Here is a 57,671-nt window from a genome sequence, read left to right as displayed (position 1 = left end):
ATTTTTAATGGTAAAAGAAATGTTATCCACTGCTTTTACATGACCGACAGTATGCCTTAAAAAACCACCTTTAATTGGGTAATATGTCTTCAAATCTATAATTTCTAATAAGTTTTCCTTTTCTTGTTTTACGATTGTTTCATTCATGCTGTCAGCTCACACCCTTTCTAGTATCACAACTCTCATAAAGTAAACACGATACCTCATGTCCCTGATCTATAAAGGAAAGTTGCGGCGTAACATTTCTACAATCAGGCATAGCTGAAGGACATCTATCAACAAACCGGCAACCTATTTGAGGCATATTTTTTAACGAAGGTACAATCCCTTGAATGGTCGTTAATTTTTCAACTTCTTCATCGATTCTTGGTATAGAAGCCATTAATAGCTTTGTATAAGGGTGCTGAGGGTTGTGGAACAAATTATCTACATTTGTTCGTTCTACAATTTTTCCTGCGTACATAATGATTACTTCATCACACATTTCGGCTACGACACCTAAATCATGTGTAATAAGCACAATGGACATATCATTCTTTGCTTGAATTGTCTTTAATAAATCTAAGATTTGAGCTTGTACTGTCACATCAAGTGCCGTAGTTGGCTCATCTGCAATTAATAGCTTAGGTTGACAAGCAATGGCAATGGCAATCATAACCCTTTGTCTCATACCACCAGATAATTGGTGTGGATACTCATCTACAATTTGATCAGCTCTCGGTATACCGACTTGTTTTAATAAGTCAATTGCTTTACTTTTAGCCTCTGCCTTTGACATTTTAGAGTGATTTAAGATAATCTCTTGTATTTGTGAACCTATTGTAAAAACGGGATTTAAAGATGTCATGGGTTCTTGGAAAATCATACTGATATCTTTTCCTCTAATCTTATTCATGTCATCACTAGAATAATTTTCTATGTTTTTGCCTTCAAACTTAATTTCTCCGCCTGTAATTTTGCCAATCCCTTTTGGAAGAAGCTGCATAACCGAAAGTGACATGACACTTTTTCCACATCCAGATTCACCGACTACCCCAATAATTTGACCAGATTTGACTGAAAAAGAAACATCATCAACAGCATGATAAATCTCCCCATCTATATCAAAACCAGTTTTAAGGTTTTTCACTTCTAACATTAAGCTCATTTAATATCACACCTTTAATTTTTTTACTAAAAATCACTACATCCTTTATGTAAGCAACAGAAACATATGTCTAAAATGTATTCTTAAAGTAAAAGATGTAAAAAGAAATTAGCTTTTGGATTTCTTTGTAAGATTCAATATTCCGAAAAATGAAATCAAACGATGTTAAACTTATTTCAAAATTATATTAGCTAAAAAAAATATCAAATTTTAAAGAGAAGTCTCCATCACATAAAATTGACCCTTTTTTCCAAATGTAAAAGTAACTGGATCAGTATATAATATTCTGACAATTAGGCGTAATGCTATTTTATCTGGAAATAATACATTTAATCAAGTGAATTTTTACAATTCTTATAATATTCCAAATAAATCAAGCCATACAACTATGGCATTTCAAATTAGATACTTTAAAATTCATCACACTGAATATTTGTTCATTTTTAACTTTATTTGCCTAAAGTATCATTTTTTTATTTTATTAAAATAACGATAACCTACTTAATTGATCCACTCATTCTACGCCGAAATTTACTTTTATTTGGAAAACATGATTATAAAAGGATTTTAATAGTTTATCTAGTTCATAGAATGATACTAAATTTTCCGAATTATTATTAATGAATAATTTTATTTACTAAAGTACTAAATGAATGAAGTGTATTATATTACATTAAAAAAACAAATTATTTTTACAATTCCTTTAATCTATATGCCATACTTCTCTTCAAAGTTAACATCGTTAATTTCATTCTAATCACGTCGAATAAACACAAAAAAACAACTATCAACAAAAATATCGATAGTTGTTTCTATGCATTTACTCTCTTTTATATTCCAGTAACTCTATGTTTTACTACTACTTTTGCAAGATTACTGATTATAGCTCTCCAGCTTTTAACTTGCCATGCCACTCTTTTAAGAATGGAATATCTTCTTCTTTGATAGCACCTGATTCATTTGCTGCTTCAATTAGATAATCAAAATTTGTTAACGATACGTATTGAATGCCAGCCTCATCAAACGCTTGCTCAGCGCGTGGAAGATTATATGTGTAGACACAAACTACTCCTAATACTTCACAGCCAGCTGCACGCAATGCTTCTACTGCTGTAATGGAAGATCCACCTGTAGAGACGATATCCTCCACAACCACTACTTTTTGTCCTGCTGCGTATTTTCCTTCAATTTGATTGCCACGGCCATGCTCCTTCGCTTTAGAGCGTACATAAACCATTGGTAATTCTAAAATATCACTTACCCATGCTGCATGTGGAATACCTGCTGTAGCTGTTCCTGCTACAATTTCTGTCGCACCGAAGTTCTCTTTGATGACAGAAGCTAAACCATTTGCTAATTGTTTACGAATAACTGGATCGGAAATTGTTAAACGTGTGTCACAGTATATAGGTGATTTAATACCAGATGCCCATGTAAATAGCTCTGTTGGATTTAATTCTACAGCTCCTACTTTTAACATAGCGTGTGCAATTTCATTTTGTAATGTCATAATTTATGCCTCCCATAATTCACTTACGATTTTATACGCTGCTACTGGATCCTGTGCACCAGTTACAGCACGTCCCACAACGATGAGTGATGAACCATCACGTTTTGCCCCATCAGGTGTTGCAATACGTTTTTGATCGTGTGCAGCACCACCTGCTAGTCGAATTCCAGGTGTTACACGTAGAAACTCATCTCCACACGCCTCTGCAATCGCCTTTGCCTCATGCACAGAGCAAACAACACCTTGTAAGCCAGCTTGCTTTGTCAGACCTGCATAGTGCAGAACAGACGCTTGCAAAGAAAGAGCAATTTTTTGCTCTGCTTGCATTTGTTCTTCTGTTGTGGATGTTAATTGTGTAACAGCTATTAGTGCAGGACGTTCTTTGCCTGCAGGTGTTCCCGCTTCAAGTCCTTCTAGAGCGGCTTCCATCATAGGACGTCCGCCTGCAGCATGGACATTGACTAAATCTACGCCCAATTTTGCTAGACCCTTCATCGCAGAGCCTACTGTATTTGGGATATCATGTAATTTTAAATCAAGGAAAATATCATGACCTAAATCCTTTACTTTACGAACGATATCAGGTCCTTCTTGCATATATAATTCCATACCAATTTTCACGAAAAGAGGCTCATTGAACTTTTTAAGAAAATCGAATACTTCTTTTTCTCCTGGAAAATCTAGAGCTAGTATAGGTTTCGTATTCATCAACGATGGCTCCTTCCAATAATCTCTGTTATATTTTCTACACCTAATGCATCCAGCTTTGCTGGTAACTCTTCAATGATGTTTGGACAAACGAAATGGTCAACAAAGTTAGCAGTTCCTACTGCTACAGCTGAAGCACCTGCGGACATAAAATCAATGACATCCTGTGCTTCCGTTACACCGCCCATACCAATTATCGGAATATTGACAGCCTTGTACACCTCATAAACCATTCGTATTGCTACAGGTTTTACAGCTGGCCCAGATAGTCCACCTGTGCCATTAGCAATGACTGGCTTGCCTGTACGCTCATCTAAACGCATACCAACCAATGTATTAATCATCGTAATCCCATCTGCTCCACCTGCTTCAACAGCTAAGGCAATATCAACGATGTTCGTAACGTTTGGTGATAGCTTCACATAGACTGGCACTTCTGACACAGCCTTGACAGCCTTGACAAGCTCGCGTGCTGTAGCAGGATCTGTTCCAAATTGAATACCACCACATTTCACGTTTGGACAAGAAATATTTAGCTCCAATGCTTTGACATTCGGTGCTGCTGAAATACGGCGTGCTACTTCCACATAGTCTGCCGTCTCTGTTCCAGCGACATTCGCGATGATAGGTACATCATAATCCTCTAAAAATTTTAATTCCTCATTCATCACTTTTTCAATGCCTGGATTTTGTAGACCAATGGCATTTAACATCCCCGCCGCTGTTTCGGCAACACGTGGCGTTGGGTTACCTGCACGAGTTTCGACCGTTGTTGCCTTAATCATGATAGCACCTAGTTTTGACAAATCATAAAGCTGTGCATATTCACGACCAAAGCCAAAGCAACCTGAAGCTGGCATAATCGGGTTTTTTAAATCTAAGCCTGGTATTTGAATTGTTAAACGACTCATAGTGCCACCGTTCCTTTCGGGAAAACTGGACCATCAGAACATACTTTAACATAGTCTTTTTCAACTTGATCAGTTGTTTTACATACGCATGCAAAGCAAGCTCCAATACCACAGCCCATACGCTCTTCAAATGATAAATAGCCTTCTTTTTCAGGATAAAAGCCTTCTAATGCTCTTAACATTGGTAATGGACCACAGGAATAAAAAACATCAAACGCTGGTGCATGCGACTCTAAGACAGTTGTCACAAAGCCTTTTGTACCTTTCGAGCCGTCCACCGTCACATAATGCGTTTCACCAAGTGCACTAAATTCATCCTCATAAAAGCAGACATCCTCTGTTTGGAAGCCTAAAACATGGATTGTTTTCACACCACGAGCATTCAATTGTTTGGCTAGCTCATGTAATGGTGGTACACCAATGCCACCACCAACTAGTAGTGCTGTACCTCCTTCTTGTACCGCATCTACTGGGAAACCATTCCCAATTGGTCCAAGCACGTTGACCTGCTGACCTTCTCGATTCGTCGCCAGCACTTTCGTACCACGCCCCTCAGCACGATAGATCATTGTGAATTCGTTGTTGTCTTTATCAATATTTGCAATACTAATTGGTCGACGTAAAAGCGGCTCCAGTGAATCTGACACCTTTACATGGACAAACTGGCCAGGAGTCATCTCCTGAACCAGTTCACCATGAAGTGTCAGTTCGAAAATGTTTGTCGCAATTTGCTTTTGAGAGACGACCGTCATTTTCTCTTGACGTATCATATTAGTGTACTACCTCCGCTTTTGGCATTTCTTCTGCTGTAAATGTCATGGATTCGATGACACGTACCATTGCTTCTGCCGTATCTAAAGATGTTAGACAAGGTACGCCGTTTTCTACAGATTCACGACGAATTCGGAAGCCGTCACGAGCTGGTTGCTTCCCTTTTGTTAAAGTGTTGACAACAAGCTGAGCTTCCCCATTTTGGATAAGGTCAATCAATGTTTGTCCTTTCGCGCCAATCTTGCCGACAACATCTGTGCGTACGCCTGCTGCTTCAAATGCTTTTGCTGTACCTTCAGTAGCTACAATGCGATACCCTACTGTTGAGAAACGTTTTGCTAATGCGATTGCTTCTTCTTTATCTTTATCAGATACAGTGAATAATACTGTACCTTCAGTTCGAATTTCCATACCTGCTGCAACTAAGCCTTTATAAAGAGCTTTTTCTAATGTTGCATCTTTCCCCATTACCTCACCAGTAGATTTCATTTCAGGTCCTAATGTAATGTCTACACGACGTAATTTAGCGAATGAGAACACTGGTACTTTAACAAATACGCCTTTTTGCTCAGCTGCTAAGCCTGTTGGATAGCCTTGCTCTACAATGGATTTGCCTAGGATTGCTTTTGTTGCAATATTAGCCATTGGGATATTTGTAATTTTACTTAGGAACGGTACTGTACGTGATGAACGTGGATTCACCTCGATGACAAATACTTCGTTTTGTGAAATCACATATTGGATATTCATTAAGCCGATGATGCCTAGCCCCTTCGCAAGACGAGTTGTATAGTCAACTAATGTATCTTTTTGTACTTGTGTTAATTTTTGCGGTGGGTAAACAGAGATCGAGTCACCAGAGTGAACTCCTGCACGCTCGATATGCTCCATAATTCCTGGAATTAACACATTTTCACCGTCACAGATAGCATCTACTTCAATTTCCTGTCCTGTTAAGTAACGGTCTACTAATACTGGATGATCTGGAGATGCCTCTACCGCGTTTTCCATATAGTGCTGTAATTCTTCTTGGTTATAAACAATTTCCATTGCACGTCCACCAAGTACATAAGAAGGGCGAACAAGTACTGGGAAGCCTAGGCGCTCACCAATGACAAGAGCTTCCTCTGTAGAAACTGCTGTTTCTCCCTGAGGTTGTGGAATATCTAATTCACGTAGAGCCTGCTCAAATTTATCTCGATTTTCTGCACGGTCAATATCCTCTAAAGATGTGCCTAGGATTTTTACGCCATTTGCAGCTAATTTATCAGCAAGGTTGATAGCCGTTTGACCACCAAATTGAACAACAACTCCAATTGGTTGTTCTAAGTCGATAATATGCATTACATCCTCAATTGTTAATGGCTCGAAGTATAATTTATCAGAAATCGAGAAGTCTGTTGACACTGTTTCTGGATTTGAGTTGATAATGATGGCTTCATAGCCTGCTTCTTGAATCGCCCATACTGAGTGTACAGTGGCATAGTCGAATTCTACCCCTTGGCCGATGCGGATTGGACCTGAACCAAGTACCACAACAGAAGGTTTTTCTGACTTAATCGATTCATTTTCATCTTCATATGTCCCATAGAAATATGGTGTTTCTGATTCAAATTCTGCTGCACATGTATCGACCATTTTATAGACTGGAATAATGCCATGCTCTTTACGATAAGCGTAAAGATCTTCTGCTGTAGTTTCCCAAAGCTCAGCAATTTTCTTATCTGCAAAGCCTAAACGTTTAGCTGTTCGTAGTACTTCTTTGTCATTCTTATTATCAGCAAGCGTTTGTTCCATATCCACGATATTTTTAAATTTATTTAAGAAGAATAGATCGATTGCTGACCATTCATGAATTTGCTCAATTGTTACACCTCGACGTAAAGCTTCACCGATGAAGAATAGACGCTCATCCCCAGCTTTGCGGATACGTTTTTCAATCCAAGAATCTGAGTTTTCCTCAGCATGTTTTAACTCTAAGTGTACTTGACCTGTCTCAAGAGAACGAACTGCTTTTAGCATAGCTTCCTCAAAAGTACGACCTAACGCCATTACCTCACCAGTAGCTTTCATTTGCGTACCAAGATTACGTTTAGCAGATTCGAATTTATCGAATGGCCAGCGAGGAATTTTAGCTACGATATAGTCCAGTGCAGGCTCAAAGCAAGCATATGTTGATCCTGTTACAGGGTTTTTAATTTCATCTAACGTTAAGCCTACTGCAATTTTAGCTGCTAGCTTAGCAATTGGATAGCCTGTTGCTTTTGATGCTAATGCAGATGAACGAGAGACACGTGGATTTACTTCGATCACATAGTAATTAAAGCTATATGGATCAAGTGCTAGCTGTACGTTACAGCCACCTTCAATTTTAAGTGCACGAATAATATCTAATGATATATTACGTAGCATTTGGTTTTCTCGATCCGACAGTGTTTGCGTTGGTGCTACAACGATTGAGTCACCAGTATGAATCCCTACTGGGTCAACGTTTTCCATGTTACATACGACAATCGCATTGTCAACCGCATCACGCATTACTTCGTATTCAATCTCTTTATAGCCAGCGATCGATTTTTCTAATAGACATTGCGTCACAGGTGAATATTTTAAACCAGATGTCACAATCTCTTCTAAGTCTTGATCGTTGTAGCAAATACCGCCCCCTGTACCGCCAAGTGTAAAGGCAGGTCGAACAATGACAGGGTATCCAATTTTCGCCACAAATCTTTTCGCTTCATCTAAGTTATGAATAATATCAGACTCAGGAACTGGAGCTCCTAGCTCATACATTAAATTACGGAATAAATCACGGTCCTCAGCTTTATGGATTGCATCTAATTTTGTACCAAGAATTTCAATCCCAAGCTCATCTAGAATACCTGATTTGTCTAATTCGATTGCCATATTTAGACCCGTTTGACCACCAAGTGTTGGTAAGATCGCGTCTGGGCGTTCTTTACGTAATATACGAGATACAAAATTAAGAGTAATTGGCTCAATATAGACTTTGTCAGCAATTTCTGTATCCGTCATGATTGTAGCAGGGTTTGAGTTGATTAAAATAACGCGGTAGCCCTCTTCTTTTAATGAAAGACAAGCTTGTGTTCCTGCATAGTCAAATTCTGCTGCTTGTCCGATAACAATTGGGCCTGAGCCGATTACTAAAATAGTTTCAATATCTGTACGTTTAGGCATGTTGTTTCCCCTTCCCTGCTTCTACTTCCATCATTTCGATGAATTCATCAAATAAGTGGTTTGAATCTTCTGGTCCTGGTGATGCTTCTGGATGATATTGCACTGTGAAAATTGGATATTTCTTATGACGCACACCTTCACATGTTCCGTCATTTAACGCGATATGTGTTAATTCTAAATCAGTATCTTTTAAGGATTCGATGTCGATGGCATAGCCATGGTTTTGTGATGTTAAATCTGTACGACCTGTGCGTAAATCTTTTACTGGATGGTTACCACCACGGTGTCCAAATGGTAATTTAAAGGCTTTCGCTCCACTCGCTAAAGAAAAGATTTGGTGACCTAAACAGATACCGAACATTGGCACTTTTCCAATTAAGTTACGTACCGTTTCAATGCCTTCTTGAACATCTTCAGGATTTCCTGGTCCATTCGATAGCATGATGCCATCTGGATGCCAAGCTAAAATTTCCTCAGCTGGCGTATTGTAAGGAACTACTAGCACATCACAATCACGTTTGTTTAATTCACGTAGAATACCATGCTTCATTCCATAATCAATCAAGACTACTCGTTTACCACGCCCTGGAGATGGATAGGCAGCTTTTGGTGATACTTCACGAACATGGTGCGTAATGGCTGGCGTCGCTTGTAATTGTGCCACAATTTCATCCACATTTACTTCTTCATCAGCAGCTGTCAATATCGCTTTTACTGATCCTTTACTGCGAATAATACGTGTTAATTTTCGTGTATCAATCCCCTCAATTCCTGGGATATCCTTTGATGTCAAATAGTCAGCTAATGTTAAATCACAGCGGAAATTTGAAGGGTTTTTAGCCAGTTCACGTACAACGAATCCACGAATGGCTGGTGTAATCGATTCAAAGTCATCACGGTTAATTCCGTAATTACCAACTAAAGGATAAGTTAATGTGACAATTTGTCCATAGAATGAAGGATCTGAAATCGTTTCCTGATAACCTGTCATCCCTGTTGTGAATACAACCTCACCTTGTGAAGCGCGCTCGCTACCAAATGCTGTACCTGTAAATACTGTGCCATCTTCTAAAACTAGTAAACGTTTTTTCATTACTCTGCCTCCTGATATACGATATTGCCTTCAAAAATCGTTAGTACTGGCCAACCCTTTGCCACCCAGCCGTTGAATGGTGTATTACGACCTTTTGATACAAAGCCTTCTGCATCAATCGTTTGTTCTTTTTGAATATCAATTAAAATCATATCAGCTGAAGCGCCTACTTCTAATGTGCCATATGGCAGATCAAAAATCTCAGCTGCTCTCACTGTCATCCAATCAATTAATTGTTTTAACGTCCACTTTCCTGTTTCTACAAATTGTGTATAAAGTAGTGGGAAAGCTGTTTCGAAACCTACAATTCCAAATGGTGCGCCAACCATTCCGCAGCATTTTTCTTCTACAGTATGTGGCGCATGATCTGTTGCGATGCAGTCGATTGTGCCATCAAGTAGTGCTGCATGTAGAGAATCTTTATCATCAGCTCCACGTAATGGTGGATTCATTTTCCAATTAGCATCATCAGATGGAATATCCATTTCTTCTAGTAATAAGTGATGTGGACAAACCTCTGCTGTGACACGAATTCCTGCTGCCTTTGCATCCCTTACCGCACGCACAGATTCCTTCGTCGATACGTGACAAACATGGTAACGAGCGCCAGCTGCTTCTGCAAGTAGTACATCCCGTGCAATTTGTACGGATTCACAAATGGAAGGTATTCCTGGAAGGCCAAGCTCTTTATTACGCTTTCCTTCATGCATCACGCCATCATAGATTAAAGAGTTGTCCTCACAATGTGCCACAACGACCATATCGTGCTTGGCAGCATCTTTCATTTGCTCATACATCGTAGAGGCCAGCTGAATGCCAACACCATCATCTGAAAATGCTACTGCTCCATGTGCTTTTAATTCTTCGATATTTGTTCGAACCTCACCCGATATATCCTTTGTTAGGGAACCATATGGGAGTACTCGAATAACAGAGCTGTCCTCAATGAGCCCATTAATGAGCTGCATGTTTTCAACCGAATCAGGTACTGGCTTTGTATTAGGCATTGCACAAATTGTTGTAAAGCCACCTTTTGCTGCTGATGCCGAACCTGTTGCAATGGTTTCCTTATGCTCAAATCCTGGCTCTCGTAAATGTGTATGAACATCGATAAAGCCTGGTGCCACAATCAAACCAGTTCCTTCAATCAGCTCTGCACCTGCTACAGTCACATCTTGACCAATTGCCGTAATCTTTCCGTCTGCCATTGCAATATTGACTGTCTCCAGTTCACCTTGTTCATTTAGCATTTGTACATTTTGAAGTACCTTTGTCATGTTATTCTCTCCCCTTTAAAATGGTTTCCATAATAGCCATCCGTGTGTAAACACCATTCCGCACCTGTTCAAAAATTCGAGAGCGATCACACTCTACTAACTCAGAAGCAATCTCGACATCACGATTTACGGGTGCTGGATGCATGATAATGGCTGATTCTTTCATTTGCTTTTCTCGTTCAATCGTTAAACCAAACTCCTGATGGTAACCCTCTTTCGAGAAGCTTTTATTCACTTTATGACGTTCATGTTGCACACGAAGTAACATAATGACATCACTTATTTCGATTAAATTTTCCCATGAATGATGCGCTTCAAAACCGCCAGACCATTCTTCTGGACAAAGGAAATGAACATTTGCCCCTAAATTTTGTAATGCTGTTGCATTTGATTTCGCTACTCGACTATGAGAAATATCTCCAGCAATTGTGACATTTAACCCTTCAAAATAGCCAAACTCTTTTTTGATGGTATAAAGATCCAATAAGGATTGTGAAGGGTGTTGCCCAGCACCGTCCCCTGCATTAATAACTGCTACATTAATACCGTCCAGTAGCTCATTGTAATACTCATCTTCTGACGCTCGAATGATGACGGCATCTAAACCAATCATTTCTAACGTTTTGACAGTATCGTACATCGTTTCCCCTTTCGTAACACTCGAAAACCCTGCATCGAAAGGGATAACATGACAGCCAATTTTGTATTCTGCCATTTCAAAGCTTGTTTTTGTACGAGTACTTGGTTCAAAGAATAAATTGGCCACTTTGTGTGTGCGAGATAACGATGATGTTTCACCATTTTCAAATGCTTGCGCAAGATCTAGGATTTGGTTAATCTCTTCTGTTGTTAAATGTTCCATCGATAATAAGTTCTTCATCATGTGACCTCCATTAGGTTGTGAGTCGTGAACGTCTTATGTATGACGTTCTTTAAGTCAATTTCGCCTTGGCGTAATTGCGTACGGATTTTGAATTGGGCTTGCACAATTCAAAATCCGTGACAACCGCCAGAGGCTTTATCTTCAATCATCCTCTTTCTTAAGGTGATGATTGAAGATAAAAAAGGCCCCGTTGATGTCATCAACGAGGCATGAGGAGGCGTGACAAACTACAGCAAGACATACATCCTACTTCAGCCTGTCCACAACTTCCCTTTTTTTGCCTCTCTGGACAATTCATTAAAAGGTACTTCTATGAATCTTTATTTTGATTGTATGGTACGGGTACATCAGCTTCTTTTTTACCTGGCAGAATCGCATTTAATAGCACACCGATAATCGCTGCTAATGCCATTCCTTCAACACTCAATGATTCTGAGATAACAAACTTGGCACCGCCAATGCCAATGACTAAAATCACTGAAGCAATCACTAGGTTACGACTGTTACCAAAATCAATATGATTATCTACTAGCATACGTAAGCCACTTGCTGCGATAATTCCGAAGAGTAGGATGGAAACGCCACCTAGTACTGCGGTTGGAATCGTTGCGATTACTGCCATTGCTTTCCCGAAGAATGATAGTAAGATGGCAACCACTGCTGCACCTGCAATAACGTAGATACTGTATACTCGAGTAATGGCTAGTACACCAATATTTTCACCGTACGTTGTTTTCGGAGGACCGCCGATTAAAGCACTGACAAATGTTCCGAGCCCGTCACCTAGTAGGGAACGGTGTAAACCCGGTTCTTTAATATAATCTCGATTTACTACTTTTCCTAATACCAGTTGATGACCAATATGTTCAGAAATTGTTACGATCACGATTGGTACCATGATAAGAAGGATTTTTGTTGTTATTTCAAATTCATAATGCACACCTGGTATTAAGAAATCAGGCATGGCGAAGAATTTTGCTTTGGCAATTGGTGTATAGTCTACTATGTCGATCATCATGGAGTAAATATACCCTACAATTAAGCCAATCAAAATTGGCATAGTACTTAAAATTCCTTTAAAGAAAATCGTAAAGATGATAGCTGTAAAGACTGTAACTAAAGCTGCTGAGAAGTGTAAAAAGCTATACTCCCCATTGACGTTCATCGCCATATTCACAGCCGTACCAGATAGTCCAAGTCCAATAACCATGATTACTGGTCCTACCACGATTGGCGGCAAAATTTTCATAATCCACTTATAACCACTTTTCCAAATGATTAAGGATACAATTCCGTACGTAATGCCGACTGCCATTGCACCAATCATGGCATTGCCTGGGTTTACACTTGAGCCGTTTTCATTTAGTCCACCAGCAGCAAGTAAGATTGGTGCAATAAAGGCAAAGGAGGATCCTAAATAAGCTGGTACCTGAAATTTCGTAATTAGTAGGAAGAATAATGTAGCAATTCCGCTCGTTAAAAGGGCAATCGCTGGGCTAAGGCCTACTAACTGCGGCACTAAAATCGTTGATCCAAACATCGCAAACATATGCTGGAAACTTAATGTCACTAGCTGAAGCGGGGTCGGTTTATCCTTAATATCTAAAACTGCATTTGACATACTGTTTCCTCACTTTATTGTTCGTCTTCTTTGTAAATAATGACGCAATCTTCTCCGTCTACTTCTTGTAAATTAACTACGATGCGCTCAGATCCAGAAGTTGGAACGTTTTTCCCTACATAGTCTGCTCTAATTGGTAACTCTCGATGTCCTCTATCCACTAGAACGGCTAGTTGAATTTGTCCTGGTCTTCCTAGATCCATCACTGCATCTAGAGCTGCACGTACTGTTCGTCCTGTATAAAGTACATCATCCACTAAGATGATCTTTTGATTTTTCACTTGATACTCGATATCAACTTGTTCTACATGTGCTTGTTCATTTTCATGTTTTGTTGTTAAATCATCTCGGTAAAGTGTAATATCAAGTTCCCCTGTACGAATCGGTTTACCTTCAATTTTTTCAATTCGCTGTGCCAAACGTCTGGCTAGAAAGGCACCTCGTGTTTTAATGCCAACTAAAATACATTCATCGATTCCTTTATTACGTTCTATAATTTCATGGGCAATACGTGTTAATGCTCGTGTCATTGATGGGCCATCTAATAATTCATTTTGTGCCATATTCGTATCCTCCTCTCTTCAATCTATTGTCGGCCATGTGTCCATAAAAAAACCTCTCGAGGCGAATAGCCTGAGAGGGTTGTATACGTGTCGAAAAAGCATGTTGGAAAAATTTGCAGCACAAATTTTCACAACACTATCACATGTCCCTTCTCAGCCTCTCTGGACTGCTATTAAAGGTGAATATTTAGTTATGTTGTTCATTCACTGTCGTTAGTATAGACTTTCTTTTCGTATACGTCAATGCCTATTTCGTAAATCATTTAATAACTGTTCATAATCAGCAGGAAGTGGTGTTTCAAACTCCAAATATTCTCCAGATGAAGGATGATCGAATCCTAAAGTCGCTGCATGTAAAACTTGTCCACCAAAGTCGATTGTCTTTTTCGGACCATATTTTGGATCTCCAACAAGTGGGAAACCAATATAATTCATATGCACACGAATTTGGTGTGTACGTCCTGTTTCTAAACGACATTCCACAAGTGTGTAGTCACCAAAACGTTCAATTACTTGGAAGTGTGTAACAGCATGTTTACCCTTATCAACGACTGCCTGTTTTTGTCGATCTTTTTGATCACGTCCAATTGGCGCATCAATTGTTCCCTTATCATGTGCAATATGCCCGTGGACAAGGGCAATATATTTACGAGTAACCGTTTTATTAACTAACTGATTGACTAATGATTCATGGGCCGTATCGTTTTTAGCAACCATTAATAAGCCTGATGTATCTTTATCGATACGATGAACGATACCAGGTCGTAGCACACCATTAATCCCTGATAAATCTTGACAATGATACATTAATCCATTTACCAGTGTACCTCCCATATGGCCCGGTGCTGGATGTACCACCATACCCTTAGGTTTGTTCACAACAAGGACATCAGCATCCTCATACACGATATCTAAATCTAGGTTTTCTGCGACTACATCCAATTCTTCAACTTCTGGTACATCGATAGCAATGACGTCACCAGCTTTAACCTTATATTTCGCTTTCACAGCATCACCATTTACTTTGATGACTCCCTCACTAATCCAGTTCCCAACTTGCGTGCGGGACCACTCTGATTGTAAGCTTGAAAGTGCCTTATCAATACGCTCTCCTTGCTGCTGTTCTTCGATTGTATATGTTACTTGCGTCATTGTTTCACCTGTTTCTTCTCTTTTTTATCTTCCATAATTAAGCCAATCATCAGCACGACAACTGCTATTGTTAATGCAGCATCTGCGACATTAAAAATAGGGAAATCATAATTAATAATTGGAATTAAAACATCTACAAAATCGACCACTTCTCCTCTAAATAGACGGTCAATAAAGTTTCCTACTGCACCACCAAGCAAGAGCATTAAGCCCACTTGAAAAACAGGCTTTCCTTTTGCTTCTTTATGATAGAAATAGACAATCGCACAGATAACAGCAACTGTCACAATACTAAACAACCACATTTGCCCCTCTAGCATTCCCCATGCTGCCCCTCTATTTCGATGAGACAAGATACCAAACCATGGGTCCCATACAGCAATGCGTTCAGCATATTCCATATTTTTCACAATTAGCCATTTTGTCCATTGGTCCAATAAAACGACAAAAGCAGCTAATCCATAATATTTATACACAGACATTCCTCCGTTCACTCAACATCTTACCTATTCTACCATAACAGCACCATTCACAATAACTAATATCATATCAAAATATGGCGGATATCCAATCTCTTTGCGGGAATATAAAAAAGCTATTCCTATTACGTTTAAGCAATAGAAATAGCTATAAGTTATTGGGTTATACGGTTTCAGATTCCTTTGAATGCACTCGCTTCATGAAGTCATTGACATCAGCAGGAACTTTACGATCTAGTAATGACACGATAATAACAGATAAGAAGCCAACAGGCACCGTCACAATACCTGGAATTTTAAACTGTAAGAAGCTTGGTAACGTTCCTGGTAAAAAGATCATCCACATAGATACGCCAAGTCCAATTAGTAATCCTGCAATAGCCCCCTTTTCTGTCATGCCTCTCCACCAAATACCTAATATAAATATTGGCGTGAATGTACTTGCTGCCACAGTAAAGGCGAGCGCCACTAAATGACCAATGGATGCATCCTTTACAAGTAATCCCAATGCCCCATATAAAATACCTAATAATACAATGGCCACTTTCCCTGCAATAACACGTTGTTTTTGTGTAATATCCTTTTTCATGATGTTGGCATATAAATCATGAGCTAGTGCGCCTGAGCTTGTAATAAACAGTCCTGAAAGATTGGAGAAAATAGCTGCAAATGCTCCTGCTATGACTAATCCAAGTAGCCATTTGCCACCTAGTGCAAGGGCTGTAGTAGGAATCACCATATTATTTCCACCTAGCACTAAATCGCGCATAACTTCCTCACTAGCTGTTCCAGAAATGAAAATAGATCGACCTACAACACCTAAATAAACAGCTAATAGGAAGAACGCACTTGCAATCCCAATGGCCATGAGTGCAGATTTACGGGCTGCTTTAGCACTCGGATTTGTATAAAATCGTAATAAGATATGAGGAAGTCCAATTGTTCCTAGCGCTAACCCAATTGTCATACTAATTGTTTGCCAGAATGTTGGGAAATAGAAGCCTGTGCCTGTCCAAGCAGCACCATCAAAGTTTATATCATTGCCATCTAAGGCATACGGTGAAGTGCCTGTGATTGGACCACTAAATGAATGGATGGCTGCTAAAATTTTATCGTAATGTAAACCACCATAAACCGCTGCAATTAACATCACGATAAACGCACCAAGACGAATCCATAACTCTAATGCTTGGTTGATGGTTGTCCCTTTCATACCACCAATTCCTACATAAAAAATCATAACAACACAAGTAAAAATAATGCCAAATTCATAAGAAGTACCAAAAAACATACTTAAAATTTGTGCAGCACCTAATAATTGGGGAGCTGCATAAAAGCCGGAAATAGCTAAAACCACCGCCACCGCTACAAGCCGTGCTCGTTTACTGTGAAAACGATAGCCTAAAAAATCTGCAACGGTAAATGCACCAAAACGTCTTAAAGGACCCGCCACAAAAATCGCTAATAATGTTAACCCAATGGAGAAGCAAAAAGCATAATAAGCACCATCATATCCAAGTTGAAATGTTAAACCTGCGATGCCCAGGAATGTTGCTGCACTTAAGTAATCCCCACCAATGGCAGAACCATTTGTAAACCATCCGAAGCTTCTGCCACCTACAAAGAAATCCGATGCGGTTGCATTTCTTTTTGTTAAATACGTAATGTATACAATCGTTCCCATCAAAGCAATGGTCATTAACATCTTTGGTTCTAATAGAGCTTCCATCATTCAACATTTCCCCCTTTATTCCAACTACTTATTTGCTATATCGTATTTTTTTAGTCGTTTCTCGTACATAGCAGTGTGAACATATGCAATAATAAATGCCATAGCCATCATCACAATTGTTGTCACAAACCATGTGACTGTCATACCACCCCAGATCCTCTTGAATGCAAATGCTGGCGCAAACCAATTCATAATAGGGATACTAAAAATCACAATAAAGTAAAATATCGATAAACCTAAACCTGTTTTAAATTCATCTTTCATAATTTTGTTTGTTGTTGCATCTAAAGGTGGTAGATCTTTCACATCAACTGTTCCTGCTTCTACATAGTCATAATCATGACTGCCTACTTCCGCCATAAGCCAACTCCCCCTTTTCGTATCAGTAAATAATTGTCTGAAATTTCAAATTATTATTCACTACAATTATTCTATTCTATTTCAACTTCAATATAGATATAAAATTTTGCTGTATTAGTACAAAAAATTGCTATTTTAAGTTAAAATATTTTTATCTTTTTATTCGTAGGAGGCTGGTAGCATTTTAAAGGTGGTATGGTATATGGAAAGCTCATTTGACAAGCAGCAAATGAGTGAATGGTTAAAAGAGGTTTTACCAAACGCTTTAGAGGAATGTAAAATGCCTAAGCCAGAAGATGAGGTCATTATTGTCTATGAAGTAAACCGGTTATTTGATTGGGTAAAAATTAATCGCTTAAAAAGAAACTATCCTAATAGTATAATTGTCCCGTTTGTTACAGAACACCTCACCTACTCGACTGGTATAGCAATTGAATTAGTTTTACCTGCACTTCTCATAAAACCATTACAAAAATCAAAATTTTTACGAATCGTAAAAAAACTGTACACATCCTATCAGGAAAAAAAAGCAAGTACACTCACAATGCTTGAGCTATCACAACAAGTATCCCAACAACATACCTCTCCGTTCAGGGAAGCATTTTTAAAACGTCTGATCCGTGGAGAAATTGACGATGAACAAGAAATTATACAATCCGCATCATTTTTATCGACAAGCTGTATTCCTAATATTGTATTTTTAATTCAGGGCTATATTGATGGAGATGATAAGAGGGCTATCCCACATGATGCGAGTAGTAGTATTACAACCGTTTTTCGCCAATACTTTGCTGACAAGGCCCCATTATCCTTTTTACATTTTGAACGCTATTTACTACTTCTTATGCGAATTCCGTCTGAGTACAACTCTTTTAAACATTGGGCAGAGGGTGAAGCCTGTCTATTAGAGGTGATCGAGACACTAAAAAAGGACCACTCTATTCATCTATTTATGGGGATTGGTGGTGTATTTCAGGATGCTATGCATGTGAAGGAATCCTATAGTCAGGCTAGAAAAGCACGTAGAAAACCACCTATCCATAACATTCACATCAGGTATTACGAAGATTTAACAAAGCATGAGCAGCTTCAAAAAGCTATTCAGTATATTGAAGAACATTATGACGAACAGCTGACCATACGTGATGTTGCAAAATATATTAGCTTTAGCCCAACTCATTTTAGTAGACTATTTAAAAAAGAAACGGGTCGCAATTTCGTTGACTATGTTGCTTATACGCGCATTATCAAAACCTTACCTTTTTTACGCAAGTACGACTACACCGTAGAAAAAATCTCCTCCACCTGTGGCTTTAATACACCAAATTACTATAGTTTAACCTTTAAAAAATATGTAGGAATCTCTCCAACAGACTACCGCAATACGACAGAAATTTTATTTAAATAATCTAGAAAGAATCTGCAAAAACCTCATGAAAAAAAGCAAGCCCCCATCAAGGAGACTTGCTTATCATCTACATGAGAATGCAGATTCTTATTTTTCATAGCATTACACGTAATATTTTTCTACAACTTCTGCACAGCGAGCGCATACTGTAGGTTGTGCCTCATTTGCACCAACTGTTTCAGAAATTGACCAGCAACGCTCACATTTCTCACCTGTCGCCTTCTCAACAGCAATGGAAACATGCTCAAGTGCTAAAGCTTCAGCAGGCGCCTCTTCAATGGCAGCTACCTCGAAAGCTGAAACGATGGAAAGTTGTGCAAAGTCAATGTTGGCATCGTTCAATAATGCGACAATGTCCTCTTTTGCATAGACAGTCACTTTTGCTTCAAGTGATTTACCAATTGTTTTCGCATTACGTGCTTCCTCTAATGCTTTTAAAATATCATCGCGTACATCAATGATTTTTTCCCATTTTGTACGTAGGCTGTCAAAATTCGCTTGAACATCTACCTCTGGGAAGTCCGTTAATTGAACAGAAGCCTCTTCTACAATACCTTGAGCATTTAGGTAAGACCACATTTCATCTGTTGTATGTGGGATAATTGGTGTCATGATTTTAACCAATGTCATTAATGTATCATAAATAACTGTTTGCATCGCACGACGATCTTTATTGTCATGACCCTCAATATAGACAACGTCTTTTGCAATATCCAAATAGAATGAAGATAACTCTACAGCAACAAAATTATTGACTACATGATAGACAGCAGCAAAATCATAGCGATCATATGCAGCACGTACAGTTTTTAAGACATCTTGTAAGCGCATATACACATATTGATCCATTTCACGAAGCTCTGTATAAGCTACACGATCTTTCTTAGGATCGAAATCAGCAATATTACCATGTAAGAAACGGAATGTATTACGAATTTTACGATACACTTCAGATACTTGCTTTAACATATCCATAGAAATGCGCACATCTGCTGTATAGTCAACAGAGGCAACCCATAAACGAAGAATGTCTGCGCCATACTGATCCATTACTTTTTGTGGGATAATTACATTCCCTAAAGATTTACTCATTTTACGTCCTTCACCATCAAGAACGAAACCATGTGTTAAAAGTCCTTTATATGGTGCATAGCCGTTAATCGCTACAGATGTAATAAGAGATGAATTAAACCAACCACGGTGTTGGTCAGAGCCCTCTAAATAGAGATCAGCTGGATATTTCATGCCACGTTCTACGAGTACACCTTGGTGTGATGAACCTGAATCGAACCATACGTCCATAATATCATTTTCTTTTGTGAATTCGCCGTTCGGGCTTCCTGGATGTGTAAAGCCTTCTGGCAATAATTCGTTTGCTGTTTTTTGGAACCAAATATTTGATCCATGCTCACGGAATAATGCTGAGACATGACTAATTGTTTCAGGTGTAATAATTGGTTCACCATTTTCAGCATAGAAAATCGGAATCGGCACACCCCAAGCACGTTGACGTGAAATTACCCAGTCTCCACGATCACGAATCATATTATAAAGACGCGTTTCTCCCCAAGCTGGTGTAAATGCTGTTGCTTTTACAGCCTCTAATAACTCTCCACGGAATGCTTCAACGGATGCAAACCATTGAGGTGTTGCACGATAAATAACAGGCTTTTTCGTACGCCAGTCATGTGGGTATGAGTGCGTAAAGAAATCAAGCTTTTCTAACGCTTCTACTTCTTTTAGTTTTTCTGTTACTAGTTTGTTCGCATCATTATAAAACACGCCTTCAAAGCCTGGTGCTTCATCTGAATAACAGCCACTATTATCAAGAGGGCTAAGAATACCTAAACCATACTGTTTACCAATATGATAATCGTCTTCCCCGTGTCCTGGTGCTGTATGAACACAACCAGTACCCGCTTCAGCTGTTACGTGTTCGCCTACCATAATAAGAGATTCACGATCATAGAATGGATGCTGTGCTACAATACGATCTAGTGCCTCACCTTTTACTTCCTGTACAACCTCATAGTCTTCCCATCCAAGCGTATTTGCCACTGACTCTAATAATTCTTTGGCGATGATGAATTTTTTATTAGCCACCGCAACTACGACATAGACAAAATCAGGATTCAAAGAAATCCCTAAGTTTGCTGGTAATGTCCAAGGTGTTGTTGTCCAAATAATAAATTTTGCGTCTGCTGGTACAACACCTTTTGCATCCTTAATAGCAAAGCTTACATAAATGGACGGTGATTTGATGTCCTTATATTCAATTTCAGCTTCCGCTAGAGCAGATTCAGAAGATGGTGACCAATAAACTGGTTTTAATCCTTTATAGATATAACCTTTTTCGGCCATTTTACCAAATACTTCAATTTGACGTGCTTCAAACTCAGGCTTCAACGTAATATAAGGATTTTCCCAATCCCCACGAATGCCTAATCGACGGAATTGTGTACGTTGATTGTCAATTTGCTCATACGCATACTCTTCACAAAGTTGGCGGAATGCTGCTACTGACATTTCTTTACGCTTTACACCTTTGTTCGTCAATGCTTGCTCAATTGGTAAACCATGTGTATCCCAACCTGGAATATAATTCACATGGTAGCCAGTCATGGAACGATGACGTGTAATCATATCCTTCAATACTTTATTTAAAGCATGGCCGATGTGGATATCACCATTGGCATATGGAGGGCCATCATGTAGAACAAATTCTGGGCGATCTTCCGTACGCTCCATTTGTAATTTGTTAATATCCATAGCATTCCATTTTTCTTGCATTTTTGGCTCATTTGCCGGTAAGTTTCCACGCATTGGGAAATCTGTTTTTGGCATTAATAAAGTATCTTTGTATTCAACCATTAAAATTCCTCCTTTATTTTACATAAACAGGTAGACATTTTTCTCATACGACAGTTATTGGCAAACTTATCTAAAACGATTCGGGAACAAACAAAAAAAGCCCTCAATCCCACTAAGGGACGAGAAGCTTCTACTCGCGGTACCACCCTACTTGTAGCACAAAAAAATTGCACTACCTCTTAAAAGCACGTTTAACGTCGTGCATCACGAAATAACCTACTTTTTTCAGTTATTTAGCTCAGAAGTGATGTTCAATGCTAGTTGTATGTTTGGGCTCTCACTGTCCCCAAATCGCTTAACAACGCCTAACAAATACTGTCTTCGTCTCTGCTTTTATGCATATCTGTTCAAAATAATTACTATTACAAAGTATATGAAATTCAAACAATCGCGTCAAGTTTCATTTGTCAATTGCAACAATTAAAAAGAAAAGTTAAATATCTTCAGAATCCTGTGCTTCCTCAACAGATGCTTGAATTTCTGTTAAATCAATATCATATTGTAGCAAATGATCCCAGTCATCTGCATTAAGTAAATCAAGCTGTGCTTCTACAAGCATCTTGAAACGATTACGGAATACCTTAGATTGCTTTTTAAGCTCATCAATTTCAATCGTCACCTTACGAGCCTTCGTCAAAGCTTCATTGACAATTCGATCAGCATTTTTTTCAGCTTCTTTTACAATGAGCTTCGCCTCTTTTTGAGAGTTTCTTCGCACTTCATCAGCCGCTTCTTGTGCAACGACAATAGACTTCTGCAAAGTTTCTTCTAAGGAGTTAAAATGTCTCGCTTGTTCTAAGGCCATCTCTAATTGTTTATCAACTTCTTTTTTTTCACGAAGCAGAATTTCATAGTCTTTAATAATCTGATCTAAAAATTCATTTACTTCATCTTCAGCATAGCCTCTGAAGGCTTTTGTAAACTCCTTATTATGTATATCAATAGGTGATAATGGCATACAATCCTTCTCTCCTTTACATGTACATTCGTAATTCCTATTATACAATTGTTCCGACAACTTAGCAGTAAAAATTAATGAAATTTACTTCACTTTCAGCTTTTTTGGGCCAATCGACCGACTTGTAGACGGATTTTATCTTTTTTTGTTCGGCCTTCAGTCATAATAATTTTCACACGACCACTTCCTCGTATCGATAAAATATCTCCCTCTTGTAATTCAAAAGCAACTGTGTCTCGTTCTGTCCAATTAACACGTACTTTTTTCCCAGTAATGAAAGCTTGAGCTTTTTGGCGTGATACATTTAAGACAGTCGCAATAATTACATCTAAACGCATCGAAGATACCGTATGAGATTCCTCCAACCATTCTTCCTCATTTACAATAAGGGAATCCGCTTCTTTTAAAGACTCAATATGCACCTTTACTTTACCAATACCCGTTAAATGTAAACGAACATATTCTGCTACCTCCTGAGCTACAATGAATTGCACCTGATAATCATTAACTCGAATATCACCAAATTTACCACGGTTTAAACCTAATGATAGCAATGCACCTAAAACATCAGGATGTCGTAATTGAACAAATTTCACAGGATATTGAATCGTAAATGCCACCAACTGAAAGTCTTCTTCTGTCGCTTCGTAGTAAGTAGGAAAAATGAGCATACGCTGCCTTTCTGCTCCATCAAATAAACCTGTGCATGCCGTTTTCAGCGTATCATCCTGCCCGATAATAGATGTCACAATAAAACGTTGTCTTGGATCAAGAAAATCTGTCAGTTTAGGCGCATAACGATCTTCCACCTCACGCTGCCAACTTATTACCTGTTCAATAAAGGGTTGTTCTTCTTTTCGAAAATGCTGGATTAAGTGTTCCATCTTGTTGTCTCCTCTTTCACTAGTTCCGTTTTGCTTTGTTAGTTGGAAACTTAGTATTCCCAATTAATGACGTTTGGACATCATTGTTTTAAAAATTTTTTATTAGTCGCTTTAGTAGCGGAGTAATTCTTTTTTACTTGATGCTTCATGCTGCATCAAAATAAATAAAAAATCCCCACTAAAACGTGAGGATTTACTTCTAAGCGAACATAAAATATATTTTCTGAATGACTATATAAAGCCCTCTTTCTATAAAATTCAGCATAAAGATGGCCACAATTGGAGAAATATCAATCATACCAAGCGGCGGAATAAACTTCCTGAAAATCCCTAAATATGGCTCACATACTTTTTCAAGCATTCGACCAATGGCTGAATTTTGAGCGGCAGGCACCCAAGACATTAAGATATATGCAATTAGCATAAATGAATAAATCTTAAATGCTAATGATACATAACTAAGTATTAAAAGAAAAGTCATATAAACTACAATCCTCGCTATTAATTATCGTCTAAAATAAAGTTTGTAATTTCACCAGTCACTTCTACATTATCTGGCGTACACAGGAAAATATCCTTACCGATACGTTGAATATCCCCAGCAAGAGCATAGACTGTGCCACTTAAAAAATCAATAATGCGTTTACCTTGCTCTCGTTCAATACGTTGTAAATTAACGATTGTTGCACGCTTATTTTTTAAATGCTCTGCGATATCCTGTGCTTCTGCATAAACTCTGGGTTCTATTAAAACAACTTTTGCTCCCTTAGAACTCATAGCTGCCTGCAAACTGACAATGTTATTAGGAGTTGCTGAACTTTGTGGCACAATTTCATGAATAGGTGCTTTACGTTCTTTCATCATTTTTTTAGGCTTTACTGAATGAATCGGTTGCTGTTGTTGTATGGGTTGTTGTTGCTGAATAGGAGCTTGCGTGATTTCTTCTTCTAATTCTTCTTCAAGGTAAAAGAAGTTTTTAATCTTATTTTTCATGCTCATCCTGTTCCCCTCTTTCATTTCCAACAAGAGCCGTTCCGACTCGAACAAAAGTAGCCCCTTCCTCTACCGCAATTTCAAAGTCATTAGACATGCCCATTGATAACTCGGTACAAGGTGCGTGTGCGAATCCTTGCTCGGCTATTTGCTGTTGACATTGTTTTAATTGCTTGAAAACAGAGCGAATGATTGCTTCGTTTTCGGTGTTTGGTGCCATTGTCATTAAACCTACAACATGAATCTTTGTAAAACCTTTTAAGGCTTCTACAAAAGGCAAAACTTCTTCGATAGTTAAACCATGTTTTGAATCTTCGCCAGAAACATTTACTTGTACAAAACATTTAACAGGTTGATCTGCTCTTTTTTCAATTTCTTCTGCCAAACTCAAACGATCTAAGGAGTGTAGATAATCAATGCTGTTAATCACTTGTTTTACTTTACGTGTTTGAAGCGACCCAATATAATGCCAGTGTACATCAGCATGAATCTCAGTAATTTTACGATGTAAACCTTCTGGTCTATTTTCACCTAAATGAGTGAGTCCTGCTTCAATTGCTTCTTGCGTTCTTTCAACAGAAACTTCCTTCGTCACCGCAATTATTTGGACTTTATCGCCCTCACGATTCCCTTTTTTTTCTGCTGCTGTTATTAAATCATTTAGTTTGTTTAAATTTGTTAAGATTTTTGTCACTGTTTTTCCCAACTTTACAACAATAGTTTCTTTTATTGTAACAAGCAATGCTTGATTTATCAATGAATAGCCTGACCTATGTCAGCATACAATCCTCACAATTTTATTGACCATATGTTTTAGGAAAGTGCTTTGACTAAAATGACATCCTTGCCAACGACAAGCACATCCTTCATATAGACTTTTCTCACAGACTCTTCGCCTTTAAAAAAACCAAGATATTTGCGAGGCTCTGCAATCAAAAATGCTGTCACATAGCCCGTTTCTTTTGATACTTCGGCATCTATCACAAAGCCTATAAATCGTCCATTTCCTGCTTCAATGACTTCTTTTTGTTGTAACATCGAAAAACGCAATGACATACCTCCTCTATTGTTTACTTTCGTACATTCATTTCTACCATCAAACTTTGCTGTTACTTTATATTTATGTATCACTTGTTGATTGAATGAAGATAAAATGCGCACCGAATAATACGATGCGCATTTTTTTATTTGTAATCTTTTTGCATTGTTTCAATTGCATTTTTTTCAAGACGTGAAATTTGTGCTTGAGAAATCCCAAGTTCTTTGGCAATTTCAGTTTGGGTCTCTCCATAATAAAATCGTTTGGCAACGATCATTTGCTGACGTTCATCTAGCTTTTGCAAGCTTTCCTTTACCGACACATAGGCAACCCATTGATCCTCAGATACATCATCATCTCGTAATTGGTCCATCATATAAACAGCATCTCCGCCATCTGAATAAATGGGCTCTTGTAATGAAACTGGATCTTGAATGGCATCTAAAGCAAATAAAACATCTTCCTTTTTCATGTCAATCATCTCAGCAATTTCTTCAATCGTTGGTTCACGCAAATTATCGGTTATCCATTGCTCTTTTGCCTGCATTGCCTTATAAGCTATATCTCTTAGAGAGCGAGATACACGCAATGCATGATGATCACGCAGATGGCGACGAATTTCACCAATAATCATTGGTACAGCATATGTCGAAAATCGTACATTATGCTTTAAATCAAAATGATCAATGGCTTTCATGAGGCCAATACAGCCCACTTGAAATAAATCATCTGCCTGTTCACCTCTATAGGCAAATCTACCAACAATACTAAGCACTAACCTTAAATTGCACATGACAAGCTCTTCTCTAATCTCAGTTTCTCCAGCTTGTAACCGGATGAAGAGTTCCTTCATTTCCTCGTGCTTTAGAATTGGCAAAGTCGATGTATCTAAGCCGCAAAGATCTACTTTTGTTCGCATATTCGATTCCTCCGGATGTTATTCTCTGACTAAACCGTGACATCAGTTTGTCCGAGAGAAACAAGAATATGCAAAAAAGCTGCGACCAATTTTAGGTAGGTTAAATTTCCCTTTCTACGAAATTGGCTGATTTAAATTTTCACGTAAATCTTGAATAATTTTCTTTTCTAAACGGGAAATATATGATTGCGATATGCCTAAATGATCTGCCACTTCTTTTTGTGTCATTTCAACTTTTCCATTGAGACCAAAGCGACATTCCATAATATATCGTTCACGCGCACCTAGTAAATTAATAGCATGGAACATGTGCTGACGTTCAATTTTCTTCTCCACATTGTCTAGAATAATATGCTCTTCTGTTCCTAAAATATCTGACAGTAATAATTCATTTCCATCTGCATCAGAGTTTAGTGGCTCATCTAAGGAAACTTCACCCTTCATACGACTTGTTTTTCGTAAATGCATTAAAATTTCATTTTCAATGCAGCGTGATGCGTATGTTGCTAGCTTAATATTTTTATCCGTATTGAACGTCTCAATCGCCTTTATTAAGCCAATGGAGCCAATGCTAATTAAATCTTCAATTGGCGTTCCCGTATTATCAAAACGTCTAGCAATATAAACAACAAGACGTAAATTACGTTCAATTAGTGTGTCTCTAGCTCGTAAATCACCGTTCATAAAGGATGCAATGACTGTAACTTCTTCTTCTCGACTTAATGGCACTGGCAATGAATCATTTCCCCCTATATAGTACGTTTCACGACTCCGAAACTTACTCCATAATTTTTTCAAGCTAGCAAGTAGCCTAAGAAGCAATAGTTCTCCCCCTCTATGAGTTATTTGAAAGCGCTGAAAAATGTAAAATTGCTGCTGTGCTGTGTGGAAAATTTTTAGCTTTTTTGGTTAAAACGATATATTCATTCATTTTCACTTGCGATGGCTCCCCCTTTATATGCCACTCATCAAAGCGAAAACCAAGGACAACGGTTTGCTGTTGTACTGTATTGACATGAATAAATCGTATATAACGCTGATAATCTTCTGAAAACATAGATACATTGTACGGATCTGTTTCTTGCCATTCCATTAATGATTCCCGGAACGCTGAAGGTAAATGTGGCCTCAAAGCAGTATAGGAAACAAAATGAACCGGTTTTCCTGATAATGGCTCAATGGCTTGATTTCCTGTGTCTACAAAGGCAGAAAGTGGTATCTTTGCCCCAAAGATTGTTAAAGTTGTATCAAATACAAATTGACCACTTAAGCGTTCTAACTTTACAAAACCCCATTGCTTATAAAATGCAACAAGATTTAAAACGGCAAGCAAAAAGCAAATCATAATGAAATGGGTGGCAGAAAGATTTTTTAAAAAAGGTTGTAGAGCTGTTAACAATCCGCCAATAACGATCGTTGCTGTTAATACAATCGGTCCTTGCTTCTGAAAGCTTCGAATCTTGAAGTGAAACGCTATACCAATTAACAATATAAAACTAAGAATTGTCGTCCACAGCATTTGACCGCCAATGACAGCTACAAAACTACTACAAATAGAACTCATTAATAATCTTGAATTTTTTACAAGGACTCCTGTTACTCTTGCCGTAAACGTGAGTATCGCTAGATTAAAAAGCGTATTAATGAGCACCAGCCATTCTCCATACATAACAGCCGCCTCCTACTTACAAAGTTAGCACGTTACTCCCACAAATATTGTCAAACAATCGCATCATTTCCTAAAAATGTTTTGACAAAAAACATGGTTTCCTTACACATTTGAACATCATGACAGCCAATATAAAAAGCTCGTATTTTACATATGTAAAATACGAGCTTTTTAGAAGTTAGTTAACCACGATTTTTGCGGTTACGTAAAAATGCAGGAACCTCAAGCATGTCATCCTGTGCATAATTTTGCTGATTTTGACGTGGCTGCTCATGTTGAACATGCATTTCTTGTCGTTGTTCACGAATTGGTGCTTGTTGCTGTGGAGCAGATTGTCTGTTCATGTTAAGTGTCGGTTTTGCTGTAGGGCGTTGTTGCTGTAAAGCTTCCTCTGTGAAGCCTGTCGCAATGACCGTAACAATGATTTCATCTTTAAGATTTTCATTAATGACAGAACCGAAAATCATATTTACCTCTTCATCTGACGCTGAAGCTACGATATCTGCCGCTTCTTGTACTTCAAATAAGCTAAGATTCGAACCACCTGTGATGTTCATAAGAACACCTTTAGCGCCATCAATGGATGATTCAAGCAATGGACTTGAGATAGCTTTCTTCGCCGCTTCAGAAGCTCGGTTTTCGCCTGTTGCGATACCAATTCCCATTAAGGCTGAACCTTTGTTAGACATAATCGTTTTCACGTCTGCAAAGTCTAAGTTAATAAGACCAGGTGTAGCAATTAAATCTGAAATACCTTGTACACCTTGACGTAAAACATTATCGGCTTCTCTAAAGGCTTCTAACATTGGCGTTGATTTATCAACTATTTGTAATAGCTTGTCGTTTGGTATCACAATCAGTGTGTCCACAGATTCTTTCATACCGCCAATTCCACCGATTGCTTGTGTTTGACGCTTACGACCTTCAAAAGTGAATGGACGTGTTACAACACCTACGGTAAGAGCTCCCAATTCACGTGCAATTTGTGCAATCACTGGTGCTGCACCAGTACCCGTTCCACCGCCCATACCAGCAGTCACGAATACCATATCTGCACCTCGTAAAACCTCTTCTAGCTGTTCTCTGCTCTCTTCTGCAGCTTTTTTTCCTACTTCAGGATTTGCACCTGCACCTAATCCACGCGTTAATTTAGCCCCAATTTGTAGCCTCACTTCCGCTTTGGATAAATTTAATGCCTGTGCATCCGTGTTAACCGCGATAAAGTCAACACCTTGTACACCATGTTCTATCATTCGATTGACAGCGTTGTTACCGCCGCCACCAACACCTATGACCTTTATTACTGCAAGTTCATCAACACTTGTATCAAATTCTAACATATCTTTTTCCTCCCACGGTAACTCGACTCTGTATCATTCATTACGCATTCTAGTTAATCAAAAAACTTATCAAATAATTTTTTTGCTCTCCCAATTACGCTTTCTTTTGGTTCTGAAGGTGCAGAATACTCTTGCTTTTTGCTTATAGCTGGTTGAGCCCCTACAACTGCATATTCAACAGGCTGCGTATTCGTACTTTTACCGTAAAAATCATCTTCTAAATAGGCGTAACGAATAAGTCCAACTGCCGTCGCAAATGAAGGCTCTCTAACACCGATATAATCGGGTGTATAGATTCTAACACGCGTTTGTAGAATTTGACGTGCTAATTGGGCAATCCCCTCAAGCTTTGCAACACCACCAGTTAAAACAACTCCACCTGGTAAATCTCTAACACCTAAACGTGCTAATTCATCAATAACTAACTCTAGTAATTCTTCTAATCTAGCACCGATAATCTCCGATATATAGCGTTGGCTGTACTGATCAGTAGAATCTGTACCTACGACAGGCACTTCAAAGAGCTCGTCATCAGAAGCGTCATCATAGAAGGCATGTCCAAACTGGTGTTTAATTTGTTCTGCTTGTTCTGTTGGTGTTTTTAAAACGATTGAAATATCTTTCGTTATATGATCACCACCAACTGGTATGACACCCGTATGCGTTAATAATCCCTCTTCAAATACTGTGATTGTTGTAGATCCGCCACCTAAGTCAATAAAGGCAGTTCCTTGGTTTTTTTCATCTTCTGTTAATGCAAAGTAGCCTGATGCTAATGGTTGCAAATATATTTCTCGTATACTTAAACCCGCTCGCTCGACACAGCGAAGAACATTGTGTAAAAGCGTTTTGGATGTTGTTATCATTGTTGCATCCATTTCTAGACGGATGCCAATCATACCACGAGGATCTTTTATTTCATCAAGGTTGTCTACAATAAACTGTCTTGGAATGATGTTAACTAATTCACGTTCAGGAGGTATTGACATGACTTGTGCAGATTCTACCACTCTGTCTAAATCATCATCTGTAATTTCTCTATTTTCACTATTTACAGCGACAACACCTTTAACTAGCTGTAACATCGTCTGGTTAGCTGGAACGCCTAAAACGACTTCATGGATTTGATAACCTGTCATACGTTCAGCCTGTTCTATTGCTTTTCGAATAGATTGTACTGTTGCATCAATATCAACAATTGCACCTTTTCGAACTCCATTCGACTTTACATTTCCGACGCCAATTACATGTAATTGCCCGTCACTCATTTCACCTATTAATACCTTGACAGAGGAGGACCCAATATCAAGGGAAATGTATAAATCTTGATGATTCAATTCGCTGCACCTCCTTGAAAAATGCTCTTGTTTTCATTCTATTGTAAATTTGGCATAATGTCTAAGCAAATCGAGTATTTTGGTCAATTTTTCTCTCATTCTATGGAAGTTTTTTTTCGCTTGTGACGTTTCTCATCTAACCGAGTTAGTAATATCCGCCTAATTATTGCTATATTTTGGAATAAACGTACTCCAAAAGCGAAAATGGCTGCTAAATACAAATCTATCCCCAAATTCACTCCTATAAAAGCTAATCCTGCTGCTAGAACTATATTAAAAAAGAATCCTGATACAAAAACTTTATCATCGTAAACTTGCTGTAATTGAGCACGAATACCTCCAAATAATGTATCTAAAGCTGCTAAAACAGCTATTGACAGATAATTTTCATACATAGAGGGGATTTGTATATTTGTTAACAAGCCAAGGGCAAGTCCAAATATCAAACCTAAAAATGGTAGCCACATATATTAATCTCCTTTTTTTACCTCTGCTAAATAATCATTTGTCAACGGCTGATCAAATGCTGGAATTAGTAACTGTTCATTTGGTTCTTCAATTACTAAATTAAAATTGTCTAAATAAAATGAGTCTATAAATGTTGAGGCCTGCAATGAATTATACATTTTTTGTGCTGCTTTATAATTGCTTGTCCCAACAAATAGCTCAAAAGAAGGTGAAGACAGTGGTATACTGTTTACTGTTGTCTTACCATTTATATCCCGTATGGCAGTCGTTTGTACTACGCGATTACCATCGATTGCGACACTAGTAGCATCGTTCTTAAAAAGGGTATTTAATAATTGAGTTAACAAATCGGGTGAAATTTCTTTAATTTCATAGCCCATTTCAATCAGTTCAGGTGCAGGTTCAACACGAAGTACGACACCTGGTCCAATAACTTCTGTTAATCCTGCTTGCAACTTTAAACGATTTAATGTTTCATTTAAGGCTGCTTGCTGATTTACTTTTTCAGATTGCTCATAGCGATCCACTACTTCATGAAGTGAGCGAATTTCTGCCAGTAATGCGGAATGTCTTTGCTTTTCTTGTGCTAATTCCTCTCTTATTGCCCAAATATCTCGTGTATCTCGCTCAGCTGGTTTTTGTATGGTATTGTATTGTACCGCTATCATCAAACCGATAATAAATAGCACGATCGTTATTCGGGTGTACATATTTCTTTTCAAAATAGCCCCTCCTAGACGTATCGTATGCCCCTCAGAATACGATTTTAAATTGTAATATATATCTACAATCGACTATGTAACTGGAGGCTAAATTAGACTTTAAACTTGAATTATAGAGCTTGTCCTTAACTTTCTACTTTTACTTTTGGCATTGAAAGCTTTTGATTTTCTTCTAATGACACCACAATATTGTCATTTAATAACTGATCCACTACACCTCCGTTTAAATTTAAAGAAGCCATTAATGTTTCTGAATCACCAACTGCTTCTATCACAAACGGAGCTGGATGTTGTGTGCCATCAATGGTTATCACAGGTCCATTACAGCGGATATAAGAACTAGCCATCACACGTTGTCCATTAATGGCGATAGCTTGTGCACCTGAAATTTTCAGTTCATTTAACAATTTAAAAACATGACTTTCATGGACAATATAGTCATTTGGATTCAAGGATTTTGGATCATAGTCCCCATCCTGGAGGGTGATGCGTATCCCTTTCCCCTCACTCTTTAGTTCACCAAGCAATAGCCGTAAATCTTCTGCTTGCTCAACAAGCTGCTTATAGTCTTTCTCGTTTGAAGCAAAGGATTTTTCATACTTTCGAATCTGTTCTTGTAAATTATTTAGTTCTTCTGTGAGTTCTTTATTGCGCTCTTGTTGTGTGATTAGCTCCTCACGATAAGAATCTTCTTGCTCAAAAAGCTCAGAATCAATAGTACCTGCTTCTCGATTGTCTTTCGCCTGGTTGTATGAATAGCCGATGATAAATCCTGTTGTTACACAAACAATTAGTAATTCAAATTGTTTTCTAGTAAAAAAACTCCCTTTGCTATTCTTCTTCTTGTTGTTCATCGTCCGTCACTTCCTGGTTAACCAATTCCCCATCTGCATTCGCTTCCATGTCAATACTCATCTTGTTGTATTCCTCGTTAAAAGGACGATAGTATGAACCGACCTCTAAATCAATCACACCTTTTTCTAAGTTGGCAATTTGAGCGACAATAGAGGGGTAGTAATTTAACTTTTGCGCTAGAGTCTGAATAACAGCACGAACTTCATAGCCATCATTCATATAAAGCTTGACTGCATTGGGATTCGCCTCATTACTATTCGTGTTAACCTGGGAAATTAAAGCTAATACTTCTGGCTTTAGTTGTGCTAGCTGTTCAACAAGCTTATTAATGGTCTTTTCACCAGTTATCCCGATAAAAACAGGTGCATCAATGGGCGTATCATTTCCTGTTTGTTCAAAGCGCTTGCCGTTTTCTAGCAAAGGATAATAAGTGCCGTCCCCAGCTAAGTACGCAACTTTTTTCCATTCTTTAACATCAATCGTTACGCCTTGTAACCAGTTACGTTTAACATGTGCTTCTTTAACCCATTTATCCTTTAATAAAATCCGCTCAATATCTTCCACTTTGAAACTCCACATTGATTTACCTGGTGCAAGAGTACTTGCCTCCACATAATACTGGTCATTCGCTAGCTTTGCGCCATTGACTGTGATCTTATTGATGTTACTGTATGGAGATTGGAAATAAAGGAGTACTGCTAACACAATAAAGAAAAGTAATATTAGCACTATAAATTTCCGGTTTGTACGCTTTTTTCGTCGCTTTTTTAGCGTAGGTATACGATCTTCTATATCAATTACTTTCTCCAAAAAAGTACTCCTCCTTTATATTTATTTCGCTAATTGATAAATAATACCTATTATTAACCACATTGTTACTAAAGATGTTCCACCGTAGCTAATAAATGGTAATGTGACACCCGTTACTGGCACTAAACCTATTACTACGGCTATATTTAGAAAAGCTTGCACCATGAGCATTGTGACAAGCCCGATAATCGCATAATAGGACGTTCGGTTTTTAGCCTGTACAGCAAATCTATAGCCTGCATAGATCGTTAGTACAAAAAGCGCTAAAATAAAGAGGCCACCAATCAATCCGACTTCTTCTAAAATAATGGCGTAAATAAAATCATTTTGAGGCTCTGGTAAATACAAAAACTTTTGTCGGCTTTGTCCAAAGCCATGTCCAAAAATCCCTGCTGGACCGATTGCCATTAAAGATTGCACCGCTTGGAACCCACTAACCAAGGGATCAGCCCATGGATCAAGAAATGCTTCTATACGCTTTAGACGATATGGTGCTGTCGCAATGAGACCTACCAACCCAGCAACCCCTGCTAGCATAATCATGGCGTATAGTTTTAGAGGATAACCAGCGACAAAAAATAATAAAAACACAGATACAACAAGAATAAATACTGAGCCAAAATCCGGCTGCAACATGATGAGAACTACAGGTAATAACAGGATGAACCCATGTCGCCAGTTAACAACTGGCTTGCCTGTCTTATGTTGTGCTAATATGTGGCTCAAGTACACAATGACGGTAATTTTCGTTAGTTCTGCTGGCTGAATTGTTAATGGACCTACACCAATCCAGCTTTGGGAACCATTTCGCACGAGTCCTATACCAGGAATCAGTACAAGAACGAGTAAAATTAACGAAAATATATAGGCCATTTTCCAAAAGGACTGCTCTCTCAAAATATTTAATCGAATCGTGATTAAAAATACGCCAATGGCTACAACAAAGTATATGCTTTGCTTCATATAAAACGGCATTTTTCCACTATAATGAACGGCACTCCAATAGGTACCTGCAGAATAGACGAAAATAATGCCGATTATTGATAGCATCAAAGTTGTGACGAGCAATAAGTAGCTTTCTTTACCTCTCAGTAATGCCATCCTTCCAAGTCAAGTATATTCTAAAATAGTTACAGGCTCATTACAGCTTCATTACAGCATCAATAAAAACATCTCCACGTATTTCAAAGCTGTCATATTGGTCCCAGCTTGCGCATGCTGGAGATAGTAAAATAACATCTCCTTCTGCAGACATCGGTGCTGCATAGTGAACAGCGTCTTCTACATTTTGTGCAATGACGGTTTGTTGGACACCACACGATTTTGCAAATTCGACAAAGCGTAAGCCAGTTTCTCCAAATGCAACAACACCCTTTACATGATTCATACAAGGGCGAAGTTCTTCAAAAGAATGTCCACGATCTAAGCCACCTGCGAGTAAAATGACAGGTGCTTGGAAAGCATCTAAAGCACTCTTTGTTGCTAAACAATTGGTTGCCTTGGAGTCATTGTAAATCTTTCGACCATCCCACTCACGTACAAATTGTGTACGGTGTCTCACTCCACCAAATGTCGCTAAAACCTCTTCCATCTTCTCTTTGTCACAGCCAAATAAAATACAAGCTGCTACGGCTGCTAAGATGTTTTCTAAATTATGCTTACCAGGTAGGGCAATGTTGGCACGATCCATATATGGTTCGCCTTGCCAATAAATTGTTGTATCATCTGCACTAATGCCGTTTGTAGTACGTCCCTTTGAACTGAATGGAATTTTTTGTGCATTAGATTGTGCTGCGTATCCAACCACTATCGGTTGGTCAGCATTATAAATAAAATAGTCACTGTCATCTTGATTTCGAGTAACACCAAACTTCGCTTCAGCATAATTATTAAATGTTCCGTGATAGTCTAGATGTGCATCATAAAGGTTTGTCAAAATAGCAATTTTAGGCTTAAACGTTTTAATCCCCATCAATTGGAATGAAGACAATTCTGTTACAATGATGTCATCTTTATTAGCTTCTTTTGCGACACCACAAGCTACTGTCCCTATATTTCCAGCAATTAATGGATTTTTACTGCCGTTATTTAACATGTCGAATATTAAAGTTGTCGTCGTTGTTTTACCATTCGAACCTGTTATACCAATAAATGGTGCATCGCTAATTAAATAAGCTAGCTCAATCTCTGTCCAGACTGGAATCTCTCGACTAAGAGCATCTGCCACAATTCGATTGCTATAAGGTATTCCTGGATTTTTAACCACTAATTCAAAGCCTTCATCAAGTAAATCTTCAGGATGGCGACCACAAATTACTGTAATCCCCTTCTGTAATAATCCTTGTGCATCAGGACTTTCATCAAATGGTTTCGAATCATTAACTGTTACAAATGCGCCAAGCTCGTGTAAAATTTCAGCAGCGGCCACACCACTTTTGGCTAGACCTAACACAAGCACTTTTTTATGTTGTAAATCTGTATAGTTTTTCATTAGAACGCCTCCGATAAGACTGCAATTAATGCTACTGCTAAGGCAGTTGACCAGAAGACAAGCACTACTTTCCACTCTGACCAACCTGATAATTCAAAATGATGATGAATAGGGCTCATTTTAAAAATACGCTTTTTTCGAAGCTTAAAGCTACCTACCTGCAAAATAACGGAAAGTGTTTCGATAACAAACACTAAGCCGACTAGTAAAAGCAAGAACTCTTCTTTTACTAAGACAGATACCATAGCTAATGCTCCACCTAATGCTAATGACCCCGTATCCCCCATGAATACCTTTGCAGGATTGGCATTAAATAATAAAAAGCCTAATAAAGCACCTGTTACAGCAAACGAAAATAGTGCAATATCTGCCTGACTTTGGAATAGCGCAATAACACCAAATGCTGCAAAGGCAATGGAAGCAGTACCCGCCACTAGCCCGTCTAGTCCATCTGTCAAATTTACTGCATTGGAGAAGCCTACTAACCAGAAAATTAAAAAGGCTATATAGAATACGCCAAGATCAATTGTCCACTCCGTAAATGGAATGGCTAGTGTTTTATCAAATGACCCTACTTCTAGAAGGAAATACGCAAGAATTGCAATAACAATTTGACCAATCAATTTTTGAAGAGAGGTTAAACCTAAATTTCTTTTAAAGACAACCTTTAAACCATCATCCAATAAACCTATTAAGCCGAATCCTGCTAATACTAATAAAAGTACTACGGTCTGTGTCGTTAATAAATCTAAAAAGCTACCTACACCAACAGTTGTTAGGAGGATGGATATTAAGAAAATAATGCCTCCCATTGTTGGTGTACCAGCTTTTTTCATATGTGATTTTGGTCCCTCTTCTCGAATACTTTGCCCAAATTTTAGACGACGAAGAAGTGGAATACTAATTGGTGCCAGGATAACTGTTACTATAAAAGCAAGAGCTAAAATGGTAAGTGTTGTTGCGAGTTTCATTGAAAAATCTCCTTTAAATCTTGTTTCACTTTCTTCTTTAAGAAAAAAGCATTAACTTTCATTTATTTATTACTACCCTTCATAATAATAGTGGTTCTTTCCCATTTTTTAAAGGTAAAGTTATTTTAGTTCTCCAAATATAAATGAATGGTACCATCTTGTTTGATAACACTATCCACTTCAGGTAACTGATTACCAATTTTAGTCCCTTCTCCATGCCATTCAATGCGGAATGGGTAAAATTGCTTGGCAATATCATCCTTCGTTTGACCAATAAAATTCGGTACCTTCACAGTAATTGGGTCACCATAACGATAATCCTTTTCAAGTTGTTCCTTCGATTTTTCAATACCTACAAAAGGTGCAACATCTTCAATAATTTGCCCCACTATAGGCGCTGCTACAACGCCACCAAACTGTGTCGTCTTTTTCGGATTGTCAACAGCTACATAGACAACAATTTGTGGATTGTCTGCTGGTGCAAACCCTATAAAAGATACGATGTATTCACCACTTTTATAACGGCCATTTTCAACTTTCTGCGCTGTTCCAGTCTTACCACCAATTCGCAGTCCATCGCGAAAGGCTTGTCGCCCTGAACCATTCGCCACTACCGATTCCAAAGCACCGCGAACCTTAGCAGAGGTCTCCTCACGAATCACCTGATTTTTCACAACTGGTTCCGTTTCATGTATAACTTCCCCTGTATTTGGATTAAATACCTTTTTCACAACATATGGCGTATAAAGCTTGCCTCCATTAATGGCAGCAGCAACCGCTTGAACTTGCTGAATAGGTGTCACGGCTACCCCTTGCCCAAATGAAGTGGTGGCTTGCTCAACAGGACCAAAGGCTTCCCTAGAAAATAAAATCCCAGATGCTTCACCAGCTATATTAGAACCTGTCTTTTTTCCAAAACCAAAATCTTTAATATATTGTAGTAGTCGCTCATTGCCTAGACGCTGACCTAATTCTATAAATCCTGGGTTACAAGAGTTTTCAACTACCTCTAAAAATGTTTCATGACCATGTCCTTCACGTTTCCAACAGCGAAGCTTTGCTCCCGCCACCATCGTATAACCTGGGTCATAAAAGGTTTCATGCTCCAAATCCACTAAGTTTTCTTCCAACGCGGCACTTAGGGTAATAATTTTAAAGGTAGAACCTGGCTCATATGTCATCCATACGGGTAAATTTCGATTATAGATGGCTGGCTCTACTAATTGATACTCGGCTGGATGGAAAGTCGGATATGAGGCTAATGCCAAAATTTCGCCAGTGTTTGGATCCATAGCGATAGCCAATGCTTGGTCAGCTTCATAGCGCTTCATAGCTTGCGATATTTCACGCTCCACGACTTGTTGTACATCGACGTCAATTGTTAGCTCGATCGTTGCACCATCCTCCCCTGCTTTCCAAGCACTTGAAACATTAGGTAAGTTATTACCTTTTGCATCTGTAAAGAGACGGATAGCAGAAGAATTAGCCTGCAGGAATTTATCATATTCATATTCAATTCCAGCTAATCCTTGGGCATCATAGCCCGTAAAACCTAAAAATCGAGATAATAGCGTGCCGTAAGGATAATCCCTAGAATAATCAACACCACTATATAGCCCTTCAATTTGCATACCCTGTAATTCTACCGCTTTTTCATAAGAAATATTTTTGCCTTCAGGCGCTAGCTTCACTAAGTAAGCTTTTTTTTGCATTTTTTCTAATAGCTTCTCTTTATCCACTTCTAGAACTTGCGCAATTTTTTCAGCAGCCCCTTCAATATCATTACTTTGTGAGGGCATAAAATATAAAGTGGGTGCTAGCTTATTGGTTACAATACTCTCTCCATCTCGATCTGTTATATGCCCTCGTTCATTCGCAAATGGAATTTCTCTGTCCCAATTCTCCTCTGCCTTGGTAGTCAAATCTTTTTGATCTAATACTTGCAAAAAGAACAACCTAACAACGATCGCCACTGCTACACACATAAACAATACATATAAAATACGTAAACGCTTTTTAGAATGGATAGAAATCCACTTCATTCGACATCACACCTTGTTTTTTACAACGTATGAAATAAAGTGGACTTCTATTCAGTGTTATTCATCCTCTACTTCTTCAACTTCACCCTCAGAGGCAGCTTCAACATCTTGTACAAAGCTTTCAGCAGGTGTTTTGAGCTTGACAACAATCGGTGAACTATCAGTAATGACGGTTCCAGCTGAAACACTTTGACTGGCTACAAAGCCTTCACCGAATATTTCCATCTCTAGTCCAGTCATGGATTTGAAGACTAGTAAATTACGTAACGACCAATTCGTAAAGTCTGGCAATGTTATTTCGCCATCAGTCTTTAAAAATACAAAACTACCTTTTACGAGCTTTTGACTGTTCGTCGGATATTGTTCAATAATTTTACCACCACTGCCAACAACGATTGGTTGTAATCCATCATTTCCTAATTCTACTTCAACCGCTTCAGCACTTTGACCTGTATAATCTTGAATGCTGACTTTATTAACATGCTGCACGTCATCTGGATTGATATTAAGGTGCTTTAAACTATTTAACATAACTGGATTAAAGACTTTTGATACTGGTACAGATCCAAGTTCATTACTCAGCTTAGGTTTTTTCACTGAGACATACATGATTAACTGTGGATCATCAACAGGCGCCATTCCTAAAAATGAATATAGGAATTGGTTAGCACCCCAAGAATAAGTACCATCTGCTCTTGGTATTTGGGCTGTCCCCGTTTTTCCTGCAACCTCGTAATCCTCTAGTACAAAATCCTTCGCAGTACCATATTCAGAGGTTAATGTAGAAGCAAGGATTTCTCGCACTTGTTTCGCTGTATCAGCTTTTATTGGCTGTCCTTTTTCTACCGGCTCATGATTTTGAATAACTTTTCCTGTTGAGGAATCAACGATACGGTCGATAACATATGGCTGCATCATCTTACCATCATTCGCAATGGCAGTCATGGCTTGGATCATTTGGATAGGTGTTACGGTTGACCCTTGTCCATATGTTGTTGTCACTCGTTGAATAGGATACTTCGATAAAATAGTACCTGCTGCTTCGTTCGGTAAATCAATTCCTGTTTTGTGACCAAAGCCAAAGCGGTCTAAATATTCAACAAAGACATCATCGCCAATCAATTTTAATAAGTTGGCCATGGCTGTATTCGATGAACGCTGGAACCCCTCTAAATAAGGGATTGGTCCCCATCCAACCTGATTATGGTCTCGAATTGTTCGGTCATGTACTGTATAAGAGCCCGATTGGTATTTTGCATTTGGAGCCCATGTATTTGTATCAATAGCAGAGGCAAGCGTGAATGTCTTCATCGTTGAACCAGGCTCAATTGTTTCCTCAATTACCTCATTCAGCCACTTCATATTTTGACTATCACGTGTTTCTGGGTTAAATGTAGGACGCTGTGACATCGCTAAAATTTTCCCGGTTTTTGGATCTGCTACAACTGCGGTCATAGACTCAGGATTATATTCCTGTTCTACCTTTGTCATTGCTTCCTCTAAAAAGCTTTGGATTGTTTTATCGAGCGTTAAATAAATGTCGTCCCCATTTTTAGCAGGTGTAATCATTTTCTCACTGTTTGGAAGTAAATAGCGGAAAGCATCTGTCTCATATTCCACTTTGCCATTAACGCCTGTAAGTTCTTTATCATACGTATATTCTAGGCCCATTTCTCCCTTTGTAGTGACTGTGCCATCTTTATTATCTTTTTTCAGAGCATAGCCAATTAAATGAGAGGCAAATACACCATTTGGATAATAACGTTTTAAGTCACTCACAAATAGAATTCCTGGTAATTTTTCTTCCTTTATTTTACTCATGACCTCGTGACTAATGCCACGACCTGCGCTACCAAACTCAACTTGATATAAAGGTTCACCATCACTTCTATATCGATTGTTCAGTTTTTTAACAATCTCGTCTTCCTTTTCCTTTATCGCTGGAATATATTTTGCTAGAACTTTTGCCGTTTTCTCGGAATCCACTACATGTCGTGGATTCTTAGGATCTGTTGTAGCTTTTTCACTTACAATGGCAATCATGCGATAACTTAATGTATCCTCCGCAATCACTTGTCCATTTTGATCATAAATCTTCCCACGATTGGCTGTAATCACACTTTCTTTCCCATACTTAGCTGCTGCTCTTGCTGCAAGCTCTTGTCCTTCTACTTCTCCTGTAGCCTGTAATGTCACCATTCTTGTAAATAATAGAAAAAAGAGCCCTCCATAAAAAATTAATAATAGAAAGGCTCCCCATTGGAATCGAAATCTCTTTTTTTTCATTCTCCCGGCACTACCTTTACATTTTTCTCATTTTGAGTTAAACCGAGTTCTTTGGCTTTTTTCCATATGTTTTCGTATGTAGAAAGTTCACTTACACGAACCGTTAAGTCAACATTCTGTTTCGCAATCTCTTCTGCTTCTGATTCGATTTTTTGAATGTCTATACTTGTTGTTTGAATCGCTGCTTGTTTATTTAACACGAGTATTCCTAATACAGCAATAATACCAACTAAAACAATTAGCATTGTCTTTTCAAACTTTTGGTTCGTTTTTTTACGACGTATGATAGTGGGTTGTGGACTTGGTGGTGTTATCGGTTGTTGCACTTGTTGATGTTGGTGCTGTTGCCTTACACGAACTGCTGCCATTTACTCACGCCCTTTGTCGTTAATTTTTTCCACCACTCTAAGCTTCGCTGAACGCGCACGATTATTAACTGCCAATTCTTCCTCAGAAGGAATAATGGGCTTTCGTGTAATAAGCTTTAAAGTTGGCTTCATGTCATCAGGAATTACAGGTAAATTTGGTGGTAATTCCGGTAATGATGACGCTTCCTTAAAGATTGTCTTGCATAGGCGGTCCTCCAATGAATGGAACGTAATGACACTAATGCGCCCCCCTACGTTAATCATATCAATCGCATCGACTAATGAATCCTCTGCTGCGCCTAGCTCATCGTTGACAGCAATTCTTATTGCTTGGAAAATGCGCTTTGCCGGATGTCCACCTTTTCGGCGTGCCGCTGCTGGAATACCCTCTTTAATTAATTCTACAAGTTGACCTGTTGTTTCAATCGGTGCTGTTTTACGAGCCTCTTCAATTTTACGCGCTACTTGTTTGGAAAACTTTTCTTCGCCATAACGGAAAAATATACGAACTAGATCTTCGTATGCCCATTGATTAACTACCTCTGATGCTGTCAGTGTTGCAGTTTGATCCATACGCATATCAAGTGGTGCATCATGGTGATAGCTAAAGCCTCTTTCAGGTGTATCTAATTGTGGAGAAGATACGCCTAAGTCATATAAAATGCCATCAACCTGCTCAATACCATGAGCTAATAGCTCTTCCTTTAAGTAACGGAAATTCGAATGGATAAATGTAACACGCTCAATATAAGGTGCTAATCGAATTTTCGCATTTTCAATAGCCGTCATATCTTGATCAAAACAAATTAAACGGCCTTTATCTGATAATTGTTGTACTAGATATTCACTATGTCCTGCACCGCCTAATGTACAGTCCACATATACACCATCAGGATCTATGTTCAACCCATCAACAGTTTCTTTTAATAACACGGTTGTATGATCGAACATACCACTCGCTCCTCTCAGGCCTTAACCTCATTCAACTATCACGTTGTAATGCCTATAAAAGTTAAAAATCAAAGCCAATCATATTTTCTGCAATTTCATTAAAAGATTGTTCAGACTCACTAAAGTAAGCTTCCCAAGCATCCTTAGCCCAAATCTCAATTCGATTTGAAACTCCTAACACCACACATTCTTTCACTAGATGTGCATGTTGCATAAGAGTAGCTGGGATATTGATACGCCCCTGCTTGTCTATTTCTACCTCTGTTGCTCCAGAAAAGAAAAACCTTGCAAATGCTCGTGTATCCTTTTTGGTCATCGGTAAACCTTTTAATTTCTCTTCGAGTTTTCGCCATTCATTCATAGGATAGCCAAATAGACAGTTATCGAGACCTCTTGTGACAACAAACGTTTCGCCTAAAGCTTCACGAAATTTTGCCGGTACGATTAATCGCCCTTTCGCATCAACGGAGTGTTGATATTCTCCCATGAACATACTACTCACCCCACTTTATTAAATAATGTACCACATCCCCCCACTTTCCTCCACTTTTTTTAAAAAAAACTTGACATTTTATCTCTTAATGTGCAATTAGACCTTTAGGGATTTTTTTGATATAAGCTAAATGATACAAAAAAAGAGCCACCCTTAGTAGGATAGCTCTTTAAATACTATTTATCTCGACATAATTCATCAAATTCACATGATATCAAATTACCACTTAGGTATAAAGTATCTATTTATTGATTTTATAAATAAAGTAAATAGTGGTGTTTACCGATGCTATAATTTTGCTTCAGCATTTCAGCAATTAACATAGGTCCAAACTCATTGAAATATTGGTATGGATTAAAGGTTCTCTCTTGGAAACCATCATTCGGATACAATTCATTTTGCAGTGTCATAAATTTACGAATAGTCGTTTCATGCTTACTCAATACAGTTTGTTCAATTTTTTGCTGCAGGTAATCAAATTGCTTTGCATGATTTTCTTGATTTTTCTCAAGAATTTTATCTAAATGCAAATGCTGTTTCTCTAAATAGGAGGCTAACTCCTCATATTTTTCTGTTAACAACTGCTGCATAGCTTGAATTTGACGTTTGGCTTCAATGTCCTGTACATCTGCAATAAAGCGTTCTTTCATTTGCAACGCTTTTCCTTCCCATACGTCAGTAACAGTTAGTTGATGCTCACGTAATAATTGCTCTACATGACGAGTGACAATGGTGATATGAAGGCGTGGAGCAAAAATGGGCATTTGTAAGTCTAAAGCTGAAAATGCATTTTTCAGTGTTGCCCAATAAGCTAACTCTCCTGGTCCGCCAACAAACGCTAATACTGGCAATGTCATCTCCTGCATCAATGGACGAGTTACTACATTATTACTTAAACGTTCAGGATGATTAAGCGCTATTTCTAACAGCTCTTCTTGTGTAAATTTGAGGTTAGCCGCTAAATTAACAAACAGATCATTTTTTCTTTCTAAAAGATGTCTCTCCCCATCCTCTACATAAAATAAATTAGCGGCTTCATATGTTGCCAAAATAGGCTTACCATAGCCAGCACGCTCAAGCTCCTCTTCCTTTTCCGTTACGACTCTAGCAATTTCTTCATTGGATTGAATGATTTGTGCAAAATATTTGCTTTCAAATTGACGGAATTGAAAGTTGGCGGCATCGATCAATAATAAGCCTTCCTCTTTGAATAATTGATGCATTAGACAGGCAAAGAAATCCGTAAATGTTTCACTACCGTTCAACGCGTCAACTAATTGCTTAATCAGCGCTTCTGTATACTCTGTTTCCCCAATATCTCGAATAATCGTATTAATTAATTGCGTCATCGACTCTTTGTTTAAGGCTGTTGCAGAAGCCATCGTTTTACGTCTAGAGCGTTCACCATAAGTTCGCTTTTTTAGCAATTCCCCATGTACTGTATAGGTATGATTAATTTCTTCTAAGTCATGATCTTCTCCAGCTATCCAAAAAACAGGGATAACAGGCTGTTGAAGCTTTGCGCTTTGCTCTTTCGCTAATGCAATAACTGAAATAGCTTTATGAACGGAGTAAAGAGGGCCAGTTAAGATACCTGCTTGTTGTCCACCGACTATTACCATAGCTCCTTGCTCTAATTGTTCTAAATGCTCATTCGTTTTTTGGGATAACCCGAGTGGCTCCATAAATTGACGGATGATTGCTGTTAACTCTTTTTGGTCACGGGTATATTGTGCTAAATGCTCCGCTCTTTTCTCAAAAGCTTGATCATTGTAATCATACTCAAAAAATTGATGAATGGCAGTATTTGGCGACCAGTAATCTGCTAGCACATGATTTTTTATAGGTACTTGGATTGACTCCAGTTTCATTTAACATAAACTCCTCTACTCACTAAATCATTTCCTTACTCATAACGAGACATTGAATTTCATTCATACTATGCACACGTTGCTTTCAATGTCGCCTCGACTTTCAGATAGCTCGAAAAATCCGCGACATCTATTAGCGGCTTTGGGGCATCAAACACTTTTTGACGATGTTTCAGCAAGCATTTGAATACTTGTTGAAATAAGCCATCCCTCTCCCTCAAGAAGGATTTTTCTGTACCCGCTTTCGCTTTCGGTACAAAAACATGTGTTGGGTCAAGATGAATAATTCGAGACCGCCTTTGCACTTCGTCCATGTCACTGAACTATGCTTCTAGTACTAAGGTTTATGAATTCAATCAATATTCTCATTCCTATAGAATGATTTTTATAACTATTTTAATGCTATTATTTTAACGCTTAAAGCTTCAACATGAAAAGAAAATGCTTAGACAACCTGTAAATATTCCACAATGGATTGAATGACACCCACAATACAAATTACTAGATACGCTGTACTAAGTATTAAAAATAAAAAGCGCCAAATTTTCTTTAATAATGGCTTCACTTCTAATTCCTTTTTAGTCCGCCAATCAATATATGTAAAAATCATGGCCATCATTATTGCAAGTATCACCAAAAGCGCCCCTACATTTACACGCCAAAGCACACCAATAGCTAACGGAACAGAAAAAAACAAGCACAATGTCGTGACATCAGAAGCTGCTCCAAAAGCATGTGTGCCACGAATTTTAACTTTTCTGCTAACCAGATAAACAATGACAAAAAGAACAATTGGACAAAAAATAATGATACTAATAACTATATGTAAAAGGTCTTTCAACGTTATTCACCGCTCTCCTCTATTGCAAGTACTTGGTGATATAAAGTACGCAAAGTAGGTAAATTATGACCGTTTGCTAAAGCTTTATTCAGAATGACACCAACAATTGTTTCAATTTCACTTTTTCGACCCTGTAGACGATCCGCTAGCATAGATGAAGTGTTGTTGGCCGTTTTCCTACATAAGTCTATCACATCACTAAAAGATATGGTGTGTTCAATATCTCCAAAAGCTTCTGTAAGCTCTCGATAAATATTTTCCATAAGTAAAAACGCTTGTTGATTAGTTACTAACTCCCCGTTCTTCACTTGCAATACAGCCGTTAATGGATTTATTAAGCTATTAAGCACCGCTTTTTCAAAAAGCATCTGCTCTGCATTACTAGCCAATTCAATAGGAAATAGGGAATTCTGTAATTGTAATAGCTTTTGAAAGACCTGCTGCTCTCCTCGTTCTATCGCTATTTTACATTGACCTATTCCTCTATGCTGAACCGTTAATTGGTCCAACAATTGAGCACCAAAGGTCACCGAACCAAAGGCAATATTTTTTTGCGGTAAGGTTAGTGCCTCCTCAAAATGCGCTAAGCCATTTTGCATAAAAAGTAATGGCGTATCATTTGGAAATGAAGCTAATGGTTTGTATAGTTTTTGCAAATGTCCGTATTTAACAGCAATCACTAGTAAATCGTGCGTTGGTAAATTAGCCAAATCTGTAGTAGCAATAACCCTTTGCACAGTTTTAGTTCCATCAACGTTGATACGTGTTAACTTCTTGGCATTTAGTTCATTTACTTGTTCCTGCCTTCTCGCAACCAACGTCACCGACACACCAAACTCTGCTAAAAAACTTGCTGTTAATTGACCAACTGCTCCTGCACCAATTATCGCTACTTTCATTGTCTACACCCTTTCCATCTTTACTGCTCATTATTACCTCGACGTCATTACATCAAGCTTGCTTCAAGCACGCTCGAAACAAGCTGTGACATTCGCCGAATACTTTGGCGCAATACGATATTGTTCACACCATCACAGAACGTGGCGCATTTGTTGGGGTGTTTCCTATTCAACAGACTTTAAAACCCCATCTAACGCTTCAACTCTGAATAATATACATTCGCTGAATCAAGATAAAACTACAAGAATAAGGTGCCTCAGAATACATCTAAGGCACCTTCTACGCAGGTTCTTTTATTATACAGGATAGACCGATTATTGACGATATACAGAAAGGGTTTTATCTCCAGGAAAGAAAAGCAATGTCATTCATGTTCCAAAAGCCACATACTTATAACGTTAATCTTTCATTAATGAATAACCTTGTTGAAGCCATTTCACTAACTTATCATGTTCATTTTGCAATTCACGGTGCTTCATTTCAAGTGTTTGATAAGCCTCGGTTAATTCGTCAAAACTTGTCAACGCTAATTTCAAGTGACTTCGCATAGATTGTTGAGGCTGATTTCGCACAGCTAATAGTGACTGACTATATTGCCCACGCAAAGTTTTATTCCAGCGGAAACCACAAGCTTGTTTTGTACGACCTAGTTCTATGGCCGCCATTTCAAATGCCTCTAGCTGTGTTTTGCCATTCTGCACATTATGCAATACGATTTCTGCTAGTCTTTCATCATCTTCCTTCGTCCATTGATCTTTTCTTTTTTTCAATTCCATAATCTATCACCCTCGCATTTTTTACTACTATATGCAAAAGCGAGCAAAATAGAATCATCGCATGAAAAAAGACAGTGATGACGTTTTCCTCTCATCACTGTCTTTATACATTACTTATTGTTCTTCTTTGTCAAGAAATTATTAACCGCTTGATGGTGTGCTTCACTTTCCCACAACTTTGCACAGGTACGAACTTCCTCCATCACACGCTCATACATATTGCGCTCACGCCACTTTCGAAGCTCAATATCCTTATATGCTTTATGAACAGAAGGATGGATTTCTCGCATATGTTCAATAAAATCATTCAAGGCTTCTTCTTTTGAGCCTTCAAAAACACGCATAGCCCATCCTATCTCGTATAATAAGTGTGCAGGGTACGGCTTTGCATCCACTAGCATCTTCATTGCACGATCATGACGTAAACCTCGTTCAAATAAGTATGTACCGCCACCCCAACCACTTGTAATGGCTAGTGTTCCTTGAATAAAACCACATTTTGCATGGCTAGCGACTAAACGAAAATCACAAGCCGTTGCAATCTCACAACCTCCTCCAACAGCAGTACCATTTATAAGTGCTATAGTTGGTACAGGAAGCGTGGCAAGATCATATAATATTTTCCCCATCTTACTTAACATACCAAATGCCTCATCCTCTGTTTCCAATGAATGAAACTCAGATAAATCTCCTCCCGAGCAAAACGATTTATCGCCAGCACCTGTCACTACTAAAAAACGCACATCTTCATGCTCACGAATATATGTAATGACTTCTTGAAGACCATTCATCACTTCGTCATTGACAGCATTCCGCTTCTCTTCACGGTTAATGGTAAATGTCATAATGCCATCATGATTATCAATCGTATAAGACATACTTCTACCCCCTTTGTCGCAATGAATAAATTGTATCACACAATTATTTCACTATTGTAAAGAACTTCATAATCAACGAAATATTCCGTCTTTTTTAGCTAACAAAAAGGCTAGTAAAGAGCCATGGTCTCTCTACTAGCCTTTTAAGTGAGCAAACACTGTATTATTTGCTTACTACTTCTTTACCTTTGTATTGTCCGCAAGCTTTGCAAACACGGTGTGATAGTTTAGCCTCACCACAGTTAGGGCAAGTTACCATACCAGGTACAGATAATTTGAAATGCGTACGACGCTTTCTTTTTGCAGTTTTAGAAGTTCTTCTAAATGGTACAGCCATTGATGGCACCTCCTTACAGATCGTCTATTCGTCTGTTTGATCAAAATACTTAGCTAAAGAAGCTAGTCTTGGATCCACTTTTTGTTCGTCAGCTTTTTTGTGTAGCTCTACGTCTTCATCTGTTGCATAAGACCAGTTTTTACCACCATGCACTTGTCCTTCAGAATCCTCTTTGAACACTTGCATTGGTACCTCAAGTAAAACTAATTCCTCAAGAACTGGTTTCATGTCGATGACTTCACCGTCAATATAGTGAATGTCTCCGTCATCGTCTCCTCTTTTATCTTCGTCAATCCAGCTAAAAATTTCAACTGTCTCAACTTCAATTGGAAACTCAACATCCTCCCATGTGCGTGCACATGGTAGTGTTAACGTTGCTGTCACAGTTAACTGACATGTCATTTGCGATGCACCAAAAGTACATAGCCCTTTTACATGAACGGGCGAAATTGCTCGAATATCCTGGTTTCGCTCCATCACTTCGTCCAGCTGGACAAAGGCATCGATTGGCATCCCGTTTTGGCGGTATTTAGATAATTGATGAATTGACCATTTCATTCGTTTAATCACCTCGAGACAACACTGTTGATTATATAATGTGTAAAAATAGATGTCAAGATAATTTCTTGTCACCACTTTAAAACCCACCTATAATTATATACTATGAGAAGTGTATTTACTCCTAACAGATTCAAATAAAACATTAATTATAAGGGGGAAAAGCATGCAAGCAGTTGGAATTGTTGTTGAATATAATCCTTTTCACAACGGACATGCTTATCATTTAGAGCAGGCTAAAAAAGTAGCGCAGGCAGATCTTGTTATCGCTGTTATGAGCGGCACATTTTTACAACGTGGAGAACCTGCCATGGTAGATAAATGGACACGCACTAAAATGGCGCTTGCTGGTGGTGTAGATATTGTTATTGAGCTACCTTATGTCTATAGTACAGCACCTGCCACAGATTTCGCAAAAGGAGCCATTTCTTTATTAAGTGCAGTAGGCTGCGACGCTTTTGCCTTTGGAAGTGAAGACGGCTCTATTCAGCCCTTTCTGAACACGTTTGAGCTGATTGACAGCCACCGTGCAGAATATGACTTGTTCATTAAAGACAGTCTTAAAACAGGTGCAAGCTATCCAAAAAGCCTACATTATGCCTATGAACAGCTTTCTCAGAAGTTCCCTGCTCCATACATCGATCTTGCACAACCAAATAATATATTGGGCTTTCATTATCTTGAAGCTGCGAGGGCCCTTAACAGTAGCATCAAACCGCTAACAATTCCTCGCGTTGCAGCAGGATACCATGATGCATTAAAGGAAGATGCATCGATTGCAAGTGCCACTGGCATACGTAAAGCCCTTGCTTCTAAACCTTCTTTACAGAGTATAGAAAATGTTGTTCCTAAAGCTACTTTTGATTTTTTAACAGACTGGCATACAAAGTATAACCAATTTGCTAACTGGGAAACTTTTTGGCCTTTATTACAGTTCACTATTATAAGACACATCCCCTCAGAACTTACTCGTTATGCAGAAGTAACAGAGGGGATCGAAAATGCAATTGTGAAAGCAGCAAAAACGAGCTCAACCTTTAATAGCTTTATGGAAAAAATAAAATCTAAACGTTATACATGGACCCGCCTTCAGCGTATGGTAACACATATCTATACTGGGTTTACAAAAGAGCAGCTTCAAAGTTTTAAAGCGCCCTCCTTTATTCGATTGTTGGGTATGAGCTCGACGGGACAAGCTTACTTAGGTCAGCAAAAAAAGAATATAGAATTACCCTTAATCAGTCGAGTTGCGTCTACCAGTGATGCGATGTTAGCCATCGATATCCATGCAGCAGAGCTTTATAATTTAAGTATCGAGCAAGGAACAAAGAATCTGACGCTGCCGAAGGATTATCAAACACCACCTATTCGTTGCTAAAGACAACAAAAGGGATGCTAAAAACGCTCTAGCATCCCTTTATTTTATTGCTCTAGCATCCCTTTATTTTATTTTGGTTGTAGTTGCTCTAAATAATTGATAGCGTCGTCAACCGTTTTTACTGGAACGATTTTCATTTTTGTTTTAATCTCTTTTGCCGTTTTAACAGCCGTCGCATAATTCGATTCTAGCTCTGGATACTTCGCTTTCATTTCTTGAGAGATTTCATCGTCTGGTGCAAAAAAGATCTCCATACCGTCACGATCGGCGGCTATAACCTTATAATCTATCCCACCAATTCTGCCAACTGATCCGTCTATTAGCATTTCACCCGTACCAGCAATTGCATAGCCTTTTGTTAAATCTTCATCAAGAAGTTGGTCTAATATCTCAAGTGTAAACATCAGACCAGCAGAAGGTCCTCCAATATCCTCTGTTTTCATCGTCACTTTCGGATTAGTTTCAATCGATTTGCTTTCAGTATAGGAAATACCTAAACCCGCTCTATGTTCTTGCGCATTAGGAATTTCCTGTAATGTAATAGTCTCCTGATGTTGTTCTTCATTGCGTATAAATTGAATGGTTACCTTATCTCCAAGCTGCTTAGGTTTTAATAGATCCACAAGCATCTGTTGGCTAGTTATTTTTTGACCATCAACCTCGACAATTTCATCACCAGCTTTCAAGATACCATCTGAAGCTCCTCCGTCTAATACATTTAATATGAATACACCATTAAAAAGAACCTTTGTCTCTAGCCCCGCTCTTTGGAAGGCTACATATTTCGCATTAAATTGTGAATCAGACATTAACTTTAACTGTCGAATATTATATTCCTCATCATCCTCTAAAGGATTTCGTACTTGTTCAATATCCATTAGCTTTTGATATTTTTGAACTTTCGCCCACAAATACGAAAACGGCGTGGCTTGCTGCATAGCGACTGTCATTAAACTTAAAGACCCCACGCTATCTGCCTCTTTGCTATCAACAGTAACGAATTTGCTGACATCATATGCACTTCCAGGTTTCATAATATACGCGTCTAGTCGGTATAACATCATAAAACAAATCACGACTATTAACACTGCATAAATACTAATTTTTTTCTTCACTTGAAAACACCTCCTAGGACGCTTGCAAAACCATACGTTCATGTTTTTGCCTTTCTCACATATATTGATTTTAGCATTTGCCTATGTGAATGACAAAAAGTTGAAACGAGTTGATAACATGTTTGCTACAATTCAAATAGTGCTCTGCGTAATTCTAATTCTCTTACTCTTGTTATTCCCACAAACCGCTCATAGTGGTACTGATTTAGGCTTAAATCTTTTCATGGAAGCACTGTTTCCGTATTTATTGCCTTATCTTGTGTTAACACAATGGCTTCTGCGTTTAACAGCCCCTATGCGTACCAAAACAAAAAGGGCTTCTTTATACGTACAAGCCTACATTATTAGTGCCCTTGGAGGCTATCCAACGGGCGCAACCACCATTGTTTATTTGAAAAATAGTGGTCAATTACACCCGAAAGAGGCAAATTTTTTGCTAGCTGTTTGTCATGCACCAAGTCCACTTTTTGTATTAGGTTTTGTAAGCCTTGATTTACTACACAGTAATACGTTTGGATGGTTGTTTTTATGTTTACTACATACGTTTAATATTTGTTGCCTAGTAACTGGCTACTTTTTATTTCGTAAAACTGATCCACCTAATATCTCCGTACACAACACACCACTCTATAGTGCTCCATTTTCAGAAAGCATTAAAGAAACGGCTCCAACAATTCTGCTAGTTGGTACAACCATCATCTTTTTCACAACGATTCAGACCATTGTACAACAAGGCTTAGATCAGCTGATACCCAAGCTTCCCTATACGATTGAGCTTTCGATAGCAGCTGTTCTAGAGGTAACGAACGGTCTTAAAATGACGGTTACAGCATTTCCAGATCTTCCGTATATTCATTTACTCGTTGTGATTTTGTTAACGATGCAAAGTATAAGTATTCACTTACAAATTTTTGTTATCGCCAAATCTGCAAAACTTTCTGTAAGACCTTATATAAAATTCCGCCTTCTTAGCATAATCATTGTACCGACTATTTATGCTCTATTTTTTCTGAAATAACAATAGCACTAAAGATCAAAAAGAGGATGTCATCGTTCATTTGACATCCTCTGCATAACTATTGTGTAAAACCATATTTTTCTTTTAAAGCCTTCACGACACAAGTAGGGACTAGCTCGTTAACATCACTACCGTATTTCGCAACCTCTTTTACTATACTAGAACTTAGGAATGAATATTGATTTTTCGTCATGATGAAAAAAGTTTCAATCGTTTCATCTAGGAAACGGTTCATAGAGGTAATTTGCATCTCATATTCAAAATCTGAAACTGCTCGTAAGCCACGAACAATTGCCTTCGCCTTTTTTTCCTTGGCATAATCAATCAATAGACCTGAAGAACTCTCTATACGGACATTAGGTAAGGTTTTCGTCACTTCAGCCATCAAAGCCATACGTTCCTCTACAGAAAACAACGGATTCTTTGCTGAATTGTTTAATACTGCTACATATACGATATCAAACACATCCGCCGCACGTTTAATTATATCTAAGTGGCCGAATGTGACAGGGTCAAAACTTCCAGGAACTACAGCAATTTTTTCAGACAACTTATTCTCCCTCTTCCTCTGTACAGCGATAAACAGAAATAATTGTTCCGCCATATGTTTCTTGTCTTGTTAAAACAAACTCCCCAAAATTTCGAGGCAATTGTACCTCTTTTGCATGTTCACATAAAATAATACCATCTTGTTGTATTTTACGGTTATCGACCAAAATCTGTACGAGGTCATAATATTCCTGCTGATGGTAAGGTGGATCTAAAAAAACAAGTTTAAACGTAATGTCACGCTTTAATAGCGCTTTCACAGCACGCTTTGCATCTATACGAAAAAGCTCTGTATGTTCTTCATAACGGCATTTTTTTATATTTTCTTGTAGTACCTGGAATGCTTTAGGGTCTTTCTCAATAAAAATAGCACGTTCTGTCCCTCTGCTTAATGATTCAATACCCAAGCCACCGCTTCCAGCAAACAGATCTAGCGCCACACCTCCATCAAAAAACGGCCCAATTATATTAAAAATGGATTCCTTTACTTTGTCAGTTGTAGGCCTTGTCGTATTTCCTGTTATTGCTTTAAGCGGCATTCCTTTGCGCTCTCCTGCTACAACTCTCATATCAGCATCTCACCGTACTTTCGTCTATATAAAGTATTTTGCAGCGAAAGGGTGGCCCTCCGCTGCAAAAGTTATTGTTGTTCTTGTGTTAATACTTGAATACGCTCATCCTTTTTTTGTAGTTCAACGAGGAATAATCGCTGTAACCAAGCTTCTTCTACATAATAATGATCTGCAATCTTAATGATTGGTTCAGAGATAGTTGGATACCTACGTTGGTTGAATACATAGAATCCAGGCTCTTTAGGGAAACGGAATGTACGATGCTCGCTATTTACATAATAGCCATTTTTCCCTTCCTCAGCTGAGTAGCCAAGATAAGGCAATAATGTATCTGCCGTATACAACACCTGTCCTTCATATAGAATAACATGAACATCTTCCTTCAACATATCATCCACATATACATCACGTGGATCCTCAAATAAAAGCGGATAGGTTCCATTTTGCTGAGCTGCATTTAATGCAAAATAAGATGTCTTGGCATCTAATACCTGTGATAAATACTTATCCAGTGTATCCGGAGAAATCGATTCATCTCCAAGCTTTTTCAATGTTTCCTGCCAAGCTTGTTGTTGACTATCCGTCATATAATCATTTAATGTTTTGATGATTTTCTTTGTTTTTTCTCCACCAATTGGATCGTTTACTAAATAGGATGCCACAACCTCAGGCAACCATTCTGGAGAATCTACAAAATTATATTGTGATTTAATTTGTGATAAAATTACTTCCTGCTCTACAGCTTGTGCAGTAAGTGTTGGTAAAAATAACAATCTTTCGTCATGAGCTGCTACTGGACTTTTTTCTTGAATAATTGCAACATGCTCATCACTTAAAAGCTGTAAATTTTCTAATGACTTTAGAAAATCATTAGGGACTTCCTGCTGCGCATAAATAGATAACACAGGTGTCTGCTCTTGCGCTTTAAGTTCGCCAGCTTGCCAATATAAATCTTGAACAGTACCGTTTCCTCTAAACATTGTGTAATTAACAAGTACAAGTTGTTGTTGACCTACTAAAGGCAAACCTGTAACCCATTGTCCTTTCACTTTGCTGTCTGTAGAAATCGAGACAATTGAATAAGACGCTTCACCATTTATTAGTGTAGCAAAAACATTTTGAAGGAGCATCTTATTTTTCAAGCCGCCCTCAATTGGAATTATGTATGACACAGATTGTGATTTTGTCTCCCCTTTTGCAAAATAAGAGACTTCATCTGATAAACGATCACAGCTTTTTTCATTTTCAATAAAGCAACTAGCGTTTGTTGCTTTTTCAGGCCATTTAATTTTCACCTTTTGATTTGGTAGGTTTTTAAAATGTTGACGAATATCTAAGCTATTTTCACGATAGACAATTTCTATTTCCTGAGAATAATGAAAATCCCCTATGCCCGTTTCTAAATCAGATGAATAAGCATGATATTGGAAAAATATTGTTCCTGTAATGATTAGTGCTAAAATAGTAAAAAAGCTTAATGCAAATTTCATGTGCTTGACCTCCCGCAGCATGATACTATGAGTATTGGAAAGGATGTGCAATTATTATGCCACAACAATTTATAGAATTAGGAGAAGGCTATGGTGATGTTTACGAGCTACTCGAAATTATTAAAACCAACCAGGAACGTTTTCATCAAGCCTTTTTACTAACATCTACAAAAGAAGACAAGAAGGTGATTTCTTTAGCTGTCGCCCTTAAACCAGTCGGCGAAAGTAAGTTCATGCCTATTTATATTTGTCGAGAAGGCATCCCATACAATGAAGAACAGCCAACACAGCGACAAAAAATGTTTGAAGCACAAATAGAACAACTCGGTCGAAAAGCAGTAGTTGTAGAAATAAAGCACTCATATATATTTTCGGAATCAAAACTATTTTATCAATACTTAATCGGTATATTAAGACTAAATAACTATATACCTGCATTAACATGAGTTTATAGACCTACCTTATAGTCATATTCCTTTGCTTTATCTGGTTTTGCATTTTCATATTCAGTTTTTACAAATGGACGATAAGACGCCACAACGTCTTTTACAAATGGAAGGCGTTGTAGTTTTGTTGTCATCATGTCAATGTCCTCACGATCGCAGTAAAGCACTACGTATTTTTGCCTTCTAGAAATATAAAGAACATGACCATATTTCCGAAGTGACTTCGCATGTTTTAATTGATGGACGTAAACGATTAGCCCTTGTCGTTCGTTCATATTGGATTCCCTCATTTCTTACATAAAAGAATACCATAGACCAGAAAATGATAGCAACAGAGTTTAGCTGACAGAACGCTCAATTTTCCGTTATAATGGAAAAGCATACGACGTTGAACATCGTGAAGTTGAATCAGTTGTTTTAGATAAATTCAATTGTAGCATCATTACAGGAACAGATGAATGCTGAAAGATGATCATGCCTCAAAAGAACCCTTACAACACATTTGAACCTCCATAATGATTGTTTTTCAATAGGATGGCAAGAATCGGCATAAAAAAAATCATCATTCACTTATACTAGCAACTAATTTTAATAGTAGGCCCTGTACTTACTACTATTGATTAAACAATGAATTCACTATTACTTTTTTATATGAGGATAATTGTTAAGGAGGACGAATATGGGTAAGAAAACAAAAATTGCGCTTGCAATTGCAGCAGCAAGTGCAGCAGCTTGGGCAGGTAGTAAAGCTATTTCAAAACCACAGCAACGCGAAGGTAAGCAAGCATTACAATTCGAACGCCCCGTAATTCTTGCACATCGTGGCGGAGCTCTTTTAGCACCTGAACATACAATGGTTGCATTTGAAAAAGCAGCACAGCTAGGTGTTGACGGCTTTGAAATCGACATTCGCCTAACGAAAGATGAGGAAATTATTGTTTTCCATGACGACACAGTTGAACGTACAACGGATGGCTATGGACTCATTGCAGATATGACATTGGCAGAAATCAATGCCTTAAATCATGGCTACCAATTTGAAGATTTGGATGGAAACTTCCCATATCGTGAGGACAAATTAAATGTCGTGACATTACGAGAGTTGCTTGAAACCTATCCAAACATGTTAATCAACATTGATATCAAAGATGCTCCAGACACTTATGAAGGAAGTCTAATGCCTTCTAAACTTTGGCGCTTAATTGAAGAACTTCAAGCTGAACATCGTGTCGTTGTGACAAGCTTTTATGGTGAGCAAATAGATCGCTTTAATTTATATGCTCAAAATCAAGTAGCACTTGGTGCAGGTGAATCAGATGTAAGAAAAGCATTTGCTTCCTTCTCAAGTCAGTTTGGACATTTATATCATCCTAAAGTGGATGTTTTCCAAATCCCTCCGAAGTCAGGGGTTATTGCATTAGATTCTCCAAAATTTATTCAGTTTTTAAATAACCTCAATATTCCTGTCCACTATTGGACAATCAATGATATAGATACGATGAAAAAGTTACTCAATAATGGGGCAAAGGGCGTTATTACAGACCGTCCTGATATTGCTGTTGAGTTATTACAAGCTCAAGAGTCTAAATAAGATGCGGACAAAAAAGGGAAGGACACTCGTTAAGTGCGCCTTCCCTTTCTTAGTGTTGAAAAACAAAATAG

The 57,671-nt window shown here is 38.2% G+C and carries 58 protein-coding genes and 1 other annotated feature (1 of these 59 running past the window's edge); of the genes, 5 read left to right on the top strand and 53 right to left on the bottom strand.

Features of this window, described 5'->3' with window-relative positions:
- From ACEVFT_RS07720 to ACEVFT_RS07645, 16 genes are all read right to left on the bottom strand, one after another.
- On the bottom strand, positions 1 to 147 hold the beginning of the coding sequence (locus ACEVFT_RS07720; protein WP_205441882.1) for an ABC transporter ATP-binding protein. 843 nt of this gene lie to the left of the window's left edge; 147 of the gene's 990 nt are visible here — the first part of the coding sequence; its start codon is at positions 145 to 147; its stop codon lies beyond the left edge, outside the window.
- Positions 148 to 151: 4 nt separating this feature from the next.
- Positions 152 to 1,147 (bottom strand): ABC transporter ATP-binding protein, encoded by a 996-nt coding sequence (locus tag ACEVFT_RS07715; RefSeq protein WP_393949115.1) that lies wholly within the window; start codon positions 1,145 to 1,147, stop codon positions 152 to 154.
- A gap of 880 nt (positions 1,148 to 2,027) precedes the next feature.
- Positions 2,028 to 2,657 (bottom strand): orotate phosphoribosyltransferase, encoded by a 630-nt coding sequence (pyrE, locus tag ACEVFT_RS07710; protein ID WP_016994265.1) that lies wholly within the window; start codon positions 2,655 to 2,657, stop codon positions 2,028 to 2,030.
- Between the two features lie 3 nt (positions 2,658 to 2,660).
- Positions 2,661 to 3,365 (bottom strand): orotidine-5'-phosphate decarboxylase, encoded by a 705-nt coding sequence (gene pyrF / locus ACEVFT_RS07705; RefSeq protein ID WP_205441880.1) that lies wholly within the window; start codon positions 3,363 to 3,365, stop codon positions 2,661 to 2,663.
- Positions 3,365 to 4,276 (bottom strand): dihydroorotate dehydrogenase, encoded by a 912-nt coding sequence (locus ACEVFT_RS07700; RefSeq protein WP_342442660.1) that lies wholly within the window; start codon positions 4,274 to 4,276, stop codon positions 3,365 to 3,367. The genes pyrF and ACEVFT_RS07700 overlap by 1 nt, the downstream gene beginning before the upstream one ends.
- Positions 4,273 to 5,046: a dihydroorotate dehydrogenase electron transfer subunit gene (locus ACEVFT_RS07695; protein ID WP_205441879.1), complete on the bottom strand. Its 774-nt coding sequence runs from the start codon at positions 5,044 to 5,046 to the stop codon at positions 4,273 to 4,275. The genes ACEVFT_RS07700 and ACEVFT_RS07695 overlap by 4 nt, the downstream gene beginning before the upstream one ends.
- 1 nt (position 5,047) lies before the next feature.
- A complete protein-coding gene (gene carB / locus ACEVFT_RS07690) occupies positions 5,048 to 8,245 on the bottom strand; it encodes a carbamoyl-phosphate synthase large subunit (RefSeq protein ID WP_393949113.1) in 3,198 nt (1,065 codons plus the stop codon).
- Positions 8,238 to 9,338: a glutamine-hydrolyzing carbamoyl-phosphate synthase small subunit gene (gene carA / locus ACEVFT_RS07685; protein WP_205441877.1), complete on the bottom strand. Its 1,101-nt coding sequence runs from the start codon at positions 9,336 to 9,338 to the stop codon at positions 8,238 to 8,240. Before carA ends, carB begins: the two co-directional genes overlap by 8 nt.
- Positions 9,338 to 10,615: a dihydroorotase gene (locus tag ACEVFT_RS07680; RefSeq protein ID WP_393949110.1), complete on the bottom strand. Its 1,278-nt coding sequence runs from the start codon at positions 10,613 to 10,615 to the stop codon at positions 9,338 to 9,340. The genes carA and ACEVFT_RS07680 overlap by 1 nt, the downstream gene beginning before the upstream one ends.
- A gap of 1 nt (position 10,616) precedes the next feature.
- The gene (locus tag ACEVFT_RS07675; protein ID WP_205441873.1) at positions 10,617 to 11,495 is read right to left on the bottom strand and encodes an aspartate carbamoyltransferase catalytic subunit; all 879 of its coding nucleotides are present in this window, start codon (positions 11,493 to 11,495) and stop codon (positions 10,617 to 10,619) included.
- Positions 11,496 to 11,808: 313 nt separating this feature from the next.
- Positions 11,809 to 13,119, bottom strand: coding sequence for a uracil-xanthine permease family protein (locus tag ACEVFT_RS07670; RefSeq protein ID WP_205441871.1), 1,311 nt, complete (start codon positions 13,117 to 13,119; stop codon positions 11,809 to 11,811).
- 14 nt (positions 13,120 to 13,133) lie between these two features.
- On the bottom strand, positions 13,134 to 13,682 hold the full coding sequence (gene pyrR, locus ACEVFT_RS07665) for a bifunctional pyr operon transcriptional regulator/uracil phosphoribosyltransferase PyrR (RefSeq protein WP_205441869.1): 549 nt from the start codon (positions 13,680 to 13,682) through the stop codon (positions 13,134 to 13,136).
- 240 nt (positions 13,683 to 13,922) lie between these two features.
- Positions 13,923 to 14,834: an RluA family pseudouridine synthase gene (locus tag ACEVFT_RS07660; RefSeq protein WP_205441867.1), complete on the bottom strand. Its 912-nt coding sequence runs from the start codon at positions 14,832 to 14,834 to the stop codon at positions 13,923 to 13,925.
- Positions 14,831 to 15,310, bottom strand: a complete 480-nt coding sequence (lspA, locus tag ACEVFT_RS07655; protein WP_004227346.1) for a signal peptidase II — start codon at positions 15,308 to 15,310, stop codon at positions 14,831 to 14,833. Before lspA ends, ACEVFT_RS07660 begins: the two co-directional genes overlap by 4 nt.
- 166 nt (positions 15,311 to 15,476) lie before the next feature.
- Complete coding sequence (locus tag ACEVFT_RS07650) at positions 15,477 to 17,045, bottom strand: sodium/solute symporter (protein ID WP_205441865.1); 1,569 nt, start codon at positions 17,043 to 17,045, stop codon at positions 15,477 to 15,479.
- A gap of 24 nt (positions 17,046 to 17,069) precedes the next feature.
- Positions 17,070 to 17,405, bottom strand: a complete 336-nt coding sequence (locus tag ACEVFT_RS07645; RefSeq protein ID WP_205441863.1) for a DUF485 domain-containing protein — start codon at positions 17,403 to 17,405, stop codon at positions 17,070 to 17,072.
- Between the two features lie 202 nt (positions 17,406 to 17,607).
- Between ACEVFT_RS07645 and ACEVFT_RS07640 the strand changes: the two genes are divergently transcribed.
- Positions 17,608 to 18,813: a helix-turn-helix domain-containing protein gene (locus tag ACEVFT_RS07640; protein WP_205441861.1), complete on the top strand. Its 1,206-nt coding sequence runs from the start codon at positions 17,608 to 17,610 to the stop codon at positions 18,811 to 18,813.
- A gap of 102 nt (positions 18,814 to 18,915) precedes the next feature.
- Here the strand turns inward: ACEVFT_RS07640 and ileS are convergent, their stop codons facing one another.
- From ileS to ACEVFT_RS07480, 32 genes are all read right to left on the bottom strand, one after another.
- Entirely contained in the window at positions 18,916 to 21,684 is a 2,769-nt protein-coding gene (gene ileS / locus ACEVFT_RS07635; RefSeq protein WP_393949106.1) for an isoleucine--tRNA ligase, read from the bottom strand.
- 112 nt (positions 21,685 to 21,796) lie between these two features.
- Positions 21,797 to 22,021, bottom strand: a binding site (T-box leader).
- Positions 22,022 to 22,117: 96 nt separating this feature from the next.
- Positions 22,118 to 22,642, bottom strand: coding sequence for a DivIVA domain-containing protein (locus ACEVFT_RS07630; RefSeq protein ID WP_131521621.1), 525 nt, complete (start codon positions 22,640 to 22,642; stop codon positions 22,118 to 22,120).
- A gap of 95 nt (positions 22,643 to 22,737) precedes the next feature.
- Entirely contained in the window at positions 22,738 to 23,526 is a 789-nt protein-coding gene (locus ACEVFT_RS07625) for a YlmH family RNA-binding protein (RefSeq protein WP_342442655.1), read from the bottom strand.
- 199 nt (positions 23,527 to 23,725) lie between these two features.
- A complete protein-coding gene (locus ACEVFT_RS07620; RefSeq protein WP_205441848.1) occupies positions 23,726 to 24,007 on the bottom strand; it encodes a YggT family protein in 282 nt (93 codons plus the stop codon).
- Between the two features lie 20 nt (positions 24,008 to 24,027).
- Positions 24,028 to 24,525 (bottom strand): cell division protein SepF, encoded by a 498-nt coding sequence (locus ACEVFT_RS07615; RefSeq protein WP_205441846.1) that lies wholly within the window; start codon positions 24,523 to 24,525, stop codon positions 24,028 to 24,030.
- Positions 24,509 to 25,213, bottom strand: coding sequence for a YggS family pyridoxal phosphate-dependent enzyme (locus ACEVFT_RS07610; RefSeq protein ID WP_393949104.1), 705 nt, complete (start codon positions 25,211 to 25,213; stop codon positions 24,509 to 24,511). Before ACEVFT_RS07610 ends, ACEVFT_RS07615 begins: the two co-directional genes overlap by 17 nt.
- A 119-nt stretch (positions 25,214 to 25,332) precedes the next feature.
- Positions 25,333 to 25,575 (bottom strand): PRC-barrel domain-containing protein, encoded by a 243-nt coding sequence (locus ACEVFT_RS07605; RefSeq protein WP_225340754.1) that lies wholly within the window; start codon positions 25,573 to 25,575, stop codon positions 25,333 to 25,335.
- Between the two features lie 128 nt (positions 25,576 to 25,703).
- Positions 25,704 to 26,477 carry an RNA polymerase sporulation sigma factor SigG gene (sigG, locus tag ACEVFT_RS07600; RefSeq protein WP_004227313.1) on the bottom strand — a complete coding sequence of 258 codons (774 nt, stop codon included), beginning with the start codon at positions 26,475 to 26,477 and terminating at the stop codon, positions 25,704 to 25,706.
- 114 nt (positions 26,478 to 26,591) lie between these two features.
- Positions 26,592 to 27,299, bottom strand: a complete 708-nt coding sequence (sigE, locus tag ACEVFT_RS07595) for an RNA polymerase sporulation sigma factor SigE (protein ID WP_009373518.1) — start codon at positions 27,297 to 27,299, stop codon at positions 26,592 to 26,594.
- A gap of 13 nt (positions 27,300 to 27,312) precedes the next feature.
- Positions 27,313 to 28,146: a sigma-E processing peptidase SpoIIGA gene (locus tag ACEVFT_RS07590; protein ID WP_342442653.1), complete on the bottom strand. Its 834-nt coding sequence runs from the start codon at positions 28,144 to 28,146 to the stop codon at positions 27,313 to 27,315.
- A gap of 182 nt (positions 28,147 to 28,328) precedes the next feature.
- Complete coding sequence (gene ftsZ / locus ACEVFT_RS07585; RefSeq protein ID WP_205441840.1) at positions 28,329 to 29,486, bottom strand: cell division protein FtsZ; 1,158 nt, start codon at positions 29,484 to 29,486, stop codon at positions 28,329 to 28,331.
- 53 nt (positions 29,487 to 29,539) lie between these two features.
- On the bottom strand, positions 29,540 to 30,823 hold the full coding sequence (gene ftsA, locus ACEVFT_RS07580; protein ID WP_205441838.1) for a cell division protein FtsA: 1,284 nt from the start codon (positions 30,821 to 30,823) through the stop codon (positions 29,540 to 29,542).
- 95 nt (positions 30,824 to 30,918) lie between these two features.
- On the bottom strand, positions 30,919 to 31,290 hold the full coding sequence (locus ACEVFT_RS07575; RefSeq protein WP_004224852.1) for a small basic family protein: 372 nt from the start codon (positions 31,288 to 31,290) through the stop codon (positions 30,919 to 30,921).
- 3 nt (positions 31,291 to 31,293) lie between these two features.
- Positions 31,294 to 32,013 carry a DUF881 domain-containing protein gene (locus ACEVFT_RS07570; RefSeq protein WP_243456034.1) on the bottom strand — a complete coding sequence of 240 codons (720 nt, stop codon included), beginning with the start codon at positions 32,011 to 32,013 and terminating at the stop codon, positions 31,294 to 31,296.
- Positions 32,014 to 32,138: 125 nt separating this feature from the next.
- Entirely contained in the window at positions 32,139 to 32,867 is a 729-nt protein-coding gene (locus tag ACEVFT_RS07565) for a DUF881 domain-containing protein (protein WP_342442651.1), read from the bottom strand.
- Entirely contained in the window at positions 32,845 to 33,678 is an 834-nt protein-coding gene (locus ACEVFT_RS07560) for a cell division protein FtsQ/DivIB (protein WP_393949100.1), read from the bottom strand. The genes ACEVFT_RS07565 and ACEVFT_RS07560 overlap by 23 nt, the downstream gene beginning before the upstream one ends.
- A gap of 21 nt (positions 33,679 to 33,699) precedes the next feature.
- Positions 33,700 to 34,779, bottom strand: a complete 1,080-nt coding sequence (gene ftsW, locus ACEVFT_RS07555) for a putative lipid II flippase FtsW (RefSeq protein WP_393949099.1) — start codon at positions 34,777 to 34,779, stop codon at positions 33,700 to 33,702.
- A 40-nt stretch (positions 34,780 to 34,819) separates the two neighbouring features.
- The gene (gene murD, locus ACEVFT_RS07550) at positions 34,820 to 36,169 is read right to left on the bottom strand and encodes a UDP-N-acetylmuramoyl-L-alanine--D-glutamate ligase (RefSeq protein WP_205441830.1); all 1,350 of its coding nucleotides are present in this window, start codon (positions 36,167 to 36,169) and stop codon (positions 34,820 to 34,822) included.
- Complete coding sequence (gene mraY / locus ACEVFT_RS07545; RefSeq protein WP_342442648.1) at positions 36,169 to 37,140, bottom strand: phospho-N-acetylmuramoyl-pentapeptide-transferase; 972 nt, start codon at positions 37,138 to 37,140, stop codon at positions 36,169 to 36,171. The genes murD and mraY overlap by 1 nt, the downstream gene beginning before the upstream one ends.
- Before the next feature lie 125 nt (positions 37,141 to 37,265).
- On the bottom strand, positions 37,266 to 39,182 hold the full coding sequence (locus ACEVFT_RS07540; RefSeq protein ID WP_205441826.1) for a stage V sporulation protein D: 1,917 nt from the start codon (positions 39,180 to 39,182) through the stop codon (positions 37,266 to 37,268).
- 57 nt (positions 39,183 to 39,239) lie between these two features.
- Positions 39,240 to 41,468 (bottom strand): penicillin-binding protein, encoded by a 2,229-nt coding sequence (locus ACEVFT_RS07535; RefSeq protein ID WP_393949095.1) that lies wholly within the window; start codon positions 41,466 to 41,468, stop codon positions 39,240 to 39,242.
- Positions 41,465 to 41,836: a cell division protein FtsL gene (gene ftsL, locus ACEVFT_RS07530; RefSeq protein ID WP_205441822.1), complete on the bottom strand. Its 372-nt coding sequence runs from the start codon at positions 41,834 to 41,836 to the stop codon at positions 41,465 to 41,467. Before ftsL ends, ACEVFT_RS07535 begins: the two co-directional genes overlap by 4 nt.
- Positions 41,837 to 42,787 carry a 16S rRNA (cytosine(1402)-N(4))-methyltransferase RsmH gene (gene rsmH / locus ACEVFT_RS07525; RefSeq protein ID WP_342442645.1) on the bottom strand — a complete coding sequence of 317 codons (951 nt, stop codon included), beginning with the start codon at positions 42,785 to 42,787 and terminating at the stop codon, positions 41,837 to 41,839.
- 61 nt (positions 42,788 to 42,848) lie between these two features.
- The gene (mraZ, locus tag ACEVFT_RS07520; protein ID WP_004224832.1) at positions 42,849 to 43,280 is read right to left on the bottom strand and encodes a division/cell wall cluster transcriptional repressor MraZ; all 432 of its coding nucleotides are present in this window, start codon (positions 43,278 to 43,280) and stop codon (positions 42,849 to 42,851) included.
- Positions 43,281 to 43,534: 254 nt separating this feature from the next.
- On the bottom strand, positions 43,535 to 45,151 hold the full coding sequence (gene bshC / locus ACEVFT_RS07515) for a bacillithiol biosynthesis cysteine-adding enzyme BshC (RefSeq protein WP_393949092.1): 1,617 nt from the start codon (positions 45,149 to 45,151) through the stop codon (positions 43,535 to 43,537).
- A 68-nt stretch (positions 45,152 to 45,219) separates the two neighbouring features.
- Positions 45,220 to 45,465 (bottom strand): hypothetical protein, encoded by a 246-nt coding sequence (locus ACEVFT_RS07510; RefSeq protein WP_393949091.1) that lies wholly within the window; start codon positions 45,463 to 45,465, stop codon positions 45,220 to 45,222.
- Between the two features lie 131 nt (positions 45,466 to 45,596).
- A complete protein-coding gene (locus ACEVFT_RS07505; RefSeq protein WP_205441803.1) occupies positions 45,597 to 45,992 on the bottom strand; it encodes a DUF3397 domain-containing protein in 396 nt (131 codons plus the stop codon).
- Between the two features lie 2 nt (positions 45,993 to 45,994).
- Positions 45,995 to 46,891 carry a ketopantoate reductase family protein gene (locus ACEVFT_RS07500; RefSeq protein WP_205441800.1) on the bottom strand — a complete coding sequence of 299 codons (897 nt, stop codon included), beginning with the start codon at positions 46,889 to 46,891 and terminating at the stop codon, positions 45,995 to 45,997.
- A 399-nt stretch (positions 46,892 to 47,290) separates the two neighbouring features.
- On the bottom strand, positions 47,291 to 47,668 hold the full coding sequence (locus ACEVFT_RS07495; RefSeq protein ID WP_016992546.1) for a transcriptional regulator: 378 nt from the start codon (positions 47,666 to 47,668) through the stop codon (positions 47,291 to 47,293).
- 110 nt (positions 47,669 to 47,778) lie between these two features.
- Positions 47,779 to 48,546, bottom strand: a complete 768-nt coding sequence (locus ACEVFT_RS07490; protein WP_393949089.1) for an enoyl-CoA hydratase/isomerase family protein — start codon at positions 48,544 to 48,546, stop codon at positions 47,779 to 47,781.
- 163 nt (positions 48,547 to 48,709) lie between these two features.
- On the bottom strand, positions 48,710 to 48,883 hold the full coding sequence (gene rpmF / locus ACEVFT_RS07485) for a 50S ribosomal protein L32 (protein WP_004224819.1): 174 nt from the start codon (positions 48,881 to 48,883) through the stop codon (positions 48,710 to 48,712).
- A gap of 24 nt (positions 48,884 to 48,907) precedes the next feature.
- The gene (locus tag ACEVFT_RS07480; protein WP_205441796.1) at positions 48,908 to 49,441 is read right to left on the bottom strand and encodes a YceD family protein; all 534 of its coding nucleotides are present in this window, start codon (positions 49,439 to 49,441) and stop codon (positions 48,908 to 48,910) included.
- A gap of 166 nt (positions 49,442 to 49,607) precedes the next feature.
- Here ACEVFT_RS07480 and ACEVFT_RS07475 point away from each other — a divergent pair, with 166 nt between their 5' ends.
- A complete protein-coding gene (locus ACEVFT_RS07475) occupies positions 49,608 to 50,819 on the top strand; it encodes a nucleotidyltransferase (protein WP_393949087.1) in 1,212 nt (403 codons plus the stop codon).
- A 68-nt stretch (positions 50,820 to 50,887) separates the two neighbouring features.
- Here ACEVFT_RS07475 and ACEVFT_RS07470 read toward each other — a convergent pair whose 3' ends face one another.
- Positions 50,888 to 51,934, bottom strand: a complete 1,047-nt coding sequence (locus ACEVFT_RS07470) for a SepM family pheromone-processing serine protease (RefSeq protein ID WP_342442639.1) — start codon at positions 51,932 to 51,934, stop codon at positions 50,888 to 50,890.
- Between the two features lie 118 nt (positions 51,935 to 52,052).
- On the opposite strand from ACEVFT_RS07470, the gene ACEVFT_RS07465 reads away from it, so the two are divergent.
- The gene (locus tag ACEVFT_RS07465) at positions 52,053 to 52,952 is read left to right on the top strand and encodes a hypothetical protein (RefSeq protein ID WP_393949084.1); all 900 of its coding nucleotides are present in this window, start codon (positions 52,053 to 52,055) and stop codon (positions 52,950 to 52,952) included.
- Positions 52,953 to 53,010: 58 nt separating this feature from the next.
- Here ACEVFT_RS07465 and coaD read toward each other — a convergent pair whose 3' ends face one another.
- From coaD to ACEVFT_RS07450, 3 genes are all read right to left on the bottom strand, one after another.
- Complete coding sequence (gene coaD, locus ACEVFT_RS07460; protein ID WP_004224812.1) at positions 53,011 to 53,502, bottom strand: pantetheine-phosphate adenylyltransferase; 492 nt, start codon at positions 53,500 to 53,502, stop codon at positions 53,011 to 53,013.
- Position 53,503: 1 nt separating this feature from the next.
- The gene (gene rsmD, locus ACEVFT_RS07455; protein ID WP_393949082.1) at positions 53,504 to 54,070 is read right to left on the bottom strand and encodes a 16S rRNA (guanine(966)-N(2))-methyltransferase RsmD; all 567 of its coding nucleotides are present in this window, start codon (positions 54,068 to 54,070) and stop codon (positions 53,504 to 53,506) included.
- Positions 54,071 to 54,141: 71 nt separating this feature from the next.
- On the bottom strand, positions 54,142 to 55,563 hold the full coding sequence (locus tag ACEVFT_RS07450; RefSeq protein ID WP_393949081.1) for an RNA polymerase II: 1,422 nt from the start codon (positions 55,561 to 55,563) through the stop codon (positions 54,142 to 54,144).
- Positions 55,564 to 55,619: 56 nt separating this feature from the next.
- Between ACEVFT_RS07450 and ACEVFT_RS07445 the strand changes: the two genes are divergently transcribed.
- Positions 55,620 to 56,009: a DUF7147 family protein gene (locus ACEVFT_RS07445; RefSeq protein ID WP_393949078.1), complete on the top strand. Its 390-nt coding sequence runs from the start codon at positions 55,620 to 55,622 to the stop codon at positions 56,007 to 56,009.
- A 2-nt stretch (positions 56,010 to 56,011) separates the two neighbouring features.
- Here the strand turns inward: ACEVFT_RS07445 and ACEVFT_RS07440 are convergent, their stop codons facing one another.
- Positions 56,012 to 56,284 (bottom strand): YlbG family protein, encoded by a 273-nt coding sequence (locus ACEVFT_RS07440; protein WP_004224806.1) that lies wholly within the window; start codon positions 56,282 to 56,284, stop codon positions 56,012 to 56,014.
- A 404-nt stretch (positions 56,285 to 56,688) separates the two neighbouring features.
- On the opposite strand from ACEVFT_RS07440, the gene ACEVFT_RS07435 reads away from it, so the two are divergent.
- A complete protein-coding gene (locus ACEVFT_RS07435) occupies positions 56,689 to 57,600 on the top strand; it encodes a glycerophosphodiester phosphodiesterase family protein (protein ID WP_205441780.1) in 912 nt (303 codons plus the stop codon).
- The last annotated feature ends 71 nt before the right edge of the window (positions 57,601 to 57,671 follow it).

It is taken from the genome of Lysinibacillus sp. PWR01 (assembly GCF_043359455.1).
GTDB lineage: Bacteria > Bacillota > Bacilli > Bacillales_A > Planococcaceae > Lysinibacillus > Lysinibacillus fusiformis_F.
The sequence above is the reverse complement of the archived record's forward strand: the minus strand, read 5'-3'. Positions and strand labels throughout refer to the sequence as shown.

Coding starts and splice junctions, on each gene's coding strand:
- ACEVFT_RS07715 (WP_393949115.1), bottom strand. CDS start 1,147: ATGAGCTTAATGTTAGAAGTGAAAAACCTTAAAACTGGTTTTGATATA.
- pyrE (WP_016994265.1), bottom strand. CDS start 2,657: ATGACATTACAAAATGAAATTGCACACGCTATGTTAAAAGTAGGAGCT.
- pyrF (WP_205441880.1), bottom strand. CDS start 3,365: ATGAATACGAAACCTATACTAGCTCTAGATTTTCCAGGAGAAAAAGAA.
- ACEVFT_RS07700 (WP_342442660.1), bottom strand. CDS start 4,276: ATGAGTCGTTTAACAATTCAAATACCAGGCTTAGATTTAAAAAACCCG.
- ACEVFT_RS07695 (WP_205441879.1), bottom strand. CDS start 5,046: ATGATACGTCAAGAGAAAATGACGGTCGTCTCTCAAAAGCAAATTGCG.
- carB (WP_393949113.1), bottom strand. CDS start 8,245: ATGCCTAAACGTACAGATATTGAAACTATTTTAGTAATCGGCTCAGGC.
- carA (WP_205441877.1), bottom strand. CDS start 9,338: ATGAAAAAACGTTTACTAGTTTTAGAAGATGGCACAGTATTTACAGGT.
- ACEVFT_RS07680 (WP_393949110.1), bottom strand. CDS start 10,615: ATGACAAAGGTACTTCAAAATGTACAAATGCTAAATGAACAAGGTGAA.
- ACEVFT_RS07675 (WP_205441873.1), bottom strand. CDS start 11,495: ATGAAGAACTTATTATCGATGGAACATTTAACAACAGAAGAGATTAAC.
- ACEVFT_RS07670 (WP_205441871.1), bottom strand. CDS start 13,119: ATGTCAAATGCAGTTTTAGATATTAAGGATAAACCGACCCCGCTTCAG.
- pyrR (WP_205441869.1), bottom strand. CDS start 13,682: ATGGCACAAAATGAATTATTAGATGGCCCATCAATGACACGAGCATTA.
- ACEVFT_RS07660 (WP_205441867.1), bottom strand. CDS start 14,834: ATGACGCAAGTAACATATACAATCGAAGAACAGCAGCAAGGAGAGCGT.
- ACEVFT_RS07650 (WP_205441865.1), bottom strand. CDS start 17,045: ATGATGGAAGCTCTATTAGAACCAAAGATGTTAATGACCATTGCTTTG.
- ACEVFT_RS07645 (WP_205441863.1), bottom strand. CDS start 17,405: ATGGCGGAAGTAGGCAGTCATGATTATGACTATGTAGAAGCAGGAACA.
- ACEVFT_RS07640 (WP_205441861.1), top strand. CDS start 17,608: ATGGAAAGCTCATTTGACAAGCAGCAAATGAGTGAATGGTTAAAAGAG.
- ileS (WP_393949106.1), bottom strand. CDS start 21,684: ATGGTTGAATACAAAGATACTTTATTAATGCCAAAAACAGATTTCCCA.
- ACEVFT_RS07630 (WP_131521621.1), bottom strand. CDS start 22,642: ATGCCATTATCACCTATTGATATACATAATAAGGAGTTTACAAAAGCC.
- ACEVFT_RS07625 (WP_342442655.1), bottom strand. CDS start 23,526: ATGGAACACTTAATCCAGCATTTTCGAAAAGAAGAACAACCCTTTATT.
- ACEVFT_RS07620 (WP_205441848.1), bottom strand. CDS start 24,007: ATGACTTTTCTTTTAATACTTAGTTATGTATCATTAGCATTTAAGATT.
- ACEVFT_RS07615 (WP_205441846.1), bottom strand. CDS start 24,525: ATGAGCATGAAAAATAAGATTAAAAACTTCTTTTACCTTGAAGAAGAA.
- ACEVFT_RS07605 (WP_225340754.1), bottom strand. CDS start 25,575: ATGTCATTGCGTTTTTCGATGTTACAACAAAAAGAAGTCATTGAAGCA.
- sigG (WP_004227313.1), bottom strand. CDS start 26,477: ATGCGAACAAAAGTAGATCTTTGCGGCTTAGATACATCGACTTTGCCA.
- ACEVFT_RS07590 (WP_342442653.1), bottom strand. CDS start 28,146: ATGTATGGAGAATGGCTGGTGCTCATTAATACGCTTTTTAATCTAGCG.
- ftsZ (WP_205441840.1), bottom strand. CDS start 29,486: ATGTTAGAATTTGATACAAGTGTTGATGAACTTGCAGTAATAAAGGTC.
- ACEVFT_RS07575 (WP_004224852.1), bottom strand. CDS start 31,290: ATGTGGCTACCATTTTTAGGTTTGATATTTGGACTTGCCCTTGGCTTG.
- ACEVFT_RS07565 (WP_342442651.1), bottom strand. CDS start 32,867: ATGAACAACAAGAAGAAGAATAGCAAAGGGAGTTTTTTTACTAGAAAA.
- ftsW (WP_393949099.1), bottom strand. CDS start 34,779: ATGGCATTACTGAGAGGTAAAGAAAGCTACTTATTGCTCGTCACAACT.
- murD (WP_205441830.1), bottom strand. CDS start 36,169: ATGAAAAACTATACAGATTTACAACATAAAAAAGTGCTTGTGTTAGGT.
- mraY (WP_342442648.1), bottom strand. CDS start 37,140: ATGAAACTCGCAACAACACTTACCATTTTAGCTCTTGCTTTTATAGTA.
- ACEVFT_RS07540 (WP_205441826.1), bottom strand. CDS start 39,182: ATGAAGTGGATTTCTATCCATTCTAAAAAGCGTTTACGTATTTTATAT.
- ACEVFT_RS07535 (WP_393949095.1), bottom strand. CDS start 41,468: ATGAAAAAAAAGAGATTTCGATTCCAATGGGGAGCCTTTCTATTATTA.
- ftsL (WP_205441822.1), bottom strand. CDS start 41,836: ATGGCAGCAGTTCGTGTAAGGCAACAGCACCAACATCAACAAGTGCAA.
- rsmH (WP_342442645.1), bottom strand. CDS start 42,787: ATGTTCGATCATACAACCGTGTTATTAAAAGAAACTGTTGATGGGTTG.
- mraZ (WP_004224832.1), bottom strand. CDS start 43,280: ATGTTCATGGGAGAATATCAACACTCCGTTGATGCGAAAGGGCGATTA.
- bshC (WP_393949092.1), bottom strand. CDS start 45,151: ATGAAACTGGAGTCAATCCAAGTACCTATAAAAAATCATGTGCTAGCA.
- ACEVFT_RS07510 (WP_393949091.1), bottom strand. CDS start 45,465: ATGGACGAAGTGCAAAGGCGGTCTCGAATTATTCATCTTGACCCAACA.
- ACEVFT_RS07500 (WP_205441800.1), bottom strand. CDS start 46,891: ATGAAAGTAGCGATAATTGGTGCAGGAGCAGTTGGTCAATTAACAGCA.
- ACEVFT_RS07495 (WP_016992546.1), bottom strand. CDS start 47,668: ATGGAATTGAAAAAAAGAAAAGATCAATGGACGAAGGAAGATGATGAA.
- ACEVFT_RS07490 (WP_393949089.1), bottom strand. CDS start 48,546: ATGTCTTATACGATTGATAATCATGATGGCATTATGACATTTACCATT.
- rpmF (WP_004224819.1), bottom strand. CDS start 48,883: ATGGCTGTACCATTTAGAAGAACTTCTAAAACTGCAAAAAGAAAGCGT.
- ACEVFT_RS07480 (WP_205441796.1), bottom strand. CDS start 49,441: ATGAAATGGTCAATTCATCAATTATCTAAATACCGCCAAAACGGGATG.
- ACEVFT_RS07475 (WP_393949087.1), top strand. CDS start 49,608: ATGCAAGCAGTTGGAATTGTTGTTGAATATAATCCTTTTCACAACGGA.
- ACEVFT_RS07465 (WP_393949084.1), top strand. CDS start 52,053: ATGTTTGCTACAATTCAAATAGTGCTCTGCGTAATTCTAATTCTCTTA.
- rsmD (WP_393949082.1), bottom strand. CDS start 54,070: ATGAGAGTTGTAGCAGGAGAGCGCAAAGGAATGCCGCTTAAAGCAATA.
- ACEVFT_RS07450 (WP_393949081.1), bottom strand. CDS start 55,563: ATGAAATTTGCATTAAGCTTTTTTACTATTTTAGCACTAATCATTACA.
- ACEVFT_RS07445 (WP_393949078.1), top strand. CDS start 55,620: ATGCCACAACAATTTATAGAATTAGGAGAAGGCTATGGTGATGTTTAC.
- ACEVFT_RS07440 (WP_004224806.1), bottom strand. CDS start 56,284: ATGAACGAACGACAAGGGCTAATCGTTTACGTCCATCAATTAAAACAT.
- ACEVFT_RS07435 (WP_205441780.1), top strand. CDS start 56,689: ATGGGTAAGAAAACAAAAATTGCGCTTGCAATTGCAGCAGCAAGTGCA.